Source organism: Gemmata sp., assembly GCF_051859125.1.
Lineage (GTDB): Bacteria > Planctomycetota > Planctomycetia > Gemmatales > Gemmataceae > Gemmata.
The window spans coordinates 1-57,671 of record NZ_JBHYGG010000001.1; the positions used below are offsets into that span (position 1 = coordinate 1).

The 57,671-nt window shown below is 69.7% G+C and carries 34 protein-coding genes (1 of these 34 running past the window's edge); 12 read left to right on the plus strand and 22 right to left on the minus strand.

The window, feature by feature from the left end; all coding sequences use genetic code 11:
* Positions 1-179: 179 nt before the first annotated feature.
* The gene (gene glgA, locus ACTIGN_RS00005; protein WP_439620219.1) at positions 180-1,691 is read right to left on the minus strand and encodes a glycogen synthase GlgA; all 1,512 of its coding nucleotides are present in this window, start codon (positions 1,689-1,691) and stop codon (positions 180-182) included.
* Between the two features lie 569 nt (positions 1,692-2,260).
* Between glgA and ACTIGN_RS00010 the strand changes: the two genes are divergently transcribed.
* The 4 genes from ACTIGN_RS00010 (at position 2,261) to ACTIGN_RS00025 (ending at position 15,604) form a co-directional block, all read left to right on the plus strand.
* A complete protein-coding gene (locus tag ACTIGN_RS00010; RefSeq protein WP_439620221.1) occupies positions 2,261-5,536 on the plus strand; it encodes a BRCT domain-containing protein in 3,276 nt (1,091 codons plus the stop codon).
* A 62-nt stretch (positions 5,537-5,598) separates the two neighbouring features.
* Positions 5,599-12,072, plus strand: coding sequence for a HEAT repeat domain-containing protein (locus ACTIGN_RS00015; protein WP_439620222.1), 6,474 nt, complete (start codon positions 5,599-5,601; stop codon positions 12,070-12,072).
* A gap of 210 nt (positions 12,073-12,282) precedes the next feature.
* Positions 12,283-14,157, plus strand: coding sequence for an SWIM zinc finger family protein (locus tag ACTIGN_RS00020; RefSeq protein ID WP_439620224.1), 1,875 nt, complete (start codon positions 12,283-12,285; stop codon positions 14,155-14,157).
* Positions 14,158-14,284: 127 nt separating this feature from the next.
* On the plus strand, positions 14,285-15,604 hold the full coding sequence (locus ACTIGN_RS00025; RefSeq protein ID WP_439620226.1) for a reverse transcriptase domain-containing protein: 1,320 nt from the start codon (positions 14,285-14,287) through the stop codon (positions 15,602-15,604).
* Between the two features lie 251 nt (positions 15,605-15,855).
* Here ACTIGN_RS00025 and ACTIGN_RS00030 read toward each other — a convergent pair whose 3' ends face one another.
* From ACTIGN_RS00030 to ACTIGN_RS00060, 7 genes are all read right to left on the minus strand, one after another.
* Positions 15,856-16,347: a 6-pyruvoyl trahydropterin synthase family protein gene (locus ACTIGN_RS00030; RefSeq protein ID WP_439620228.1), complete on the minus strand. Its 492-nt coding sequence runs from the start codon at positions 16,345-16,347 to the stop codon at positions 15,856-15,858.
* Between the two features lie 3 nt (positions 16,348-16,350).
* Entirely contained in the window at positions 16,351-17,244 is an 894-nt protein-coding gene (locus ACTIGN_RS00035) for a triphosphoribosyl-dephospho-CoA synthase (protein WP_439620230.1), read from the minus strand.
* Positions 17,245-18,096 carry an ATP-grasp domain-containing protein gene (locus tag ACTIGN_RS00040; RefSeq protein ID WP_439620232.1) on the minus strand — a complete coding sequence of 284 codons (852 nt, stop codon included), beginning with the start codon at positions 18,094-18,096 and terminating at the stop codon, positions 17,245-17,247. It abuts the gene before it with no gap.
* Positions 18,096-19,040: a methenyltetrahydromethanopterin cyclohydrolase gene (gene mch, locus ACTIGN_RS00045; RefSeq protein WP_439620234.1), complete on the minus strand. Its 945-nt coding sequence runs from the start codon at positions 19,038-19,040 to the stop codon at positions 18,096-18,098. The genes ACTIGN_RS00040 and mch overlap by 1 nt, the downstream gene beginning before the upstream one ends.
* Positions 19,037-20,026, minus strand: a complete 990-nt coding sequence (locus ACTIGN_RS00050) for an ATP-grasp domain-containing protein (protein ID WP_439620236.1) — start codon at positions 20,024-20,026, stop codon at positions 19,037-19,039. The genes mch and ACTIGN_RS00050 overlap by 4 nt, the downstream gene beginning before the upstream one ends.
* Before the next feature lie 128 nt (positions 20,027-20,154).
* On the minus strand, positions 20,155-22,275 hold the full coding sequence (locus tag ACTIGN_RS00055) for a VWA domain-containing protein (RefSeq protein ID WP_439620238.1): 2,121 nt from the start codon (positions 22,273-22,275) through the stop codon (positions 20,155-20,157).
* A 45-nt stretch (positions 22,276-22,320) separates the two neighbouring features.
* Positions 22,321-23,175 (minus strand): hypothetical protein, encoded by an 855-nt coding sequence (locus tag ACTIGN_RS00060; RefSeq protein ID WP_439620240.1) that lies wholly within the window; start codon positions 23,173-23,175, stop codon positions 22,321-22,323.
* Between the two features lie 197 nt (positions 23,176-23,372).
* On the opposite strand from ACTIGN_RS00060, the gene ACTIGN_RS00065 reads away from it, so the two are divergent.
* Entirely contained in the window at positions 23,373-24,608 is a 1,236-nt protein-coding gene (locus ACTIGN_RS00065; RefSeq protein ID WP_439620242.1) for a lysophospholipid acyltransferase family protein, read from the plus strand.
* 70 nt (positions 24,609-24,678) lie between these two features.
* Here ACTIGN_RS00065 and ACTIGN_RS00070 read toward each other — a convergent pair whose 3' ends face one another.
* The 3 genes from ACTIGN_RS00070 to ACTIGN_RS00080 form a co-directional block, all read right to left on the minus strand.
* Positions 24,679-25,029, minus strand: coding sequence for a hypothetical protein (locus tag ACTIGN_RS00070; RefSeq protein ID WP_439620244.1), 351 nt, complete (start codon positions 25,027-25,029; stop codon positions 24,679-24,681).
* Positions 25,030-25,525: 496 nt separating this feature from the next.
* Complete coding sequence (locus ACTIGN_RS00075) at positions 25,526-27,313, minus strand: ABC-F family ATP-binding cassette domain-containing protein (protein WP_439620246.1); 1,788 nt, start codon at positions 27,311-27,313, stop codon at positions 25,526-25,528.
* Positions 27,314-27,634: 321 nt separating this feature from the next.
* Entirely contained in the window at positions 27,635-28,513 is an 879-nt protein-coding gene (locus ACTIGN_RS00080) for a carbon-nitrogen hydrolase (RefSeq protein ID WP_439620248.1), read from the minus strand.
* A 113-nt stretch (positions 28,514-28,626) separates the two neighbouring features.
* On the opposite strand from ACTIGN_RS00080, the gene acs reads away from it, so the two are divergent.
* Positions 28,627-30,579: an acetate--CoA ligase gene (gene acs / locus ACTIGN_RS00085; RefSeq protein WP_439620250.1), complete on the plus strand. Its 1,953-nt coding sequence runs from the start codon at positions 28,627-28,629 to the stop codon at positions 30,577-30,579.
* 44 nt (positions 30,580-30,623) lie between these two features.
* On the opposite strand, the gene ACTIGN_RS00090 is transcribed toward acs, so the two are convergent.
* The 6 genes from ACTIGN_RS00090 to ACTIGN_RS00115 form a co-directional block, all read right to left on the minus strand.
* A complete protein-coding gene (locus ACTIGN_RS00090; RefSeq protein ID WP_439620252.1) occupies positions 30,624-31,352 on the minus strand; it encodes a DUF4058 family protein in 729 nt (242 codons plus the stop codon).
* A gap of 66 nt (positions 31,353-31,418) precedes the next feature.
* Positions 31,419-32,369: a TIGR01777 family oxidoreductase gene (locus tag ACTIGN_RS00095; RefSeq protein WP_439620254.1), complete on the minus strand. Its 951-nt coding sequence runs from the start codon at positions 32,367-32,369 to the stop codon at positions 31,419-31,421.
* Between the two features lie 646 nt (positions 32,370-33,015).
* On the minus strand, positions 33,016-35,913 hold the full coding sequence (locus ACTIGN_RS00100) for a hypothetical protein (RefSeq protein WP_439620256.1): 2,898 nt from the start codon (positions 35,911-35,913) through the stop codon (positions 33,016-33,018).
* 21 nt (positions 35,914-35,934) lie between these two features.
* Positions 35,935-36,249: a hypothetical protein gene (locus ACTIGN_RS00105; protein WP_439620258.1), complete on the minus strand. Its 315-nt coding sequence runs from the start codon at positions 36,247-36,249 to the stop codon at positions 35,935-35,937.
* 16 nt (positions 36,250-36,265) lie between these two features.
* Positions 36,266-38,734, minus strand: a complete 2,469-nt coding sequence (locus ACTIGN_RS00110; protein WP_439620260.1) for a DUF1553 domain-containing protein — start codon at positions 38,732-38,734, stop codon at positions 36,266-36,268.
* A gap of 26 nt (positions 38,735-38,760) precedes the next feature.
* Positions 38,761-40,137: a DUF1501 domain-containing protein gene (locus ACTIGN_RS00115; protein ID WP_439620261.1), complete on the minus strand. Its 1,377-nt coding sequence runs from the start codon at positions 40,135-40,137 to the stop codon at positions 38,761-38,763.
* Positions 40,138-40,459: 322 nt separating this feature from the next.
* On the opposite strand from ACTIGN_RS00115, the gene ACTIGN_RS00120 reads away from it, so the two are divergent.
* Positions 40,460-43,183: a PSD1 and planctomycete cytochrome C domain-containing protein gene (locus ACTIGN_RS00120; protein ID WP_439620263.1), complete on the plus strand. Its 2,724-nt coding sequence runs from the start codon at positions 40,460-40,462 to the stop codon at positions 43,181-43,183.
* A 45-nt stretch (positions 43,184-43,228) separates the two neighbouring features.
* On the plus strand, positions 43,229-44,662 hold the full coding sequence (locus ACTIGN_RS00125; protein ID WP_439620265.1) for a DUF1501 domain-containing protein: 1,434 nt from the start codon (positions 43,229-43,231) through the stop codon (positions 44,660-44,662).
* Positions 44,663-44,783: 121 nt separating this feature from the next.
* Here the strand turns inward: ACTIGN_RS00125 and ACTIGN_RS00130 are convergent, their stop codons facing one another.
* The 3 genes from ACTIGN_RS00130 to ACTIGN_RS00140 all read right to left on the minus strand — a co-directional run bounded on the left by ACTIGN_RS00130 (position 44,784) and on the right by ACTIGN_RS00140 (position 46,980).
* Positions 44,784-45,392 (minus strand): CehA/McbA family metallohydrolase, encoded by a 609-nt coding sequence (locus tag ACTIGN_RS00130; RefSeq protein WP_439620267.1) that lies wholly within the window; start codon positions 45,390-45,392, stop codon positions 44,784-44,786.
* 234 nt (positions 45,393-45,626) lie between these two features.
* Complete coding sequence (locus tag ACTIGN_RS00135) at positions 45,627-46,016, minus strand: hypothetical protein (RefSeq protein WP_439620269.1); 390 nt, start codon at positions 46,014-46,016, stop codon at positions 45,627-45,629.
* Between the two features lie 10 nt (positions 46,017-46,026).
* Positions 46,027-46,980 (minus strand): DUF1559 domain-containing protein, encoded by a 954-nt coding sequence (locus ACTIGN_RS00140; RefSeq protein WP_439620271.1) that lies wholly within the window; start codon positions 46,978-46,980, stop codon positions 46,027-46,029.
* 140 nt (positions 46,981-47,120) lie between these two features.
* On the opposite strand from ACTIGN_RS00140, the gene ACTIGN_RS00145 reads away from it, so the two are divergent.
* Entirely contained in the window at positions 47,121-48,443 is a 1,323-nt protein-coding gene (locus ACTIGN_RS00145; RefSeq protein WP_439620272.1) for a glycerate kinase type-2 family protein, read from the plus strand.
* A gap of 739 nt (positions 48,444-49,182) precedes the next feature.
* Here the strand turns inward: ACTIGN_RS00145 and ACTIGN_RS00150 are convergent.
* Both ACTIGN_RS00150 and ACTIGN_RS00155 read right to left on the minus strand, forming a co-directional pair.
* Positions 49,183-49,491, minus strand: coding sequence for a YciI-like protein (locus ACTIGN_RS00150; RefSeq protein ID WP_439620274.1), 309 nt, complete (start codon positions 49,489-49,491; stop codon positions 49,183-49,185).
* A gap of 1 nt (position 49,492) precedes the next feature.
* Complete coding sequence (locus tag ACTIGN_RS00155) at positions 49,493-50,251, minus strand: SDR family NAD(P)-dependent oxidoreductase (RefSeq protein WP_439620276.1); 759 nt, start codon at positions 50,249-50,251, stop codon at positions 49,493-49,495.
* Between the two features lie 282 nt (positions 50,252-50,533).
* Between ACTIGN_RS00155 and ACTIGN_RS00160 the strand changes: the two genes are divergently transcribed.
* From ACTIGN_RS00160 to ACTIGN_RS00170, 3 genes are all read left to right on the plus strand, one after another.
* Positions 50,534-52,021, plus strand: coding sequence for an NYN domain-containing protein (locus tag ACTIGN_RS00160; RefSeq protein ID WP_439620277.1), 1,488 nt, complete (start codon positions 50,534-50,536; stop codon positions 52,019-52,021).
* A 133-nt stretch (positions 52,022-52,154) separates the two neighbouring features.
* Positions 52,155-55,124, plus strand: coding sequence for a spermidine synthase (locus tag ACTIGN_RS00165; protein WP_439620279.1), 2,970 nt, complete (start codon positions 52,155-52,157; stop codon positions 55,122-55,124).
* Positions 55,125-55,193: 69 nt separating this feature from the next.
* A protein-coding gene (locus ACTIGN_RS00170; RefSeq protein WP_439620281.1) for a DUF3656 domain-containing U32 family peptidase crosses the window boundary here: on the plus strand, positions 55,194-57,671 show its 5' portion. Its footprint extends 42 nt past the window's final position; only the first 2,478 of its 2,520 coding nucleotides appear in the window; it begins with the start codon at positions 55,194-55,196; its stop codon lies off the right edge, out of view.

Sequence of the window (57,671 nt, forward strand, 5' to 3'; positions counted from 1 at the left end):
CAGGCCTCTGGCCTGTGTAGGCGAACACAGGCCGGAGGCCTGTGCCACCAGAACCAGGGGCAACACCTCGCCCCCGGTCTCGGGGGAGAGGTCGCGACGAGTCCGCGAGTCGCGGGTGAGGGGGTCAACCCGAACCATCGCCCCAATCACGCGGACCCATTCTGCCGCCGTTGCACAGCTCACACGAGGTTGCACACCTTGCGGTACAGCGCCTCGTACATCGCGGCGCTGCGGTCCCAGCTCCAGTCCTGGGCCATCGCGGTCCGCACGATCTGCTGGAAGTCGGCCGGGCGGTCGCGCATGAGCGTGAGCGCCCACTTCACCGTTTCGTAGAGCGCGGCGGGCGTGTAGTCGCCGAACGTGAACCCGGTCGCGCGGCCGTCGGCGAGGTTCTCGACGGTCGCGTTCACCACGGTGTCGGCGAGGCCGCCGGTGGTGCGGACGACGGGCGGGGTGCCGTACCGCAGGCTGTACATCTGGTTCAGCCCGCACGGCTCGTACCGGCTCGGCATCAGGAACAGGTCCGACCCGGCCTCGATGGTGTGCGCGAGCCCCTCGTTGAACCCGAGGAACAGGCCGACGCGGTCCGGGTGCCGGTCGCGCAACCCCTGCAACTCGTCGTGGTACTCGCGGTCGCCGTCGCCGAGCACGACGATCTGGCACCCCAGGTCGAGGAACCCCGGGGCGGCGCTCAGCACGAGGTCGATCCCCTTCTGGCCCACGAGCCGGGCGATCATGCCCAGCACGGGCGCGTCCGGGTCCTCGGGCAGGTGGAACCGGCGCTGGAGTTCGGCCTTGCACAGCGGCTTGCGGGAGAACACGGTCTCGGCCGTGTACGGGGCGACGAGGTGCCGGTCCGCGGTCGGGTCCCAGTGCTCGTAGTCGCACCCGTTGACGATGCCGCTGAGCTTGGCGTGGACGCCGGCGAGGAGCCCTTCGAGGCCGCACCCAAACTCGGCCGTCTGGACCTCGCGGGCGTAGGTCGGGCTCACGGTGCTCACCGCGTCGGCGAACACCACCCCGGCCTTCAGGAAGTTCAGGTGCCCGTGGAACTCGAGCTGGGCCGGGTTGAACAGCCACGCGGGCAGGCCGGTGAGGTTCAGCACGTCGCGGCCGAACATCCCCTGGTAGGCGATGTTGTGGATGGTGAACACCGACCGGGTCCGCTGGTACCCGCTCTGGGTGCGGTAGCCCTCCGACAGGAACACGGGCACGAGGCCGGTCTGCCAGTCGTTCGCGTGGACCACGTCGGGCATGAACCCGAGGTGCGGGACGAGTTCCAGCACGGCCCGGGAGAAGAACACGAACCGCTCGGCGTTGTCCGGGTAGTCGGCCTTGTACCCGCTGGGCATCGCCCGCTGGTACAGGCTCCGGCCCGTGGCCGGGTCGTCGCGCTCGAAGAACGGCTGGTGCTCGACGAGGTACACGGGCACGTCGGAGTTCGGCAGCCGCGACCGCAGTACGCGGGTCGCCAGCACGCGGCCGCCCATCGGCACCGGCAGCACGATCCCGGTGTTCTCGATCGGCACCCCGCTGCGGCGGACCGCGGTGTAGTACGGCATGACGACGGCGACCTGGTTGCCCAGTTTCGCCAGCGCGCGGGGCAGCGCCGCGGCCACGTCGGCGAGCCCGCCCGTCTTGGCGAACCCGGCCACCTCGCTCGCCGCCACCAGCACCCGCAACCCCGCCACGGCACCCCTCCGCCAGTGTCTCGGAACCCTTCGGACCAGAGGTCAGACCGTCAGAGGTCAGCGGACAGATCAGGAAGATCGACGCTCCTCGCTTCCCGCTCTTCTGTCCTCTGGAGTTCTGTCTTCTGGTCCGTATTTGCAGGGGGAACTATAGGCCGGGTGCCCTGCGAGTGACAGGCCAACCCGCGGAACCCGCTGTCGGAGAAACGTGTACGCGGTTCCTCACACTGTAAAAACGTGAACTACGGTGCTTGCGAACCCCCCGGAGCGGGGTTACAACACTCAAACTTTCAGCCGTCGAGGGGGCCGTCCAGCTCGTCGCTCTGCGACGGGGCGATGTTGCGTCGCCCGAGCGTTTTCCGTCTCACACGACCCGGGGAGGGCTGTTCCAGCACCGCTATCGGCCGGGGGCCGACGGTACCGGTTCAGGCCTGGATCAACCCCGCCGGTCGTGGTTCCTGAACCGGTACCGTCGGCCCCCGGCCGGCGGTGCCGTGAGCCCTCCGCGGGCCAGGATCGGTGGTGGACGCCCCCTCGATGTGCTGAAGGATTTCTCGCCAGAGGTTCACATGGCGGCGACGCTCACCCTCGATGACGTCCGCAAGGCGTGGGACGCCCGCGACCCGCGGCTCATCAAGCTCCTCGAACAGCTCGTCAACCAGCCGGTCCCGCGGCCGACCGCGCCGGTCCGCAACGAGGCGCCGACGTTCGACAAGTTCCTGGTGACCCTCAGGAGCTACCAGTACCGCAGCAAGACCCGCGACGAGCAGGCCCACTACCGCACCGAGACGCTCAAGGCGCTCGAAGCGGCGGACGCCGAAGTGCCTCTCGGCGACAAGCTCAAGGTCCACGAGGTCATCTACTCGCTGTGGCAGTCGAACGACGCGCTCGCCCGCGACTACCTGCTGCGGATCATCGCCACGGTCCCCGTCGCCTACGGCCCGTGGAAGGCGCTCAAGCGCATCTTCAAGGAGGCCGAGGCGAAGCACGACACCGAGGTGTACGGCGCGCTCGCGGCCCGCATCGACGCGGCCAGCGCCGGAGGCAGCGGTGGGCACGGGAAGGTGAGCGGCGCGACCCTCGCGTACTGCGCCCGCCGCGCCTGGCGGTACCTCCGCCGCGTCGCCGTGCAGCTCCCCGCGACGTACCCGGACGCCGCGTGCGACTACCTCATTAACTACGCCGACAACACGAATTGGCGGAACACCTGGGTCTTCAACCACGTCCTGTTCCACGGCACGAAGAAGTACGGCCGGAACCGGTTCCAGTTCGGGTACCGCGACGTGCCCGAGCCGACGAACCTGAAGTTCCGGGCCTACGGCGACCTGTGGAAGCGGAGCCACCGCCCGCTGTTCTCGCTCCTCGACCGGGCGAAGTCGGACGCGGTCCGGTCGTTCGCCATCGCCGCGCTGAAGACCGACTTCCGCGAGAAGCTCCGCGAGACCGAGCCCGCGTGGGTGATCCGGCTCGTCGGCGTGCCGAGCGCCGCGATCCACGAGTTCGTCGTGTGGATCTTGCAGAACGTGCCGAAGTTCGAGCAGGGCGCGTTCCGCACCCTCGGGCTGCACGAGTACGTGCTGAAGCTGTTCGACTCGCCGTCGCAGGCCGCCCGCGAGTACGCCGCGAACTACGCCCGCACCCACGCCCGCGACCTATCGATCGATGAACTCATCCGCCTCGCGAACAACGACAACGACAAGGTCCGCAAGCTCGCGTTCGACCTGCTCGGCGAGAAGGACCCGCGGACCGGCGTCGGCCTCGACGCCTGGGGCCGGCTCCTTGAAACCGAGCACGGCACCAAGTTCGCCGCCGACGCGATCACCAAGAACTTCGGCCCGAAGGAGCTGACCCCCGAGTGGTTCCAGGGGCGGCTGCTCTCGAAGAGCGGAACCGCGTTCGAGTTCGCCTCGAAGCTGCTGCCGAGGACGCACAACGTCAAGGACCTGGGCCCGGCGTTCTACCTCGCGCTGCTCCGCAAGTTCCGCCAGGGCGAGTCGAACGACGAGGTCGTCGACTACGCGGCCCACGACCTCGCCCGGCACTACGCGCTCGACGCGATCGACCCGGAGCAGCTCCGCTGGCTCGCGCTGTTCCCGCACACCGCGAACCACGTTCTCGGGTGGGTGCAGCAGGGCAAACTCAAGGCCCAGTCGCTCGGGCTCGACTTCTGGAAGGCGGTCGCGTTCCAGCCCGACTGGGACGCCAGCGAGTGGCTGGCCGCGTTCAAGAGGGCCAACGGCCAGTGGGCGAGGGAACTGGAGTTCGACGAGGGCCGCGCCGGCACCGTGCTCAACTGGTTCCGCGACGTGCGGAAGTTCACCCCGCAGGAACTCGGGTTCGACTGGCTCATGCGGCTCGTGGCCCGGTCCGAGCCGGTGTACCACGACTTCGCCAGTGACCGGCTCATCAAGACGTTCGTCCCCGCCGACTTCGCCCCTCGGGAGTCGGGAGTCGGGAGTCGGGAGTCGGCAAAGCCGGCGGCGGTGAACCTCGCCGCCGCGACCGTGTCGTTCACCGGCAAGCTCGCCGCGATGAGCACCGCCGAGTTCGATGCCGCGGTGAAGGCCGCCGGCGGAAAGGCGGCCGCGAACGTCTCGCCGAAGCTGCACTACCTCGTCGTCGGCGACCAGGGCTCGCCGTTCCTGGGCCAGGGCGAGAAGGGCGCGAAGCACCTGAAGGCCGAGGAGCTGAACGCCGCCGGCGCGAACATCCGCATCATCTCCGAGTCGATGTTCCTCCGCCTCATCTCCGGCCAGTCGGTCGGGGCCGCGCCGGCCGACGCCGTCAGCGCCGGGTGCGAGCGGCTCTGGCAGTTCGTCGTCGCCCCCGGCCCGGCCGACGCGCCGGTCGCCAGGTTCGCCCGCGAGTACGTGCGGCACCACCACGCCGAGATCGGCGCGAAGCTGAGCGGCAAGCCGGTCGACCCCGGGGCAGACATCCCCGCGGCGTTCCTGTCGCTCGACCGCGTGTTCCCGCTGTTCAGCGAGACCCGCAAGCCGCTCCGCGACTTCGCCCTCGAACTCGCGGGGTACGAGTTCGCCCGGTGGAACCCCGGCGTCGACCACCTCGTCGCGATGTCCGAGATCCCGTTCATGGACGTGCGGCGGTTCGTCGCGAAGTCGCTGCTCGCCGACGACACGCCGCCGAACCGCCCGTTCCGCCTCGACGCCACGAAGCTCGAAGCCAGCGCCGTGTACCGGTTCTGCGAGTCGAACGACGAGGAGACGCGGGCGCTCGGCATGGAACTCATCAAGCGGCAGGCGCGGCTGCGGGTGCCCGAGGAGCTGTTCCGCCTGTCGGAGAGCCCCGACCGCAAGGTGCGGGCGTTCGTGATCCGGGCACTCTGGACGGTGTACCGGGACCGCGGCGTTACGGCCGACTGGAAGCCGCCGCCCCCGCCCAAGCCGACCGTCGGCGCAAAAGCGAAGAAGGACGCGGAGAAGGCGGCGGTGGCCCGCGGCGAGGGCGTGCCGCACAAGCCCGAGCAATGGCCGGCCCCGCGGCCGTCGCTCAGCGAGTTCCTCCGCCGCATCCTGTTCGAGATCCCGCCGGGCCGGCCCGAGAAGTCGCGGGACGCGGTGGACGACGGCGCCGAGCCGGGCGGCGACCCGGGCGCCGCGAAGCCCGACAAGGTGGTGAGCGTGAAGCCGCTCCCGGCCCGCCGCGCGAAGCTCGATCTCGTCGAGGTGATGCGCGACCTGGCGCTGGAGGAGAAGGCGTTCGGCGGGGGCATCCTCCCGCTGCTCGACGAGTTCATGACCTCCCGCGGGCCGAGCGAGCGCGCCGCGTGCCTCGTCGCGGTCACGCGCATCCGGCACAAGTACCCGGAACTGAAGAAGGCGTGACGGCCACACGCCCACCCGTCGCGACGGGTGGGCGTGGCGGCGAACTCACAGAGTATACCCACATGCCACCCGAGAAGTTCTTCACCTACCGCGGCGACATCCGGGCGGCCGTCGGCGTCGGCGGGAGCCTCGCGTTCGTCACCGTCCACCCCGAGGGCGTGGCGACCGCCCTGTACTGGCTCGACGCCGACAAGCTCACGCTGCAACAGGACGACCTGAAGTTCGGGGGCACCGCGCTCGCGGCCGTCGGCAACACCGTCTACGTCGCCGGCACCGACCGAACGCTGTACGAGTGCAAGAAGGCCGTGAAGGCGCTCGCCGGGCCGTTCGCGGGCGCCATCGCCGCGGTCGTTCCCGTGTCGAACAAGCGGCTCGCGGTCCTGCACGGCAAGCAGATCGACCTCGTCTCCGAGGCGAGCGGCGAGGTGCTTCAAACGCTCGAGTTGCCCGAGGACGGCACCTGCCTCGCGACCGACAAGACGCAGTCGTGGCTCGCGGCCGGCACGGTGAAGGGCACGGTCGTCGCGTTCGACGGGCAGGACAAGGCCGAGTTCGAGGCCGGTGAGCCGGCGAAGCTGCACGAGGGGCCCGTCACCGCGCTCATGTTCGAGCCCGAGGAGCTGCGGTTCTTCTCGGCCGGGGCCGACAACAAGCTCTACACCACGTTCGCCCGCGGCGCGCTGGAGCCCGAGGACAAGGGCCGCGCGAACACCCACGAGGACGTGCTGACCGCGATGGTCATGGTGCCGGGCGACCGGTTCGTCACCGGCAGCCGCGACGCGACGCTCAAGAACTGGCCGCGGGCCGGCGCGATCAAGCCGAGCACGCTGAAGGACGAGTGCGGGAAGGTCGTCGCGCTCGCGGTCGTCACCGTCTACAACCAGCCGCACCTCGCCGCGTGCTGCGACGACAACACCATCCGCCTGTTCAAGCTCGACGCCGACGGCAAGTTCCCCGACGACCCCGCGTACTTCAAGATCCACGGGGTCGCCGCGTGGGTGAAGAACGAACTCGCGCAGCAGCACGACCCGAAGCGCCGCGGGAAGGCACTGGAGACGCTCGCCGCGTGGAGGGACAACGCGAGCCTCGACACCATCGGCGAGCAGGTCACCAAAGACCCGGACCCGGCGCTGCGGCTCGCGGCGACGAAGTTGCTCATCGAGAGCAACAACCCGCGGGTCGTGAAGGTCCTCGAACGCGCCATCGGCCACGGCGACGGCAAGGTCCGCGTGCTCGCATTCGAGGGGCTGTTCAAGCCGCTCAAGCCGGACCTCGGCCCGATCGACCTCGCGCTCAAGACCGGACATCCCGATGTCGGCGTCAAGGCCGTGAAGGCGCTCGAGCCGCTCGCGAAGAAGGACGACCAGGCACTCACCCGCCTCGTTGACGCGCTGAACGCGCAGACGTGGGACGTGCGCAAGGCGGCGCTGGCGGCGCTCGAATCGGTGTACGACGCGAAGAGCCCCGCCGCGAGCCTGACGGCCCTCACGTCGAAGCACGGCGACGTCCGCGCCGCCGCGCTCGTTCGCACCTCGGAGCGGAAACTCCTCGAAGACCCCGCGGTGCAGTCCGCGATCCGCCGCCGGCTCGAGGACGAGGACACGGGCGTCCGCAAGGTCGCGTTCCTCCTGTCGGTGACCTCGAAGCCGCTCCTCGCGAAGGTGCTGCGGGCCGGCGACCCCGAACTGAACCGCCAGATCAACGAGCTGGAGCGGGTCGACAAGCCCGACACGCCCGCGCCGCCGGTCGCGCCCGACGCGAAGGCCGCGCTCACCCCAACCGACTACGACACGCTGCTGCAGGCGACGGCGAGCCGCGCGCTCGACACGTGCTTGCGGGGCGCACGCGGGCTCGCGGTTCTCGGCGACCCGCGGGCGTTCGGGCTCCTGCTCCAACTGAGCCGCGAGGAGGACGTGAGCGCCCGCGTCGAGGTGTGCCGCGCGCTCGCGGCGCTCGACGACGAGCGCGCCGTGAACCGGCTCCGGTCGATGCTGTTCGACAAGGAGGCGAGCGTCCGCGACGCCGCGTACACCGCGCTCGCCAAGATCTTCGCGAAGACCCCGCTGTCGGTCGCCGAGTCCGGCCTGACCGCGCACGACGAGGACGTGCGCCGCCGCGGGCTCTCGACCCTGCTCGACGCGATCAAGAAGAAGAAACCGGCCGCCGCGGGCGAGCCCGGGTGGGACCTCCTCGTTCGCGCACTGAACGACAGCGCGCCGGGGGTGCGGGGCGAGGCGTTCAAGTCGGCGCTCAACCTGAAGATCGCCGGCGGCGGGGCCGACACGCTGCGGTTCGCGCTGCAATCCATTCACCCGGACGTTCGCCGCGAGGCGCTCACCGAGGTGGTCGCGCAGGAGAAGGAAGACTGGTCGGCCCCCTTGCTGTACGAGTTCTTCAACGACGCCGACCCGGGGCTCCGCAAGGAGGCGTTCGAGTTCGCGACCAAGAAGAACAAGGAGATCCCGGTCCTCGAAACGGCGCTCGGGTCGCGGTACGCCGACGCCCGCAAGCTCGCCGTCGAGGCGCTCATCAAGAAGCACTCGAAGGCGGCCCAGCAGGTGCTGCTGCGGGCGATCGCCGACGCCGACCGCGAGGTGCGGCTGCTCGCGGTCAACGCCCTCGTCGACGACGACGCCAAGGCCGCACTGAAGGAAGCGCTGAAGTCCGAGCGGGCCGACATCCGCGTGCGCGCCGCCGCGGCGCTGGCGCACCACGGCGACCCGAGCAGCTTCGACGCGCTAAAGGAACTCGCCACCGCCCCCGAGCCGCAGTTCAAGGAGCGGGTCGGCGACTGGCTCGACGCCGCGGAACTCGCGCTCAACGGCCTCGGCGACCTCGGCGACCCGCGGGCGCTGCCGCTCGTCGCGCCGCTCATCGACTCCACGCACGCGCGGCTCCGCAAGGCGGCCGCCGGCGCGCTCGTGTGGATCGCCCGCGGTGACACCGCGGCGTCACTGCGAACCGCGATGGGGCACCACGACCCGGAGGTGAAGTTCCGCGGCGCGCTCGGGCTGGCGTACCTCGGCGACGCGACCGTCGCGCCACTGGTGCGGTCCGACGCCGGGAACGTCCTCGTGCCGGCCGAGCAGTTCACCGCGATGGTCGCGCTCGGGGCCGCGGCCGGCGTCGCCGCGACGGTGTACCTCGACAGCGCCGACGAGAAGCTCCGCGACCGGGCGCTGCTCGCGACGCTGCTCCTCGAACTCAAGGACACCGACGGCCAGCCCGAGAAGTGCATCGAGTGCGTCTCGGCCAAGGGGCCGCGGTTCCGGCTCACCGGGGCGCAGGCGCTCGAAGCGTTCGCCGACCCGGTCGCCTTCCGCGACTTCGTCATCAAGGAGGTGAACGACCGCGGCGACGACACCCCGTGGAAGGTCGCCCCGGAAGTCGTCGACGACCTCGCGAGCTTGCTCGCCTTCGCGCCGCCGCAACTCAAGGCCCGCACGGCGCTCTTGCTCGGGCTGTTCGACAACAAGGAGCAGGCCGAGTGGAACGCGGCGTGGGCGGTCCACTCCGCACGGTTCGCGGCCGAGATCGCCGCCGCCCGCGACGCCGCGAAGACGGCCGGCGTGCCGGTCCCGTCGAAGCTCACACCGGCCCAGCTCCGCGAACTCGCCTTCGGCGGGTACGTTGGCCTCGTCCGCGAGCAGGGCGCGAGCGGCGGCGGCCAGCCGATCGGCAAGGTCCGGCAGACGGCGCTGAGCCGCATCCACGCGATCGCGGCGAAGGACACGCAGTACGCCCGCTCGGCGCAGCCGGTACTCGCACAGGCGATGGGCGACCCGAACCAGGGGGTCCGCACGCAGGCGTTCGACCACCTCCTTTCGCTCGGCATGGACCGGGCCGCACTCGGGGCCGAGGCGCTCGAGGCCGGGTTCACCGACCTCGGCGTGAAGGGGCTCGAACTCCTCACCGACGGCACGTCCGCGAAGAAGGGCGAGGCGGTGCTCGAGCGCGTCATGCTGACCCGCTCTGATGACCTGTCGATTGAAGCGGCGAAGCTGCTCCGCGACCGCCAGGGCAAGGTACCGACCGCGAAGAAGGCGCTCGACGCGGTCCACGAGCCCATGCGGCTCGCGGCGGTCGAGTGGCTCTCGGCCGAGTACGAGGCGGGCGACGACGCGAAGAAGGCGCTGCGGGCGGCGGTGGAGTCGCGGTATCGGAAGGTCCGCGAGCGGGCCGCGTTCGAACTCGCCGGCAAGAAGGACACCGCCGCCTACGACGCACTCGTGAAGTTCCTCGCCGAGGCGCACGACGCCGCCCGGCAGAACGCGATCACAAGCGCGCTCGCGGGGCTCGGCGACAAGCGGGCCGCCGACGCCTTCATCGACCGCATCGAGAACGACCCGACCAACACGGCTCAGGTGCCGAACCTGATTCGGCAGGCCGCGAACTTCCGCGTCCCCGCGACCGCCGACCGCCTCCTGCTCCTGCTCGACCGCCGCAAGGAACTCCAGAACGACATCTTCGCCGCACTCCTCACGGTAAGCGGGTACGACCAGCGGATCGGCGACCCCGAGGACGAGACCCCGGCCGACCGCGGGTGGGCGAAGAACCAGCACCCGCGGCACGACGCGGTGCTGGCGAAGCTCATCGAGCGGGCGTTCGCCGCCGGCGCGACCGACTACGTCGCCAACGACCTGATGAAGCTCGCACGGTGGTCGCTCGGCAACACCGTCGATCCGGTCCTGGCGACGCTCTGCACGAGCCCGAGCGCGGCGCTCCGTGACGCGGCGGTTGAAGCGGCCGGGTGGCGGTTCCGCAAGCGGGCCGCGCCCGTCGAGCCGCTGCAGAAGGCGGTGAAGCACAAGAACCCGGTCACGCAGTTCCTCGCCGCCGAAGGGCTCGCCCGCGGCAAGCGGCCCGAGGGGATGCAGGTACTCCTCTCGGGGATCGAGTACCTCGAAGACGCGAGCCACCGCACGCGGGCGGTCCAGGCGCTGGGCGAACTCGGCGACCCGCGGGCCGTCGACAAGTTGCTCGCGCTCGCGAGCGAGGACGGCAACCCGCTGCAAGACGCCGCCGCGGAAGCCATCGGCCACCTCAAGAAGTCGCCGCAGGCCGACAAGGTGTTCCAGACGCTCGAACGGCTCGCGAAGGGGTTCGGCTCCGTCGCGCAGCGGGCGCTCGTCGGGCTGCGGTACTTCGACACGCCGGCCGGGTGGGACCTCGTGCGCTCGCGGCTCAACGCGAAGGGCGGGTACTACCAGGTCCGCAGCATCAAGCACACGGCCGCGCGGCAACTCGGGTTCAACGACGACCCGGCGACCCGCGAGGCGCTGCTAAAGCTCCTCCGCACCGACGGCGACAACGAGCACGTCGCCGCCGCGTTCGCCAGCGCCCGGCGGCTGTGGGGCAGCGCGTCGCTCGACCCGCACTACCACCTGCTCCAGAACCCGCGGGCGAACGTCCAGATCAAGACCCCCGGCGACGACGAGGACGCCGTCGAGGCGGTCGTCAAGCGCGGCGACCCGCTCCGCATCATGGAGGTGTTCCCGCTCGTCCCCGAGAAGGTGCAGGAGCAACTCGAATCGGCGCTACTCACGCGGCCCGACCTGCCGGTGAAGGAAGCGGTCGCCGCACTGTCGCACGCCGACGACGGCACCGTACGGCTCGCCACGCGGTTGCTCGGCCGCGTCAAGGAGCCCGACGCGGGCGTGAAGAAGGCGGTCGGCACCGCGCTCGAGAAGTGGTGGAAAGTGTGGCAGGAGGAGCGCGTCAAGGCCGGCGGCCTGGGGGCCGTTAACACCGACGAGGACGACGACTTCGATGAAGATGACGACGACGATTTCGACGACGACGACGACGAGGATTACGGCGACGCCACCACGGCGCACAAGCGCGGCGTGAGCCTCCCGCGGATCGGCGAGTGCGTGCAGAGCCTGCTGCACACCGCCGGACGCGTCGGCGTGCCGGGGCAGGTGCTCGCCGACATCGCGAAGTCGCGGCCCGACGACTTCCTCGCCAAGGGCATCCGCCTCGAAGCGGCCCGGTGCCTCACGGCGGGGAAGGTCACGCCGGCGATCCTCGACGTGCTCGAAACACTCACCACCGGCCCCGACGCCGACGTTCGCGTTCTCGCCGCCGAACTCGTCGCACGGTACGACGCAAAGCGCGGCGCGAAGCTCGCCGACAAGCTGCTCTCGGACCGCCCGAGCTTCAACCGGCTCGTCGCCGCGAAAGCAATCCACGCTGCCGACGTTGCGGGCGCCGCCGCGCAGGTGCATTATCAGCCCGTCGTGCTGCCGCTGCTCGTGGACGAGAAGGACGTGAAGACGCTCGCGGCCGTCGCCAGGGACCGCAAGCAGCCGGACGTGACCCGGCTCGGGGCCGTCGAGGGGCTGGGCGTGATGGCGCTCGAAGCGGCCGAGGCGGTGCTGGTCGAGGTCGGCACCGCGAAGGACGACGACAAGGAAGTGCGCAAGGCCGCGTGGCGGGCGCTGCGGCGGTCGAAGCGCGCCCGCAAGCGCGGCGCGGCGAACACCCTCGCGACACTGCCGAAAGCGGCGAAGGCGAAGCCGACGACGCCGAAGTAACGGCCTGGGTCTTGACCTCCCCCCTCGTGGGGGAGGTCGCCGCGGAGCGGCGGGTGGGGGGCAACGATAGCCCTTCCGAAAGGTTCGACTCACCCCCCACCCGGCTCGAAGACTCGCCGACCTCCCCCACAAGGGGGGAGGTCAAGAATGGAGAGCACCGCTGCCGGGCCGTGATCTGGCAAGCGGCGACGAGCGAATCGAGGCGCACCGATGGCCACCACGACCGAGCCCGCGACCGAAGACACCGGCGAGGCCCCGCCGCCGCCGAGCACCGGCGCGCAGTTCGGGTACGCCGGCGCGAGCCGCGTACTCACCACCGGCAACGCCGCACAGGTCGAGCTGTTCGGCAACGTCCACCGGCCGCCGGTGCGGTTCGAGGGACGGCTCAAGAATCCCTTGAGGTTCCGCGAGGCCGTGTCGGCGCTGTACGCGATCGTCGGCAGCGACTTCCGGTACGCCCCGAAGGACCGCACCCAGTACATCGCGTACCTGCGGCTCAAGCGCGACGCGGCCCCGCTCGGCGTGTGGCACGCGCAGCAGGCGTACTTCGCGTGGATGCTGCGGAACGACCCGACGGCGCTGGCGATCCTCGACCCGATCGTCAGCGTCCACCCCGATCAAGTGCTGTTCGAGACGTTCGGCAAGGACGAGAGCACCTACGCCTGCCTCGCGTTCAAGCGGTCCGCGTTCGAGGAGTCGCAAGGGGCGCTCCCCACGTTCGGCACCACCAACATCGACTTCAGCGACGCGCTGTACTCCAGCACGCAGCAGGTCCGCGGCTACCGCGAGACGTCGTTCGCGATCGGTCACGACGGCACCAAGGCGACGCCCGAGGGCCGCAAGGACGTGCTCGAAAAGAAGCTCCAGGTGCCGGACTCGTGGCTCCGCGGGTTCCTCCAGGTGCAGTCGGCGGCGACGCTGCCGTTCGACCACGTCAACCTCTCGCCGATGGACCTGTACAACGTGCTGCGGCACCTGCGGATGAACGGCGACCGCAAGGGCAAGAAGCGCGGCCTGCGGTTCGAACTGGTGCCGGGCCAGCAGCCGCGGATCGTCGCCGAGCCGTGGGAGACGGTGTTCAGCACCACCGGCGACGTGTTCCGCGGGCGGGCCGCCCGGCTCGTGCGCGTGTGGGGCCGCCGCCGGCTCATGACCATGAAGCGGCTGCTGCCGTTCGTCGAGAGCGTGGACGTGTACCTGCTCGGCAGCGGGCTCCCGAGCTTCTGGGTGTTCCGCGCCGGTGACATCACGCTGACACTCGGGCTCACCGGGTTCACCAGCGCGAACTGGTCGAGCGCCCTCGGGTTCGACCTCATGCTCCCCCGCAAGACCCAGGACGGCGAGCCGACGAAGAAGGTCGTCAACTTTCTCAAGGAGAACCGCTGGAAGGCGGACGCGAACGAACTCGCCGCCGGGACCGGCCTGAAGGGCGCGGCGCTGGTCGAGGCCGTGCAGGTCGGGTGCCAGAACGGCGAGCTGATGTTCGACATCGCCAACGGCGTGTACCGCTACCGGCCCGTCACCGAGCAGCCGCTCGACCTCGCCCGGCTCCAGTTCCGCAACCAGCGGGAGAAGGTCGCGCACGACCTGCTGACGCGCCGCGGGGCCGTGAAGATCATGAGCGAGAACCGCATCGCCGGGGTCGGCCTGGAACTCACCGGGCAGGTGTCGGTCGAAGAGGACAAGCGCGACTACCGCCCGCAGATGGTGCTCGCCGACGAGGGCCAGGTCCGGAAGGTCACCTGCACCTGCGCCGGGTTCCGCAAGCACGGGATCAAGGCCGGCCCGTGCGTCCACCTGATCGCGCTGCGGCTCGCGTTCGCCGAGAAGGAAGCGAAGAAGGCGAAGACCGACGACGCGGTGAAGTTCGAGACCCGGGCGTTCGCCAAGCGCGACGGCGAGGTCGAGCACGTCGTGCAGATCTCGCTCGAACGGGACCGCGTGAAGTACCGCTGGGGGCTGTCGGGCCAACCGATGCGGCTCCAGGCGATGAAGTTCAACACCGAGACCGACGCCCGCTCCGCGTACTTCACGAAGCTCGCCGAGTTGGACGCGAGGGGCTACCTCGACGCCATCGCCGAGTGATCCGAATTGAACTAACCACAGAGGCACGGAGACACAGAAGGGACAGGAGAAAGACTGTTCTTCAAGGCACTGTCTCGGTCTTCTCTGTGTCTCCGTGCCTCTGTGGTTAATTATCTTTCGAGCCACCATGACTACCGCCACCGTCACGCCCGCTCCCCCCGCCGCCGACCCGATGGTCCTCTGGCGGCTCATCGTCCAGGCCGGGGGCATGAAGGCGTACATCGACGCCCAGCTCAAGGAGCGCGGGTTCCTCGTCACCCGCCGCGACGCCGACAGCATGTCGGACCGCGAGAAGGACGGGTACAAGAAGGCGCTCAAGCAGGAGGCCGACGAGCGCCGCAAGCTCCGCCGCGAGACGTGGGGCGCGTACAAGGCGAACCACATCGTCCACCTCGGCGAGGGCGTGTTCTGGAGCGACGACCCCGCGCCCGACAAGTGGGACACGCCCAACAGCGAGGAGCGGGCCGCCGAGAACGAGCTGCCCGCGATCGACAAGCCCGAGCAGCTCGCCGAACTGCTCGGCCTCACGATCCCGCAACTCAAGGGCATGGCGTACCACCGCGACGCGGCGACGAGCCTGCACTACGTCCGGTTCACGATCCCGAAGCGCGACGGCACCGAGCGGCCGATCTGGGCGCCGAAGAAGCGGCTCAAGGCGGCGCAGCGGTGGGTCCTGCACAACATCGTCGAGCGGCTCCCGGTCCACGGCGCGGCGCAGGGGTTCCTCGTCGGCCGGTCGATCCTCAGCAACGCCGCGGTCCACGCGAACGCGCGGGCCATCCTCAAGATGGACATTAAAGAGTTCTTCCCGACGGTGACGGTGCGGCGGGTGAAGGGCGTGTTCCGCCGCGCCGGGTACCGCGACGGCATCAGCACGCTGCTCGCCCTGATCTGCACCGAAGCGCCGCGCGAGATCGTGGAGATGGAGGGGAAGACGTACTACGTCTCACTCGGGCCGCGGTGCCTGCCGCAGGGCGCGCCGACCAGCCCGTCGCTCACGAACGCGCTGTGCATGCGGCTCGACCGGCGCTTGGAAGGGCTCGCGAAGAAGCTCGGCTGGCGGTACACGCGGTACGCCGACGACCTGACGTTCAGCCTCCCCGCCGAACACACGGGGAAGCCGCGGCTGGGCACGATGATCGGGTGCGTGACGCGGATCGTCGCGGCCGAGGGGTTCGAGGTGAAGGCCGAGAAGACGCGGGTCCACCGCACCGGCGGCCGGCAGAGCGTAACCGGCCTCGTGGTCAACGGCGACGGCCCGCCGCGGGTGTCGCGCACGCTGCGGCGGCAACTGCGGTCGGCGGTCCACAAGCTGAAGACCGGCAAGCCGCTGAAGGAGGGCGAGTCGCTCGCCCGGCTCTCGGGCTACGCCGCGTTCGTGTACATGACGAACCCGGACCTCGGGAAGAAACTCCTCGCGGACATCAACGGGGCGTCGGGCGGTTGATCCGATGCAGTGGTTCCGGAGCGTCGTCCGGATCGTTTCGGACGTCCAGCCAGAGCCCAGGTGCCGACACCAGAGTGGGGGTTTTTCACAGTGGGCGCTAAGTTCGATTCAGATGGCAAGTTGTGACGATGCACAGGGCGACCGCAGATGTTCTCATAGACTTTCTTCCGGTCAAGTGTGGTTGATTCCGGACTTCGTAATGGTTCCGGAAGAGGGGTGTCCCTCTCGCCCGGAATCATTTTCCGCGCCCCTTACTGCCTCCACTCGACGGTCGCGCTCTGGCCCGGGGCCTCCTCCACCTCCACCCGCAGCACCTCGGGCACGAAGTTCTCGTGCGTCTTGAGCGCGTCGAGCAACCGTCCGGCGATGTAGCGGGCGATCAACTCCGCAGTCGTGTTCTCAATGGGCAGCAGGACGCAGTCCTCCCGCGGGAACAGCCACGCCCGGTCGCGGTACGTCACGTCCACCTTCGCCGCCGACTCATCGACCCTGATGACCGGGTTCCTGGTCGCGAGGAGCATGTGGTGGTCGAGTTCGTCGGTGATGGCCTTGGTGCGGGCCTTGAGGGCGACGAAGTCGAAGACGTAGTGGTCCTCCTGGAGCGGCCCCTCGATCTCGACGGCGGCCCGGTAGTTGTGCCCGTGGAGCCGCTCGCACTTGTGGCCGTGGTAGCTGATGAAGTGCCCGCAGCAGAAGACCAGGTGGTCTTTCGTCACGTGGACCTTGAAGCGCTCGGTGGGCATGGTTCACAACCAGTCGGTGACGTGCCAGCGGAACGGTGCGTTCGGTGCTACCTTATTCTCCCGCAGCGCGACGAACAGGCACGCGGTGATCAGGTCGGCGGTGGTTCCGGGGTTCAGCTTGTTGCCGTCGCTCCGCAGGTGCGTGTCGAGTGCGACGCCGGCCCGCCGGCCTTCGGGCGTCGCGAGCCCGCCGCGCCGCAGCACCTCCGCGGCGCGTTTCTGCACATCCGCCGCGACCTCCGCACCCCTCTTTCGCGCGATCAGCGAATCCGGGTACTCAGCGAGCCAGCGGAGTTGCGAGTCGACGATCGCGGCCTCGACGCACCCGAACCGCTCCAGCCCCGCGAGGAACGCGGGCACGCCGAAGTCGAAGACGTCGGCGAACCCGTTGGCGTACTGCCGCGCAACCATGTCGCGATCCGCCGCGAGCCGCATCGCTTCGAGCAGCGTGGCCGTCGGCTCGGCCCGCACGTCCTGCTCGGGCGCGACACCGAGCCCGCCAGGATTGGCACTGCGGATCGCTTGATAGACGCGGACCGTATCCGACCGACGGAGCGCCCCGAGTTCCTCGGCGACACTTCGGCGGTAGTCCCAAGTCGGATCAGAATCAACGAGGGGCGCGAGCAGGAGAGCGATCCCCAGGTTCGTGTTCGATCCCACCCAGCCGCTCGCCTCACTCCAAAAGACGTATTCGCCGACCAAAGTGGGACCACCCGCCTTGCGCCGAAACATTCGCAAGGCATCTCCGAGTACAGCACCGCTGATCAGAAAATCGGTGAACTCCACGTCCTTGAATGATGCACCAGGGTGGACGTTCCCAACCTTTCGCGCTGTGGCTTCCCAAATGCAAGCGACCTGAGCGAGAATAGACGACCCATTGTGTGCAAGGATGCCCATTCACTCGCCCTCCACAACGAAGCGCACCACTTCCTTCGCCACGTCGAGGCCGCACGTCGCGGCGAGTGCCTTCCAGCCGGGTACGGCGTTCACCTCGATGACGTACAGTTCGCCGCTCGGCCCCGGCAGCAAGTCGACGCCGGCGATCTCGCAGCCCACAACTTCGGCGGCACCCAACGCCAGTGACACCGTGGCGTCACTGAGTTCGGCGCGTTCCGTGCGGCCGCCCTGGGCAACGTTCGTGCGCCAGTCGGTGCCGATGCGCCGCATCGCCGCCCGCAACCGGCCCGCCATCACGAACACGCGGTAGTCGTACCCCGGGTGCGCGATGAATTGCTGCTGGTAGATGAGCTGGCCGGTTTGCTCCAGCACGCGGAACGTGCGCCACGCGAGTTCGCGGTCGGTGATCCGCTGCATCCCGCGGCCCTCCGCACCGAACACCGGCTTGATGACCACGTCGCCGCCGAGCCGGGCGTAGGCCTCGAAGGCATCGTCGGAGCGCTGGGCGACGTGCGTGGGCGGCGTCGGCAGCCCGGCGTTCGCGAGCCGCACGTTCGTGAGGTACTTGTCCACACACGTCTCGACGGCCCGCGGCGAGTTCACCACGCGCAGTCCTCGCGCCGCGGCGGCGTGCAGCACGTCCATGCGAAAGATCACCTGCTCCAGCGACCCAGCCGGCACGGTGCGCACGAGCACCGCGTCGAACCCCGCGAGTGGTTGTGGCTCCGCTTCCACGCCCGCGGCGAGCGCGCGGAAGTCCACGATCTGCGCGGCGTGCCCAAGTTCGGTGGCGGCCCGGAGCACGTCCTGCACGTGCCAGCCGGTGCCGCCAGATAGAATCGCGATTCGCATCAGCCGATCCCGAACGACTTGCGGACCATCCCGGGATCGACGCTGCCGAACCGGTGGCACCGGCCGGTCTTCAGGTTGCGGAACTCGACCTCGGCCGGCGAGAACAGCATCGGGTCGATCTTGTAGAAGTCGCCGCCGTACTTCGCGAACACCTCGGCGAAGGGTGCCCCGTGGTCCTTCGAGGCGTTCGACGGCACCTTCGGCCCGATCGCGGCGAGGACCTCGTCGTCGGCCCGCACCCAGAGCGTGACGCGGCCGCCGTAGAGGATCGCGTCGTTGGTGCGGCCGATGGCCTGCACGAAGTCCGTCGCGACCGGCGGCAGTGGGGCGACACCGTACGCGGAGACGACCTGCGTGACGTCGAACTTCAGTTCGTGGAGCTTGTGCAGTGCGGTCTCCACCGACCGCGCGACGACCTGCGTGGTGCCGGCGATGCTGCTGGCCGGCGCGACCAGGAGGGTGAGGTGCTCGGCGACCGGCGGGAGCTTCGCCACGATGGACGCGACCACCTCGTCGGTCGGGTGGTTGGTCGCCTCCAGAACGCCAACGGCGCACGGGGCCGATTCCCTGCCCGGAATGTGTTGGAAGATGTCCTCGCGGGCCGCGAGCGCCCGCATCGGTCCCGACCCCATGGCGAAGAACTTCCCGACGCTCACCTGCCACCCGGCGTACTGGGACGCGAGGCACGCCCGCACCGGGTCATCGGTCGTCACCTGCACGGCCGGACCGCCGACCTCGGGCATCGGGCACGGGACGTAGGCCACGTCCGCGAGGTCGCCGAGGCACACGCGGGCCATCGCGAGCCCCGCCGCGAGGCTGCCGGTGACCGCCCCGCCGCAGTCGATCACGCGGGCCCCGGCGACCTTTGACACCGCAACGCGGAGGCGGTCGGCGTGCGATTCGAGTTCGTCGGCGACGAGTTTGGCGCGTTCGTTGAGTGTCATGTGGCAGGTTCCGCGAAGAGCAGGTCGAGTTCCCGTGCGCGTGATTGTAGCCGCTCGCGGCACTCCGCGGCCGACTGACCCGGGGCGAAGATCGAGATCACGGGGTGTCCCGACGGAACGACTGTACCCGGTGCGGGGACGTCCGCGTACGCCGGGAGCCGCCAAGGGTCGAACGGCGCCGCGAGGTCCGCGTCCCACGGGCCGCTCGCGGGGAACGAGAGGTCGTGTGGGGCGTAGTAGATCGCTTTGCCGACCGACTGTGGGCCGGTCCGACGAGGCGGTAAGGGGACGAACACCGACCGGCCGAGGGCGTGTTCCAACACCTCGGTCGACGCCGAGTAACGCGGGTTCACCTCGATCGGCACGACGCGCCCGTCGCGGAGAATGAAGTCGACATTGAACAATCCGCGCAGGCCGACGTCCGCCACCAGCGCCCGGTACAGGTTCAGCAGTTCGCCTTCCAGATTCCTGTCGGTCGGAACCGGGCCGACGTTCCCACAGTACGCGAAATCCCGCGCGTGGAGCCAGGGCTCACCGGCAAGCGGTTCCGTCACGCCGGTGAGCACGGCGCTCTCACCGCACACCGCGGACAGCGGCCGCCCGTCGATGAACTCCTGAAAGATGTGGTTTGGCGTGGCCGACTCGCCGGGCCGGGCGAAGCGAATGTCGAGGCCGCCACCGGAACGGATCGGCTTGCGCAGCCAGAGGCCGGTCACGGGGCAAGGCGCGTCGCGCGGCACCAACATTGGCACCGCGAAGCCCGCGGCCGCGAGCGCCGGGAAAAGCTGGTGCGGGTCGCGCACTCGTTCGAGAGCATCGGGCGCGGTGCCCCACAACTCGTGGGACGCTGCGAGTTCCGCGACAACCCGCGGGTGGTTTTCGAGCCCGCCCGTGTAGATGACTGGGCCGGGCGGGAACTGCGCCGCGAGGCGGGGCAGGGCGGCGGGGTACTCGTCGAGTGGGCACACGGCGCACGCGGCGACCATCGCCAGGTCGCGGTCGCCGAACAGGTCGACGGCCCACGCCCTGTACCCGTCGCGAGCCAGCGAGTGGACCGCGGCCCGCGCGCTCGCTCCGACAACACCCACCGCCGTGCCCGGTTCCACAGGTTCTCTCAACGCACCCGCGAGGCGTACACCCACCACTCGGCCATCAGCACCAGCAGCGCCGCGAGTACGGCCCACTTCCACAACTCGCGGGGCGGCCGGCGCACCTCTCCGGCGGTCGCCGTCTGGCTGCCGACGATCACCGTCGGGTGCGGCGACAGGTCGCTCTCCTCGGCGGCGAGCAGGTTCACCGCGAACCGATGCGTCTCGCTCCCGTCGGTCGCGGTGTATAGCCCGAGGTCCGCGGTGTCGGTGAACGTGGCCTCCCCGCGGTCGGTCGGTTCCAGCGACACCGTGCGGCCGCCGGGGGCAGCGACCGTCACGCGCCTCCCCGGCGCGCAGCGGAGCGGGACGCTGTCCCCGGCCCGGGTCACGTCGGTTGTGATCCCTTCGCGCACGTTGCCGTAGGCCCGCAGCACGTTCCGCAGAAACAGCACGAAGCTCGGTTCGAGCGGCCAGAGCGTGTTCCACTTGCCCGCGTCGTCGAGGATCGGGAAGGCGAGTACGAGGTCGGTGAACGGCGGCCGCGGCACGCCGGCGAGCAGCACGACGTTGCCGTCGGATTCGAGGATTCGCTCGGTCCCCGGCGGCAGGTTGGTGAGCCGAGCCGCCCCGGCGATCGGCACCGCGTACAGGTCGCGGAGCCCGCGGGTGACGGGGTGCCCGCCGGCCCAACCCACGATCCGCGGGTTCTTCACGGTCGCACCAACTCCGATACCCGGCGGGCGCGAGCCGATGAACAGCGTGTTGGCCCGGGGCAGGTCGGTGGGCGCGCAGCGGTCGAAGACCACGAGGTCGAACCGGCCGTTGCGGGCCGGGTCGAGGTACTTCGCGGGGTCGGCGAGGTCGGCTGTACCGAGTCGCGTGACGTCCGCGACCTTGCGGGTCTCGGCCGAGCCGAGGAACGCATCCAGCACTGGGTTCTTTGGGCCGTACACGGCGACCCGGGCCTTGCGGGCGACTGCGGGCACGACCCACGCCGCGTCATCGAGCGCGAGCGAGTCGGCCGCACCTTCGAGCGTGACCCGCAGCGGCAGCTCCGGGTCGGGGACCGTGAACTCGACCTCGGCGGTTTCGGCCGCGTTCAACCGCACGGGCTTCGTGTAGCTCCGCACGGCCCGCGAGCCGTCGACCGCATCGAGCTGAACCGAGACCTCGACCGTTGTGTCGCGGTAGTTCCGCACGGCCGCGGTCACACTCAGTTGCCCCGCTTCGCCACTGGCAGCCTCCAGGCGCACAACCGCGACGTTGTTCGACTTCTCCGCGACAGGCGGCGCGTGGTACTCCAGCGCCAGGTTCGCGAGCGAGAAGTCGGCCACGGGCGGGAAGCCGCCGTCGGTGTAGAGGTGGACTTCGGCGGCGACGCCCTCGGCCGGGACGTACGTCCGCTCCTTGCCGGGGTCGGCGTTCGGCGGCCGGGCGGCCTCGTTCTCGGTCGAGCTCGTCGGGTTCGCCAGGCCGGCCGCGAGCCGGAGCGCCTCGTCGAGCCGCGTCTGCCCCACCGACTGCCGCACCCCACGAACGGCGGCGCGGAGCAGTTCGCGATCGGCCGTGTAGCTCTGGCGGATCTCGGCCGCGCGGTTGAAGGCGACGACCATGCCGACGTCGCCCTCGGCCGCGGCGTCGATCCGCTTGAGGGCCTCGGCCTTCGCCCAGTCGAGGCGCGACGGCCCCGCGTCGGTCGCGGCCATGCTCGCTGAGTTGTCGATCAGGATGATGAAGTGCTTGCCAGACCCGAGCGCCGCGTGCAACCGCGGGCCGAGGACGCCGTACGCGAAGAGGAACGCTGCGAGGAGTTGCAGCAGGAGCGGGACGGTCCGCTGGAGCCAGCGGAGCAGGGCGTTGGCGCTCAGGTCCTCGGTACTCGCCCGCCAGAACAGCGTGCTGGACACGACCACCGGCGTGCGGCGCAGCCGGAGCAGGTGGAGGACGACGAGACCAAGCGGCACCGCCAGGAGCACGAACGCGGCGGGGAGCGAAACGGCGAGGTGGTGGGACAGCCCGCCGCGGGTTTCGAGCCAGGTGTTGAGGTCGGGGCCGTACCCGGCCGCATCGGCGGTCAGCACGCCAACGGCGGGCAGGCTCAGGGCGATCAGCGCCGCGACGGCGACCGGGAAGGCGAACCGCATCCGCTTGGTGTAGCGATTCGCCGGTCGGCTCCGCTGGGATTCCGGTCAGCGGGTTTCGAGGTGGCGCTGGATCGCGAGGTTGAACGCCTTGGCCTCGTCGCCCTCGCTGGTGAGACCGAGCGGCCGAGCCCGGACCCGGGCCGCGTCGTCGTTCATCGCGTCAACCGTTCGGAAGTGCAGGTACCACAGCGCGCCAGTCCGCACGCCGTCGTCGTCGAAGGTGTAGACCGGCCGGTTGGCCCTGTCACCGACCGCGGCGTTGAACGCGGTGAGGCTCTCGGCCAACTTCTCGGGCGTCGCCTCGATCGCCAGGAACGTGAGCCCGCGGGCCTCGGCCACGTCGCGGGCCGCGGACACGTCGGCCCCCGCCGGGTGCAAGTACACCACGGTGCGATAGCCGCCGCGCTTCAGCGTGTCGAAGCCGTCGAGCGTCGGCTTGCGGCCCGACGCGGTCCCGTTCTCGACCTTGACGAACCCGGGGAGACCGGTGGTCGCGCCCGCGGGCCTGGCGACCGGCGGCTCGGTCTTCGGTTGGGTCGGGCCGCCGAGGAGCCCCTGACCGGAGTTGCTCGGCGAGAAGCTCCGCGACGCACCGCCCGGGATCGGGTCCGGGAGCAGCACCTCTGGCGCGGGCTTGGACGACTGGCTCGGCGGCGAGGAAAAGTTCTGGCTGGCACCGGGGCCGACGCCCGGCACGATCGGGCCGGTCACCGGTGGTGCGACCGGCACGGGGGCGGTCGGGACGTTGGCCGGCGGCAGCAGGAACGGGCTGTTAGGAGCTTGCGGCCGGAACGGGCTCGGGCGGTTCTGCGGGTCGTTCAGGCAGCACTTGTGCTTGCAGCTCGCCGTGAACAGTAGTCCCGAGGCGGCGGTGGCGAGGATCAAGCGGCGGCGAATCATGGCATTCCTCCTCGGGCGAACAATCCCGTCGCTCGATTCTAGACCGACCCGCGTCCCGTTGTGGGGAAGTTGAGTCAAACTCCGGGCGATCCGGTCGGCCGGCGTGCGGGAGTTGCCGGTTGTGCGGCTTGCGGAAGGGGGGCGCTTGGGGTAAACCGACCCCCACGCACTCGCTCTGTTCGCCCGGTGGACCCGCCATGCCGAATCCGGAAACCGAATCACCGCAACTCCGCCGGGAGCGATTGGCGGGTCTGACCGCGGCCGCGCTCGTGTGCGCCGCGCTCCCGTCGGTCGCACTCCTCGTCGCGGACACGCCGACCACGGACGAGCGGAAGGTCGCCGTGACCTCGTTCGTGGGCTGGCTCGCCGCGGGGGCGCTGCTCCCGATGCTGTACTGGTCCCGGTACCGCGCACTGGGCTTCGCTACCTACTTCGCGCCGGTGTGGCTCGTCGCGGTCGTTTGGTGCGTGGCGGTCGTTCACGGGGAATGGCCGGGGTGGGCACACGGGTTGCCGCTCGGCGTGATCGTCGGGGCGCTGGCCCGGGGCCGCCGCGGACCGCAACCGGGCGAGGAAACGACGGCGATCCTTTTCGCCGCGGTGCTGGGCGGCGGGGTCGCGTGGCTGTTCGTGTCCCGCGGGCGCCCGTTCGACCCGGCCGGGTACTACCTGATGGCCGTCGCGATGGTCCTCGTGGCGTGGACCGCGACGCGGCTGTTCCGCCCGTGGTTCGAGTTGTCGCTGGAACCCCTCGTCTGGCTCGCCTACGCGATCCGCGGCCGCGGCCCTGGCCTGGCCAACTTCCCGCAGACCGGCCCGTGCCTCGTGATCGCCAACCACGCCTGCTGGATGGACCCCGGGTTCCTCGGCAAGGTGATCCCGCGGCCGATCACGCCCATGATGACGGCCGCGTTTTACGATCTCCCCGGGTTACGGCGCATCATGGTGGCGTTCGGGGTCATCCGCGTGCCGGAGAAGGCCATCAAGCGGGACGCCACGGAACTCCAGGACGCCATCGCCGCCCTGGACCGCGGCGAGTGCGTGGTCATCTTCCCCGAGGGGTACTTGCGGCGTACCGAGGAGCAACCGCTGCGGCGGTACGGGCAGGGGGTGTGGCAGATTCTGAAGGCCCGCCCGAACACCCCGGTGTTCGCCTGCTGGATCGAGGGCGGGTGGGGGAGTTACATGTCGTACTTCAACGGGAAGCCGACGAAGAACAAGCCGCGGGACGTTCGCCGGCCGATCCTCGTTGGTGTGTCGGAGGCCGAGACGATCCCACATGATGTGCTGACCGAGCACCTCAAGACCCGCATCTACCTGATGAACCGGACCATCGCGGCACGGGCGTATCTCGGGCTCCCGGAACTGCCGCGGTTCGAAGTGACAGCAAAGGGCGATGACACCAGGCCAGACGAGGCCGAGGCGCTCTCGTGACGCCGAACGCGAGCGGGCCGCGGGAGTTACCCCGCGGCCCGCAGTCTTTGTCAGTCCAATTTCGGCGCGATCACCACCGGCGGAACCCGTAGTTGTAGCCGCCAAACGCCGGGGTGAACCAGTTCGGCTGGTAGTACTGGTAGTTGTACCCCTGGCCGTTCCAGGGGTTGTAGCCGTACCCGCGGGTGTACGTCTGACCGAACATGTTGCTGTAGTACGCCTGCCGCTGTACCGTGCCGGTGTACGGCGAGTAGAAGCTGTTGTAACTCTGGACCGCACCTGGGGCGTAGGCCGTGCCGCCCGAGTAAATGCCGCCGTAGCCCGGGGCGCGGTAGCCGTACACGATCTGAGCGTCGGCCTTTTCCGCGGAAACGAACCCCAACCCCAAAACAACCGCCGCCGCCATCACGATGCGTTTCATGGTGAATCTCCTTGTTGCCGCGTCTCGATACTCTCGAACGCGGCCGGGGCGGTAAGTTGCGCCCCTTACTCCTGGATGTACCGGCCGCGGCGGTCACTCTTGCGAGAATCCTCAAGCCGTTACACTTTGTTCCGGCCCGGTGGCACACCCCACTTCCGGAACCATCCTGAACACCGGAATCAACACACTTGTCCGGAATGACAAACGTGAGTGTTTCCCGTGCCGCAGGGGTGCAATGACGCGACTCGCGTACCTGTTGGCATTTACGTCGAGTGAGCGGCCATGCTACCCGGGGGAAAGGTATGCACGCGGCGCGCCGAAAGTCCGGAACCATTCGCGGACCACGCTCAGGGTTTCGACACGGGAGGTATGTGGCCGCGTCGCGAAGCGAAGGAGCCGGTCACTGTGACGCCGGGCCGGTGCGAGTCCCACCGGCCCGGCGTCACAGTGACCGGATACGGAAGAGGTCCCAGGTACCGGCGATTCGGGATCACGCTTACTCCAGGCTCTCGATCTCGGCGTTCAACTCGACCCACCGCTCCTCGGCCGGGTCGATCTGGAGCGTGAGGTCGTCGACCTCGTTCTGGAGCCGCTCCGCCTCGGAGGGGTCGTTCGTCTTCGCGAGCGCCGTGGTCAGCCCGCGGCGCTGCTCGTCGAGCTGGGCGATGGTCCGCTCCAGCGCCTTCAGTTCCTTGCGGAGTTCCTTCTCGGTCCTCTGCGGGCCGCGGGCCGACGGCCGGGCCTTCGCGACCTCGTCTGGGAGCCGGGTCCGGGTCGCGGCCTGCTCGCGCTCGCCGGCCTCGATCTCCTTGTTGACCCGGTAGACGTAGTCCTCGTACTTCCCGGTGTAGTTGAGCACCTTCCCCTCGCGGACCTCGACGATGCACGTCGCGACGCGGGTCGTGAAGTGCCGGTCGTGGCTCGTGAAGACGACCGTGCCCTGGTACTCCCGGAGCGCGTCCACGAGCGCGTCCACGGTGTCCACGTCGAGGTGGTTCCCGGGTTCGTCGAGGATCAGCACGTTGGAGTCGCTCAGGAGCAGCCCCGCGAGGCACAGCCGGGCGCGCTCGCCGCCGGAGAGGATCGAGACCGGCTTCTTGACGTCCGACCCGCGGAACAGCAGCGACCCGGCGACCTCCAGGATGTCCTGCTCCTTCTTGCCGAACGCGGCCACGTCGCGGAGGTGGTCCACGACCGTCTTCTTCTCGGGCAGGCTGGTGTAGACGTGCTGGGCGTACACCCCGACCTTGCACCCGTGGCCCCACCGGACCTCGCCGGCGAGCGGCTTGAGCGAGTCCACGAGGGTGCGGAGGAACGTCGTCTTCCCCTGGCCGTTGTCGCCGACGACCGCGGCCCGCGACCCGTGCTCGATCTCCAGTTGCACGCCGGCCGCCACGGCCCGGTCCGGGTACCCGATCGTGAGGTCGCGGCACCGCAGCGCGGTCCCCTTGCGGGGCTCGACCCGGGGCGGGCGGATCGTCGGAACGGGCTCGTCGCCGGACACCTCGGCGAGTTCGAGCTTCTCCAGCGCCTTGGCCTTCGACTGCGCGAGGCCGGCCGTGGAAGCGCGGGCCTTGTTCCGGGCGATGAAGTCCTCCAGGTGCTTCCGCTTGGCAAGCACGGCGGCGTTCGACCGCTGCTCCCGCTCGCGGTTCTCCTTCTGGAAGTCGAGGAACGCGTCGACCTTCCCGGGGAACGACGTAAGCTTGCCGCGGGACAGGCACAGGGTGTGCGTGCAGGTGGCGTTCAGGAACGTCCGGTCGTGCGACACGATGAGGCACGCCGCGCGGAACTCGCGGAGGAAGTGCTCGAGGAGGATCTGGGTCCGCAGGTCGAGGAAGTTGGTGGGCTCGTCGAGGACCAGCAGGTTCGGCTCGTGGAGGAGCAGGGCGGCGAGCTTGAGGCGGGTCTGCCACCCGCCGGACAGCTTGGCGACGGGGCCGTCGAGGTACGAGCCCTTGATTTCGAACTGGCCGGCGACCTCGCCGCACTTCCAGTCCGGTTGCCCGCTGTCCCGCATCAGGAACTCGAGGGACGTCTCGCCGGGGAGGAACGGGTCGTGCTGCCGCAGGTAGCCGACGCGGAGGCTCGGGTGGAGCGAGACCTCGCCGCTGTCGAGTTCCTCCTCGCCCAGGATGATGCGGAGGGTGGTGCTCTTGCCGGCCCCGTTGCGGCCGATGAACCCGACCTTGGTGTTGTCGCTGATGGTCGCCTCGGCCCCGTCGAGCAGGACCTGGTCGCCGTAGTGCTTGGACGCTCGCGTGAGCTGGATCAGACTGGCCATCGGTGCGGGGAACCCTCGGGGAACCGTGTGTAAGGGGTCATTGTATCCGCCCGGCCCCGGCGGCTCGTGTCGGTACGAAGAAGGCGGGATTGGGCGGGGCGGGGACCGGCCCCGACGGGTACCCGCGGGGCCGGCGACCGCGTCAGCCGGATGATGCCGGATCGCGTGGATCAGTTGCTCATGGTGGGGCAGGCATTCTTGCCTGCCTCCGAAGGCGTCCGGAGGCAGGCAAGAATGCCTGCCCCACCAACAAAGAAACGAATCCCTGCGATTCGGGATGAGACGCTCACGGCAACGACGACGGTCACCCGGCCGATCGGCTCAGTCCGCGACGCGCTTCGTCACGCCCGCGTAGGCATCGATGCGGCGGTCGCGGAAGAACGGCCAGTTCCGCCGCACGTCCTCCATGTGCTTGCGCGAGCACGTCACCACGAGGACCTCTTCCTTGTCGTGGCTCGCCTTGGCGACCACGCGGCCGAACGGGTCGCTGACGAACGACCCGCCCCAGAACTCCAGCCCCTCGCCGACGATGACCTCGTGGCCGACGCGGTTCACCCCGCACACGTAGGTGCCGTTGGCGATCGCGTGGCCCCGCATGCTCGTCTCCCAGGCCGAGTGCTGCGCCTCGCCGAACTCGGCCTTCTCCCGCGGGTGCCAGCCGATCGCGGTCGGGTAGAAGATCACCTCGGCCCCCTGGAGCGCCGTGAGCCGGGCGGCCTCGGGGTACCACTGGTCCCAGCACACGAGCGTGCCGACCTTCGCCGCCGGGGTGGCGAACACCTTGAACCCGAGGTCGCCGGGGGTGAAGTAGAACTTTTCGAGGAACAGCGGGTCGTCCGGGATGTGCATCTTGCGGTAGATGCCCATCAGCTCGCCCTTCGCGCTGTGGACCGTGGCGGTGTTGTGGTACACGCCGGCCATCCGCTTCTCGAACAGCGAGCCGACGACGACGACGCTGTTTTTCTTCGCCGCCGCCGCGAGCCGCTCCTCGCTCGGGCCGGGGATCGGCTCGGCGAGGTCGAACAGCGCGACGTCTTCCTGCTGGCAGAAGTAGTACCCGGTGAACAGCTCGGGCAGGCACACGACCTGCGCCCCCCGCTTCGCGGCCTCGGCGATCGCGGCCTCGGCGTTCGCGAGGTTCGCCTCGCGGTCCGGGGCGATCTTCATCTGCACGGCCGCGATGGTGAACGCATCAGACATGGTTCTTCGTTCGTGGGTAGTTGGTCGATGGTCGTTGGTTCCCCGCCGGCAGTATGTTATACCAAGCGGTGAATTCCACCGACCTACCTCACCCAACGACCACGATCTCCGCCATGTCGAGCGACAACAACATCACCAGTGTGCTGAAGGAAACCCGCGTGTTCCCGCCCTCGGCGGCGTTCGTTGCGGCCGCGCACGTCGACGCGAAGGAGCGGGACCGGCTCGCCGCGTGGGCGGAGGCCGACCCCGACGCCTTCTGGGCCGAGCAGGCCGGGTCGCTCCACTGGTTCAAGAAGTGGTCGCAGGTGCTCGACTGGGGCAACGCCCCGCACGCGAAGTGGTTCGTCGGCGGCCAGATCAACGCGAGCTACAACTGTCTCGACCGGCACCTCGCCGGGCCGCGGAAGAACAAGGCCGCGATCGTGTTCGAGGGCGAGCCCGGCGACAGCCGCACGCTGACGTACCAGGACCTCCACCGCGAGGTGTGCAAGTTCGCGAACGTCCTCAAGACGCTCGGCGTGGGGAAGGGCGACCGCGTCACGATCTACATGCCGATGGTGCCCGAGGCCGCGGTCGCGATGCTCGCGTGCGCCCGCATCGGGGCGATGCACTCGGTCGTGTTCGGCGGGTTCTCGGCCGACGCCGTCGCCGACCGCAACAACGACGCGCAGAGCAAGCTCGTCATCACCGCCGACGGCGGCTGGCGGCGCGGCAAGGTGGTGCCGCTGAAGGCGAACGTGGACGCGGCGCTGGCGAAGTCGCCCACCGTCGAGAAGTGCGTCGTCCTGAACCGGTGCAACACCGCCGTCGAAATGAAGGCGGGCCGCGACGTGTGGTGGCACGACCTGATGGCGGCCGCGAGCGCCGACTGCCCGGCCGAGCCGCTCGACAGCGAGCACCCACTGTTCATCCTCTACACGTCCGGCAGCACCGGGAAGCCGAAGGGCGTGCTGCACACCACCGGCGGCTACCTCCTCGGCACGGCGCTCACGCACAAGTGGGTGTTCGACATCAAGGAGGACGACGTTTACTGGTGCACGGCCGACGTCGGGTGGATCACCGGCCACAGCTACATCGTGTACGGCCCGCTGTGCAACGGCAGCACGGTCGTGATGTACGAGGGCGCGCCGAACCAGCCGAAGGAGGACCGGTTCTGGGAGGTGATCGAGAAGTACAAGGTCACCGTGTTCTACACCGCCCCGACGGCGATCCGGGCGTTCATCAAGTGGGGCGACCAGCACCCGAAGGGGCACGACCTGTCGTCGCTGCGGCTGCTGGGCAGCGTCGGCGAGCCGATCAACCCCGAGGCGTGGATGTGGTACCACACGGTCATCGGCGGCGGCCGGTGCCCGATCGTCGACACGTGGTGGCAGACCGAGACCGGCGCGATCATGATCGCCCCGCTCCCCGGGGCCGTTCCCACCAAGCCGGGCAGCGCGACGAAGCCGCTCCCCGGCATCGCGGCCGAGGTCGTGGACAAGTCGGGCAACCCGGTCCCCGCGAACGCCGGCGGGTTCCTCGTCGTGAAGCGGCCGTGGCCGAGCATGATGCGCACCATCTACGGCGACGACGACCGGTACAAGGCGACGTACTGGAGCAACTACCCGGGCGTGTACTTCACCGCCGACGGCGCGCGGGTCGACGGCGACGGCTACATCTGGGTCATGGGCCGCGTGGACGACGTGCTGAACGTGAGCGGGCACCGGCTCAGCACGATGGAGGTCGAGAGCGCGCTGGTGAACCACCCGAAGGTCGCCGAGGCGGCGGTGGTCGGCAAGCCCGACGACCTGAAGGGCGAGGGGATCGTCTGCTTCGTGACGCTGAAGGAGGGGAACGACCCGACGGACGCGCTCAAGGCCGAGTTGAAGGCGCACGTCGTGTCGAACATCGGCGCGCTGGCCCGCCCGGACGACATCAAGTTCACGCCCACGCTCCCGAAGACGCGGAGCGGGAAGATCATGCGGCGCTTCCTCCGCGACGTGGCCGCCGGCCGCCAATCCACCGGCGACGCGACGACCCTGGAGGACTTCACGGTCCTCGCCAAGCTCCGCGAAGACGAGGAGTGACCGCGGGGAGCATGAGAGTTGCGTGGCGGCGGCGTGCGCCGCCGTCACGCGATCCCGAGGATCCGACACGCCTCCTGGTAACTCGATTCGAGTGGGAGCATCACGCGAAGGTCCGGGGTCAACCAAATCGGGAGCGTCGGTAACGGTTGGCCCAGGGTCATCGGGTAGAACCAGGCGTCGAGCAGCGTGCGGTGTTTGGGCAACCGACGGGTGCGGAGCGTGACCGCGTACAGGTGCGGTGGAGTCGGGGCCAGCGCCGGGTCGTTGCGGCCGAGCAACGTCAACAACTCGGCGTAAAGGTTAGCCTGCCGCACGGTCACCAGATCGACCAGCGACACGCACACGCCCTGCTGCAACAAAGACGCAACCTTGCCGACGAAGACTTCGCGAGTGTTCGGCCGGTCCTTGTTCGCCGGGCTAACGATCTCGATGGCCGCGACGAGTTGCCGGCCGCGCTCCGTGTCGTAGATGCGGACCTCGTACTCGTCTTGGTCGGACAGTTCGGCTTCGACCGTGAGCGTCGGGGACAGTGCGGCGAGCGTCGCGGGGCTTCCACGGGGATCGGGAACGGCGTCCGGGTCGCGCGAGTCGAGGTCGTAGCCGCCCACGTCCACCTCGAAGGCGGAACCGAGGTGGACTTTCGGTGCGGCCCGGAACCCGGCCGGCAGGATGGTCGTCAGGTCCCGGACGATCTCGCCCGGCCACTGACCGTGGACTTCGTCCCACGAGTGCGTGTCGTTAACGGGTGAACGGAAGTGGTCGCGGAGTGGCATCGTTCATCCTCCGCGAAGATTGTATCACAGCGCGGGAACGCACTCACCTGTAACGAGATCGTCCCCTCACTTCGCTTGTTCGCGCCAGCGGCGGCACAGGTCGCTGGCGGCGGCCGGCCACGTCGGGAACTGGAACGTGAAGCCCGATTCCACGAGGCGCGTCGGCACCACGCGGCGGCTCTTCAGCACGAGTTCCGACTCGGTCCGCATTGCCCACGCGCCGAGTTCGAGCATCCACCGCGACGCGGGGAGCCCGAACCGCGTGCCCCACGCCCGGCGGAGCTCGCGCATGAACTCGGCGTTCGGCAGCGGCTCCGGGGCCGACAGGTTCACCGGGCCGCTCAGGTCACTCGCGATCAGCCACTCCACGGCGCGAATGAAGTCGAGGTCGTGGACCCACGACACGAACTGCCGCCCGTCGCCGGAGGGGCCGCCGAGACCGCGGCGCACGAGCCACAGCAGCGTGTCGAACACCCCGCCGCGGTCCGGGCTCATCGTCATCGCCGACCGGATCGCGACCTTCCGGGTGCGCGGCGTCTCGGCGGCATCGAACGCGGCTTCCCAGGCGGTCGCTACGTCGGTGCTGAACCGCCAGGTGTCCGGGGCGTCCCGTTCGCTCCCGCCGATCACGCCGGTGCGTTCGTCGTTCGGCGCGTCGTAGCGGTGGGCGTAGATGGTCGCGGTGCTCGCCTGGAGCCACACCCGCGGCGGCGTCCGAGCGGAGCGAACCCCCTCGCCGACCACCTGCGTCGAGACCCCGCGCGACGCCTTGATCTCGCGGCGGTTCGCGGGCGAGTACCGGCAGTTCACGTTGCGGCCGGCGAGGTTGATGACGACGTCGGCCCCGTCGAGTTCCGCGGCCCAGGGGCCGAGCGTTCGCGCGTCCCACGCTGCGACGCGCCACGGCACAGCGGCGGGCGTGCGGCTGAGAACGACGACCTCGTGGCGGTTCGCGTGGAAGTGGCGAGCCAGGATCGTGCCGACCTGACCCGAGCCGCCGGGAATGACAACCTTCATTGCGGTTCCCTCGTATGTCGAGGGTACAACCGTAATTCCAGGGCACCCGCAACGGTCATCGTAAGTTGGCGGTTTAGAACGCGAAGCCGTCATCAGGCGGTTCAGCGGAATACGACGGGCGACCAGGTAGAGTTGGTGACGGGTCATCCCAAAGGTGAGAGTTCGGAAGGTCACCGAGTTGGATGAACTCAATCACCAACTCAATCGCCTCCTCCGGCGGCATTAGTTCAGCTGCCTCAAACCACTGTGGAATTCCGAAGGCTACGAACTCGCGTCGGGCGGAGGCGCGCGGGCTTCGTGGTAAAGCCCGCCAAATAGGCCGCAACTGTCCTTTTGGAGAATCGGGTGGTGGTGAGATGGAGACGGTGGCGAGGTCTCCTCCAAGCCCGAGGTAGACCAGCCAGCCTGAGGGTAACCGCATTTCGACTACACGATCGCATGAATGAGAGTCGTACTGTTTGAGAACCTGCTTTACCTGATTGAGGGATTCAAGAGCAACCGGCTGAGGGGGTGACGGAAGCTCGGTGTCAGTCACCCAGCACAAGAGTTTGGAAGCTGACGCGTCCACCGTGGATCACCTCGCTTGTAAGTCAACCTCGCGGTGTTCGACGGCCCTGGAGGTGGAACTCAAACCTTGCCGGGCGTACTACTTCTCGATCTTCAACTGCACCGACTTGGCGGCGTGTTCGGCGTTGGTGCCCTCGCGGCGGGCGAACACGACGATCGGCCGCTCCATCGGCTGCACCCACGGCTCGGCGTAGAGCACGATCTCGCGGGTCGTCTCGCGCTCGGTCACGAGGATGCCGTTCAGCCCGATGTTCAGCACGCGGACGCCGTGCGGCAGGCCGCGGACCTCGACCGGAACGCGGCCGGCGAACTTGCCCTGGCGTGCGATGTCCACGACGAACTTCGCCTCGCGGCCCGGCCTGAGCGTGAGTTCGGTCTCGCGGGTCGTGGTGACGATGTCGCCGACGGGAACGAGTTTCAGCGCGCCGCCGGCGGACTCGCGAACGACCTCCTGGCCGCCGGTCTCGGAGCGGGCGACGAGGCGGAGCTTCGTCTCGGCCGGCACCTTGGCGTCGGCCTCGGCGAACAGCGTGAACGCCGTCGTGGTGTGGCCGGCCTCGATGAACGTCTCGGGGGCCAAGAGCCCCGCGGGGAGGCCTTCGAGTTTCAGCCGCACGGGGCCGTCGAAGCCGTCCATGCGGGTGAGCGTGACGTTGATCGGGAGCCCGCCGCCCGCGTTGACCGACGGGGCGTTCGGCGTGAAGGCCACCGCGAAGTCGGGCTTCGGCGGCCGCACCGTCACGCGGAAGGCGTGGGTCGGGCCGGCCCCGCCGCGCGCGTCGGTCACCCGCACCTGGTACCCGCCGTCGGCCGGCGGTTCGAACATGAGGAACGAGTCCTTGCCGAACCCCGCGCCGCCGTCGTCGTTGCGGTAGTGGACCGGCACCACCGGCAGGCCGTTGGGCGGGAACGACGCGCCGGGCGGGTGGATCTCGACCTTGTACATCGGCGTGCCGAGGGCGTGGTGGTTCGGCGTGGTGCCGAGGTAACCGACCCGCTGGCCGCCCACCTGGTAGAACTGGCAGTCGTCGTCGGGGTTCTTGGGCAGCGCGACGATGCGCATGACCTCGCCGTCCGCGAGCAGGTGGTCGTCGATGGCCAACTCGTTCCACGTTTCGAGGCGGATGCCGGGGTTGGCCGAGTCGTGATCGCGGAACGTCGCGAACGTCTTGGCCACGCACCGGAGCGTCGCGCGCTGCACCGGTTTGCCCGACGAATCGAGGACCTCAATGACCGGATCGACCGGCGACCCGGCGCGACGCGCGAGCGCCTCGACCACGAGCCGCTCACCCTTCTTCGCGACGAAGCGGACTGATTGCGCCCCGCCGGGCTTCGTGAAGATGCCGTCGGCCGAGCCGGGCACGCGGAGGTCGGCCCCGGCGGCGGGGTCGATGACGACCGACGGGAACTCGCTGACCGTGACCGACGGCGCGCCGAGCGGCTTCCCCTTCATCTCCGGGAGCGGGACGGGAACACGCGACCCAACCGTAGCCTCGGCCGGCACCGTGACCTTGACGTGCAACCCGGACGCGGCCGCGAGGTTCACCCCCTCGACGTGGACCTCGACCGTGCGGCCGCGCTGCGCCGCGAGCGGGAACACGCCGGTCACAACCGGGATGTCGCCGACGCTCAGCCGGTAGGTGAAGTCGCCGCCGCCGCGGTAGTCGCGGTCGCGCACGCCGATCGAGTAGGTGCCCGCCTTCGGGATGCGGTACCCGAGGAGGTTGCCCCCCTCCGCGAGGACCGCGCCGCCAGCGTCGGTGAGTACGACTACGGGGTCGAGCTTCGAGCCGGCGGTGACGGCTTCGACTCCGATCTGGTCGCCGGCCCTCGCCTCGAAGCGGAAGAAGTCGGCGTCGCCGGCGCGATCGACCGCCCCGACGATCGTGGCCGGCAGCGTCAGGAGCTGCGCGACGCGGGCCGAGTCGGTGGTGCCGGCCTCCTTCACGACCGGGAACCGGTCCTTCGGAGCGGGCGGCGCGCTCGGTGCCGCGGCCGCAAGGTTCGGCGTCGCGGTCGGCTTGCCGGTCCGCGGGTCGAGCAGCAGCGCGACGCCGTCGAACCGGCCGAGCGCGAACTGCGCCCCGTCGGGCCGCAGCGCGAAATCGAGGACCGCCTCGGGCTGGGCCGGGTCCGTCTTCGTCTCGGACAGCTTGGTCGCATCCCACGCCTTGATGACGCGGTCCTCGCCGACGGTGTAGAGCCGCGCGCCGTCCGGTGCGTAGGCGAGCCGCCACACGGCCCGCTCGTGCGCGAACGCCGAGCCGACGAGCTTCCCGCCGTCCCTGTCCGCGGCCCACACGCGCACGGACTTGTCCACGCCGCCGGCAGCGAGGTGCTTCCTGTCGGGGCTCCACGCGAGGCAGTAAACCCAGTCGGTCGGGTCGCCGAGCGTGTACAGCCGCTTGCCGGTCGCCGCGTCCCACACCTTCACCGAGCGGTCCGCGGACCCCGACGCGAGTAGCGTGCCGTCGTGGTTGAACGCGAGGGCGTACACCGCGTCGCTGTGGTCCTTGAGCGTCAGCCGCGGCGCTTTCGGGGCGGTCGCCTCGGTGGGCACGTCCCAGACGTGAATGACGCGGTCGTAGCCGGTCGTCGCAAGGGTGCGGCCGTCCGGGGTGAACGCGAGTGCGAAGACCGAGTCCTTGTTCGCCGGGATGGTCACGGCTGCGGCCTTCGAGGGCCTGCCGTCGGCGTCAAGCCGGAACAGCGACACCACGCCGCTCTTCCCCGGCTCCCCGGCCGCGGCCGCGAGCCACCGCCCCTTCGGGTCGAAGGCGAGTGCGGTGATCCGCCCAGTTGCGTTGACGGTCCCGAGCGCGTCCGCCTTTGCGGTGTCGAACAGCCGCACCTCGCCGTGCGTGCCGAACGCGACGACCTTCCCGTTGGGGTGGTACGCCGCCGCCGTCACGGCCGGCGGGGCGGCCGACGCGGAACACGGAAGAGCGAGCAGCAGTGCGGAGAGGAGTCGGGTCATGTTGGGAGTCCGGGCCTCAGGTCACTTGAACACGGCGAGTGCGGCCCCGCCGGTGAGGAACAGGCCGATCAGCACGGCGAGCGAACAACTCCCGCACCCGTCAAGGCACCCGCCGGCCCCTTCGATGACGCTTCCTGCGGCCTCGATCGCCCCGCCCGCTAGTTCGAGTGCGCGGCCGGCGACGTCCAGCGCCCCGCCGGCCACGTCGCCGGCCGCGTTCAGGAGAGATCCGCCGTCGCCGCCCGCGGCCGCCGCGCCCCCGTCGGTTCCGGGCTGCGGTTGCTTCTGCCACGGCTGCGCGTTCGGGTCGGGGAGCGGCACGTCGTCCGGGGTCATGGGCGAACTCGCGGCGTTAGTGGTTGAAGAAGAACTCGCGGCCGGTGAGCACGGCCCAGACGAAATCTTCGATCGCCTCGCGGCGCGCCTGCGGGCCGTCCCTCGCGGCTTCCGCGAGGAGCGCGACGAACTTCGTGCGCTCGGCGTCGGTCGGCGGGCGCGTGAGCGCGGCGAGGTACACGCGGTCCACGATCTCGCCGTCGGTCAGTTTCGCCTCGGTCCACTTCGCGACCACCGACTGCTTGTCGCGGAGCTTGTCGTTGAGCGTCACGCCGTTGTTCAGGTGGAGCGCCTGGGTCACGCTCGCGTCGGCGGTGCGCTCGCACGCGCAGGTGGCGACCCGGTCGGCCCGGCCGAACGCTTCGAGGAACCGCGACAGCAGCAGCGAGTCCGGGAGCTGCATCGCCCGCGTGCCCATTGGGTACGCCGCGACCGGCGAGGCGGCGTCGCCGGCGGCCGACTTCACCTGGTTGAACGCGGTCGGCACGCCGGTGAGGTCGGAGTACGCGTCGAGGATCACCTCGGCCGGGAGCCGGCGGACGATGTACCGCGAGTAGAACCGGTCGTCGGCGGCGCTGGCGGGCAGCGGCTGCGACGAGCGCTGGTACGCGGCCGACACCAGAATGCCGCGCATCAGTTGCTTCAGGTCGAACCGGTTCTTGACGAAGTCGGCGGCGAGCGCGTCGAGCAGTTCGATGTTGCTCGCGGGGTTCGAGACGCGCAGGTCGTCCTCGGCCTCGACGAGCCCGCGGCCCATGTAGTTCCGCCACACGCGGTTCACGATCGCCTTGGCGAAGAACGGGTTCCCCGGGGCCGTCAGCCAGTCGGCGAAGTACGCGCGGCGGTCGGTCGCGGAGTCGAGCGGGAGCGGCTTGCCGTCGAGGGGCGCCGGCGGCACCGCGACGCCCCGCCGCGGGTGCAGCGCCTCGCCGTCGAGCCGCGACTGCACGAGCACCTCGCCCGCCCGGTCGCCGTTCTTCAGCCCGACGCGGGAGAACAGGTTCGCGAACGCCCAGTACTCGTCCTGGGTCCACTTCTCCAGCGGGTGGTTGTGGCACTTCGCGCACCCGATGCCGGTGCCGAGGAACGTGACCGCGGTCGCCTCGGCGAGGTCGCTCACGTCCTTGTGCAGCACGAAGTAGTTGCCGCCGCCGTTGCCCAGCGTGCTGCCGGACGCGGTCAGCACGTCGCGGGCGAACTTGTCCCACGGCTCGTTGTCGGCGACCGACTGGCGGACCTTGCGGTAGAACGCCCACATCGCCGGTTGCGGGAGCTTGCGGCTCGACACCAGGAGCAGGTCGGACCAGCGGTGCGCCCAGTAGTCGGCGAACTCGGGGCGGTCGAGCAACTTGTCGATGAGCTTCGCGCGCTTCTGCGGGTCCGTGTCCGCGAGGAACGCCTTCGCCTCCGCGACCGGGGGCAGGATGCCGCAGGTGTCGAGGTACGCGCGCCGGACGAACTCCGTGTCGGTGCATTGGCCGGACGGCGGGAGGTTCAGGAGTTCGAGCTTCTTGAGGACCAGCTCGTCGATGAACCCACCCCCGGCGGGCCGCGCGAACGCGGCGGCCCCAACCTGACTGGGGAAGGGGACGGTGACGGTGAGCGTCGCGACCTTGGTGCCGAACGCGACGACGACCGCGGCCTCGCCCGTGCCGGTCACGGTGATGACGCCGTCCTCGGTCACCCCGGCGACGAGGTCCTCGCTCGACGTGAACTTGGCCCAGCGGGTCACGTCCTCGGTGGTGCCGTCGGAGTACACCGCCCGTGCGACAACGCGGGCCGTGTCCTTCGGCTTCAGCAGCGCGGCCTTCGGGAAGACCTCGATGCGTTCGAGCTGGGCGTCGGCGTCCCGCGGGCCGCGCGCGCCCTGCGTGATCCATTCGAGCAGGAGCGCGTAGTTCTCGTCGCCGTCGGTGACGCGGGTGCCGCCCCCGTGGGGCACGAGCCGCGCGCCCTTCTTCAACAAGAGGCTGTCGGCGGGGGTGGTTTGGTCGACGCGGCGGGCGAGCGCCTGGCGGGTGAGGACGAACCAGTCCGACTCCGGGTCGAACCCGCGGAGCGAGAGCTTGAGCCCGCCCTTGCCGGCGAGTGCCCCGTGGCACGCGCCCGAGTTGCACCCGGTCCGCGTGAGGACCGGCAGGACGTGGTTGCGGAAGCTCCACTCGGCCGGCTTCTCGAACCCGCTCACTGCAACCTTCGCGGCGGCCGTGCGGCCCGCGACGGTCACGGTGACGACCGCCTCGCCGTTGCCGGCCGCCGTGACGACGCCCGCGGCGCTGACCTTCGCGACAGTGTCTGCCGCCGCCGCGAAATTTGCGGTCGCCGTGAGGTCGCGGACGACGCGGCCGCCCTCTTCCTCGACGACGAGGAGTTGCTGTGTGCGGTTCGGCCCCGAGAGAGCGACCGCCGGCGGGTACACGCGCAGCTCGCCGGCCGACGCCGGGAGTGCGATCGCGAGCGTGAGTGTGGAGAGGATCAGTCGCATGTCACAGGTGTCCGGCGGGTGGTGTCTCAGAACAGCTCGTTGATCGGCTTCACGTTGTAATCGACGAGCGGGATCGGGCGGTTCTGCGGGCCGGGGAGTTCCTTGTGCGGGTCGAGGCCGAGCCCCTTGTAGAGCGTCGCGGCGACCTCCGCGGGGGTCACCGGCCGCGACTTCGGCGCGTACCCGAGTTCGTCCGACTCGCCGATGATCCGGCCGCCCTGGAGCGGGCCGCCGCCCATCAGGATCGACCACACGTGCGGGTGGTGGTCGCGGCCGCCGGCCGGGTTCACCTTCGGCGTTCGGCCGAACTCCCCGCACGCCACCACCATCGTGTTCGACAGCAGCCCGCGGTCGCTCAGGTCCTCGAGCAGGGCGGTGTACGCGGCGTCGAAGTTCGGCACCACCTCCTTCGCCATCTGCTGCACGTCGGTGAACGGCCGGGAGCCGTGGATGTCCCAGGTGACCTCGTCGAACACCGTCTCGAACATGTTCACGGTGACGAACCGCACGCCGGCCTCGATCAACCGCCGGGCCATCAGGCACGACTGGCCGAACCGGGTGCGGCCGTAGCGGTCGCGGGTCTTCTCCGACTCCTTCTCGAGCGCGAACGCCTCGCGGGCCTTGGCCGACGACATGAGCTTGTAGGCGAGCGAGAAGTTCTCGTCGAGTTGCCTGGCCGCGCCGTTGTTCTCGAACGCGGCGGTCGCGCCGTCCACGGCGTCGCGGAACTTCTGCCGCCGCTCGGCCCGGATGCCGGAGATGTACTCGGGCGGGAGCAGGTCCGGCACCTTGAACCCCGGCGCGTTCGGGTCGGCGTTCAGGATGAACGGGTCGTGCGTCTTGCCGAGGTAGCCGGCCGCGTGGCCGTGCGGCAGGTTCCCACCGGTGCGGCCGATGGGCTTGGGCACGAGGACGTGCGCCGGCACCTCGCCGCGGCCGCCCTTGAGGTAGCCGAGGGCGCACCCGACGTGCGGGTACTCGATGCCGCCGGCGAACAGGCGGCCGGTCTGCATCATCTGGTGGCCGGTGTCGTGGACCGCCGTGGCCGTGTGGTACATGGACCGCACGATCGAGAACTTGTCGGCGTGCTTCGCGGTCCTCGGAAAGATCTCGCTGAGCTGCGTGCCGACGACGTTCGTCTTTGTCGCGGTGAACGGCCCGCGGACCTCGGCGGGGGCGTTCGGCTTCGGGTCGAACGTGTCGAGCTGGCTCGGCCCGCCGACGAGGAACAGCATGATGCAGTTCACGTCGTCGTCCTTGGCCTTCTCCCCGGCCGCGGCCCTGGCGCGGTTCAGGCCGGCGAGCGTGAGCCCCAGCGGCGCGATCGCACCGGCGTGGAGGAAGTCGCGGCGGGTGTGGCCGTCGCAGAACGTGACGGGGCGGTCGGCGTCGAGCCTGATCATTCGCGGAACCCCGGGAGGGAGAATCGACGGAGGCGAACGGGTTTCGAGGACGATGTTGAGTGTAAATTATCGCTCGCGGCCGGGCCGAAGTCTTGTCAAATGGCCGCGAATAATTGTAGCAATGCCGCACGGCGGCCCGGCGCGACGTCACGCCGTGTCTGCGATAGCGGCACTTCGTGACAATCCACGGTTGTGGGAGTGGATGCGGAAACTTCCGTGTGGGCGGGGATGGATGGTTCTCACGGGCGGTCTGTGGGATAGAATTGAGCGCACTCCCGCCCGCCTGTTCGACCCACCCCGCCGGTGCCTCCGAGGCGTTCTGATGACCCACTGGTCGCTGCTCCTCGCTCTCGCAACCGCCGCCGCGCCCGCCGCCGCCGGTGCCGCCGAACCGCCCGCCAAGGCGACCCCCGAACAGGTCGAGTTCTTCGAGAAGAAGGTGCGGCCGGTCCTGGCCGACAACTGCTACTCGTGCCACGGCCCGAAGAAGCAGAACGGCGGGCTGCGCCTCGACACCGCGGCCGGGCTCAAGGCCGGTGCGGACGACGGAGCGGTCATCGTCCCCGGCGACCCGGTCAAGAGCCGGCTGCTGAAGTCCGTTCGGTACGAGAACGACTTCAAGATGCCGCCCAAGAAGCAGCTCCCCGCTGAGGCGATCGCCGTCTTGGCGGAGTGGGTGAAGGGCGGGGCGGTGGCCCCCGAGGACGCGGCGGCGGGGTCGGCCGCGGCCGACCCGAAGTCGCACTGGGCGTTCAAGCCGATCAAGAACCTGCCGGTGCCGCAGGTCGCGGGCGCCGCAACCCCGATCGACGCCTTCGTGCTCGCGAAGCTCACCGAGGCGAAGCTCGCGCCGGCCCCGCTCGCCGACCGCCGCACGCTCGTCCGCCGCGCGTACCTCGACCTGATCGGCCTGCCGCCGACGGCCGCCGAGGTCGAGGCGTTCGAGAGGGACGCCGACCCGAGGGCGTGGGAGAAGGTGATCGACCACCTGCTCGCGTCGCCGCAGTACGGCCAGCGCTGGGGCCGGTACTGGCTCGACCTCGCCCGGTACGCCGACACCAAGGGGTACGTCTTCAACGAGGACCGCAACTACCCGTTCGCGTACACGTACCGCGACTACGTCGTCCGCTCACTGAATGAGGACAAGCCCTACGACCAGTTCGTCACCGAGCAGCTCGCGGCCGACCGGCTGAACCTCGGCGACGACAAGCGGCCGCTCGCGGCGCTCGGGTTCCTCACCCTCGGCCGGCGGTTCCTCGGCAACACCCACGACATCATCGACGACCGCATCGACGTCGTCACCCGCGGGCTCATGGGCCTGTCGGTCGGGTGCGCCCGGTGCCACGACCACAAGTTCGACCCGATCCCCGCGACCGACTACTACTCGCTGTACGGCATCTTCGCGAGCACGAGTGAGCCGAAGGACCTGCCGCTCATCGGCGAAGTGAAGCGGACGCCCGAGGTCGTCGCGTTCGAGGCGGAGGTCGCGAAGCGGGAAGGGGAGTACAAGGCCGAGTTGCAGAAGCGGTACGCGGCGACGCTGAAGAAGCTCCGCGACCCGGCGGCGGTGGCCGACTACCTGCGGGCGGTGATCGAGCTGCGGAAGACGCCGGACGCGCAGATCGGCAACGCGATCCGCGAGCGCGACCTGCTCCCGTTCGTGTTCAACCGGTGGAAGGCGTTCCTCGCCCCGCAGTTCAAGGCGTGGTCGCCGGTCTACGGACCGCTTGCGGCGCTCGCGGACGTGTCCGACAAGGTGTTCGCGGAGACGGCGGTCGAGGTGGTCGCCGCGCTCGCGAAGGACCCCAAGACGCCGGTGAACCCGCTCGTGCTGAAGGGGCTGATCGACGCGAAGCCGCCGACGTTCAAGGCCGCAGCGGAAGCGGTCGTCGCGGTACTCACGGCGAAGCCGCCCGAGGGCGAGCCGTCGAAGGACCAGGCCGAGGTCTTCAAGGCGTGGGGGGCCGGCGGCCCGCTCGACATCGCAATCACCGACTTCGACAAGATCCAGAACCGCGCCGACCGCGACGCGCTCACCGCGATCCAGAAGAAGACCGACTCGTTCAAGGCGACCAACCCGTTCGCCCCGCCGCGGGCGCACGTCCTGGCCGACAAGTCGAGCCCGTTCCAGTCCTACGTGTTCCTGCGGGGCAACCCCGGGAACCGCGGGCCGAGCGTGCCGCTCCAGGCGCCGGCGATCACGAGCCCGGGCCGCAAGCCGTTCACCGACGGTAGCGGCCGACTCGAACTCGCACGGGCGATCGCGAGCCCCGAGAACCCGCTGACGGCCCGCGTCCTCGTGAACCGCGTCTGGGCCGGGCACTTCGGCCACGGGTTCGTGAGGACCCCGAGCGACTTCGGCGTCCGGTCCGACCCGCCGAGCCACCCGGAACTCCTCGACTGGCTCGCGACGCAGTTCGTGAAGGACGGGTGGTCGCTGAAGAAGCTCCACAAGCTGATGATGACCTCGGCCGCCTACCAGCGCTCGTCGGTCACGAGCGCCGAGGCGTTCAGGCTCGACACCGAGAACAAGCTGCTGTCGCACCAGAACCCCCGCCGGCTCGACTTCGAGGCGATGCGAGACAGCCTGCTCGCGGCCTCGGGCAAGATCGACCTCGCGCTCGAGGGCCGGCCGGTCGACCTGTTCAAGGCCCCGTTCACGACCCGCCGCAGCATCTACGGCATGATCGACCGCACGAACTTCCCCGGTACGATGCGGGCGTTCGACGTCGCGAGCCCCGACACGCACAGCCCGCAGCGGTTCCAGACGACCGCCCCGCAACAGGCGCTGTTCCTGATGAACAGTCCGTTCGTGGCGGAGCAGGCGCGGAACCTCGCGGCGCGGCCCGAGGTCGCGGCCGCCAAGACGCCCGAGGACAAAGCTGTCGCGCTGTACCGCCTTGCCCTGAGCCGCAACCCGACGAAGGCGGAACTCGCGCTCGCGCTCGAGTTCGCCGCGGACGACGACCCCAAGGCCGCGTTCAGCGCGTGGCCGCAACTCGCCCAAACGCTCCTGCTGTGCAACGAGTTCGTGTTCATCGACTGACCCACCGCCGCGCCTTGCTTGCGAACGATCCCAGAGAGACCCGCGATGAACTTCCCGCACTCCTCCCGCCGCGAGATGCTGACCCGGTGCGGCGTCGGCATGGGCGCGCTCGGCCTGGCGCAGCTCCTCGGCACCTCGGGGCAGCTCACGGCGCACGCCAAGGGGGCCGACGGCCTCAACCCGCTCGCGCCCAAGAAGCCGCAGTTCCCGGCCAAGGCGAAGCACGTCATCCACATCTTCGCCAACGGCGGGCCGAGCCAGGTCGACACGTTCGACCCCAAGCCGCTGCTCGCGAAGTACGCCGGGAAGCCGCTGCCGGCCGCGAACCTCAAGACCGAGCGCCGCACCGGGGCCGCGTTCCCGTCGCCGTTCAAGTTCCAGAAGTACGGCCAGTCCGGCCTCGAAGTCAGCGAGATCTTCGCCAACACCGCCAAGCACATCGACGACATCTGCGTGATACGGTCGATGCACGCCGACGTGCCGAACCACGAGCCGTCGTTCCTGCTCATGAACTGCGGCGAGCCGAGGCAGATCCGCCCGAGCGTCGGCTCGTGGGTCACCTACGGCCTCGGGACCGAGAACCAGAACCTGCCCGGGTTCGTCGCGATGTGCCCCGGCGGGTTCCCGCTCCAGGAGGCGCAGAACTGGCAGGCCGGGTTCCTCCCGGGCATCTTCCAGGGCAGCTACGTCGACACGCGGAACACCGACGTCGAGAAGCTCGTCGAGTTCGTGAAGAACAAGACGGCCCCCGGCCCGGCGCAGCGGAAGCAACTCGACCTGCTCGCCAAGATGAACGCCGCCCACCAGGCCGAGCGGCCCAACGACCCGCAACTCGAGGCCCGCATCCAGTCGTTCGAGCTGGCGTACCGGATGCAGTCGGAGGCTAGCGAGGCCTTCGACGTGAGCCGCGAGCCGAAGCACGTGCTCGAAGCCTACGGCCCCGGCGACCAGGCCCGCAGCCTGCTCCTCGCGCGCCGCTTGGTCGAGCGCGGGGTGCGGTTCGTGCAGCTCAGCCACGGGCCGGTGCAGCCGTGGGACAGTCACGACGACCTGGAGAAGGAGCACCGCCGGCTCGCCGGGCAGATCGACAAGCCGATCGCGGCGCTGATCTCGGACCTGAAGCGGCTCGGGCTGTTCGAGGAGACGCTCATCATCTGGGGCGGCGAGTTCGGCCGCACGCCGGTGGTCGAGCTGCCGACGCCGGGGTCGAACCAGGGCAAGGTGAACGGCCGCGACCACAACCACTGGGGGTTCACGGTGTGGATGGCGGGCGGCGGGGTGAAGGGCGGGCAGGCGGTCGGCGCGACCGACGAGTTCGGGTTCAAGGCGGTCGAGAACCCGGTCCACGTCCACGACCTGCACGCCACGATCCTGTGGCTCCTCGGGTTCGACCACGAGAAGTTCACGTACCGCTACGCCGGCCGCGACTTCCGCCTCACCGACGTGAAGGGCAACGTCGTGAAGCAGGTGCTGGCCTAGCGAAGAGAGGCGATGGTACGCGGGTGATGCGGATCGAGGTGGGATCGAAGACCGATCAGCCGAGACCCGCGGTTGAAATGACGTCTCGTTTGATCCTCTTGATCCCCGGCTTCGCTCCGCGTCATCCGCGTACCATCGCTTTGCCTTTTCTTGCCTTGATGGCGGCGACGAGGTCGGCGTTCGTGCGGATGACGGCGTCGAAGTCGGTGTAGCAGCACCCCACCGTGTCGGGCTGGTGCGAGTCGCTGTTGCCGAGCTGGGCGAACTTCGGGTACTTCTTGAGCAACTCGGCGGCCCGGCGGCGCAGCTCGTCGTCCATGTTGTTCGACATCACCTCGATGCCGTCGAGTTCCGCGTCCTGCTCGCGGACGAGCTTCTCGAACGGCTGGTTCCACCGGTTCGGGTGCGCCGCCACGCACGCGCCGCCCTGGCGGTGGACCTCGCGGGTCAGCTCGCGCCACGCGGTCCCCCGCGGGAGCGCGAACGGGTCCGTGACCCCGTAGCACAGCACGTCGCCGCCCCGGCCGGTGACCTCGACCCCGGCCAGGATCACGAGCCGCGGCTCGAACGCCCGCAGCTCGGCCAGCTCCGGCTCGGTCCACATGTGGTCGTGCTCGGTGATGACGATCCCGTCGAGGCCCGCGGCGGCCGCCGCCCGCACGAGGTCGAACGGGTCGCTCTGCGCGTCGTGCGAGTGCCGCCGGGTGTGCATGTGCAGGTCGAACTTCATCGTCGCCGGCCCCGAAAATGAGAAGCGGGCCCGCCCCGGCCGGGGGGGGGGGGCGTTTTTGCGGGGGGGGGACGGTATTAGGGGGCCGGGGGGGGGGGGCCACGTGTGGTGGGGTGGTGGGGAGGGCGGGGGGCGCGGGGTGGGCGGGGGCGGGGCTACCGTCCGCGCCCCCCCCCCCAAAACGCCCACCCCCCCCGCCCGGGGCCGGCCCGCTTCTCATTGTAGCCGTGCGGGTCACTTCTTCAGGGGCAGGGCGGCGGCGTACACGTTGTCGTCGGTCGGCTTCACCTCGAACGTGAGCGTGCTCCGGGCGTTGTACTCGGTCGGCACGTCGTTGGTGAACACGTGCTGGTTCATTTCCTTGTTGAACCCGAGGTCGCGCTGGTTGTAGACCTGGACCGACTTCGGCCCCGCGGTGGTGCGGGCCTCGAACCGGCCGTCGACGATCTTCGCCGAGGCCGGCGCCGCCTGCCCGGCGGGGTCGATGAAGTTGACGACGCCCGCCCCGACGGGCTTGCCCTGCCACGTCACGGTGCCGGTGACCTTGTACACCCGCGGGCCGCCGTCCGAGCAGCCGGCCGCGAGGGCCGCGAGAAGACCCGCGGAGACGACCCGACGGAGCATGGGCGCGCCCTCACCAGTTCCCGGCCGGCTCGCCGCCGTTGCGGCTGCCGATCGCCTTGAACACCGACGGGGTGATCCCGTTCGACACGAACTTCGTGGACCCGTCGGCGAACGTCACGTTAACCCCGCCGAGGTGGTAGCTCCGGGCCAGGACGAAGATGTTGCTGCCGCCGTAGATGCACGGGGCCCGCGGGAGCGGGTTCACGTTGTTGCAGTAGTTGAACACGTCGGGGACCTGGGCGTTCGGCGGCTGCGTCGTGCTGAACGCCACGCCGCTGTGGGCCGGGTTGTAGTACCGGCCGCGGATGTCGTTGGCGCCCTCGTCCGGCACGAGGATCAGTTCGCTGACGAGCGCCGTGTTCGACGTTCCGTCGCCGACGTCGGTGAGCCGGGTCTTCGACAGGGCGTACAGCATCCCGTCGAGGCTCGCGCTCGCGGCGAGGCCCCCCTCGTTGAAGTACCCGCTGCTGGCGCACACCACGAAGTTGCCCGAGAAGCCCTGCGTCGGCTGGCCCCCGCCGCCCGCGAAGAACGTCTTCGTCTTCGGGCTGGTCGGGTCCGACGGGCACATCATCGTCGGCAGGACCGTGCCCATGCCGCCGGGGAAGCTCAGCGCCGACGAGCCCGTGGTGTTGTCCATGTAGTCCACGAACTTCGCGTACAGCGCCTGCTGCTCGAGGTACGGGAGGGTGTCGTGCAGCCAGCACCGGCGGTCCTGCGAGTTGCCCGGGAACGTCGTCGTGTGCGTGCCGTCGATGTAGTTGTACGTCCCGTGCGGGAAGTGCCCCTTCGCGTCGTGGTGCCCGTGCAGCGCGATCGCGACCTGCCGCTGCCCGCTGGTACACTTCACCCGGGCGGCCGCCTCGCGTACCTTTTGAACGGCGGGGAGCAACAGGCCGATCAGGATCGCGATGATCGCGATCACCACCAGCAACTCAATGAGCGTAAACCCCGGGCGTTTCATGGCGGTCTTCCCCCTGGAGCCATACGATCTGATGTGACGATTCGACGGCACGCGGGAACCGTTGGACGATACCCCCTGCGTTTCGGTCCCGCAATCAATTTTCGCACATCCTTTCCACCTTTTTCCGAACGGGCTCCCGGATGGCACCAGGTTCGACTCCCCGCGGGCACGCACGAGCGATCTGGGCGGCCGCCGTCGATGCCGTGCGCCCGGAGCCACTCGTTCAGGCGGCGCTCGCTGGCGATGAGCGGGTTCGCGCGGCCCGGCGCGTCGTCGTTGTCGGGGCCGGGAAGGCCGGTCCCGGAATGGCCGCCGGCCTCGAAGCGGCGCTCGCGGCGCACCTGGACCGCGTGGAGGGGCTAGTGAACGTGCCGGCGGGGATGTCGGCCCCGCTGAGGCGCGTGCGGCTGCACGCGGCGCGGCCGCAGGGGGTCAACGAGCCCCGGCCCAAGGGGGTGGCCGGGGTCGAGGAGATGCTGCGGTTGATCGAGTCGGCCGGTCCCGACGACGTGGCGGTGTGTCTCCTATCGGGCGGAGGGTCGGCCCTGCTGCCCGCCCCGGTCGCGGGCGTACCGCTGGCCGACAAGCTCGCGGTGACCAAGCTCCTGCACCGCTCGGGCGCGACCATCGACGAGATGAACTGCGTGCGCAAGCACCTGTCGCGGGTGAAGGGCGGGCGGCTCGCCGAGGCGTTCCGCGGCCAGCTCCTGCTGTCGCTCATCGTCTCGGACGTGGTCGGCGACCCGCTCGACGTCATCGCGTCCGGCCCCACCAGTCCCGACCCGACGACCTTCGCCGAGGCGCAGGAAGTGATGCGGCGCTACGGGTTGCTCGCCGCCGCTCCCGCGAGCGTGGTGCGGCACCTGGAACGCGGGTGCGCGGGCGAAATCGCCGAGACGCCAAAAGTGGCCGCGGCGAACGTCGAGAACCGCATCATCGGCAGCAACCGCGTGGCGCTCGACGCGGCCGGCCGGACGGCCGAGACGCTCGGTTACCGCGTCCTCGACCTGGGCGCGTTCGTGGAGGGCGAGACGCGGGCCGTCGCGACGGCGGTTGCGGGGGTGGTGCGGAGCATCCGGGCCGACGGCGCTCCGGTCGCCCCGCCGGCGTGCGTCCTGATCGGCGGCGAGACGACGGTGACGCTCGGTGATAACCCGGGGAAGGGCGGTCGGAACCAGGAGTTCGTCCTGGCGGTGCTCGCGAAGCTCGGTGCGGCGGGAATGCGTGGCGTCACGGTCCTGAGCGGCGGGACCGATGGCGAGGACGGCCCCACCGACGCCGCGGGCGCAGTTGCCGACGCCGAAACGCTCGCGCAATTACTCCGCGGCGGCGTGTCAGTAACTGAACACCTCGCGGCGCACGACGCCTACCCGTGCTTCGAGCAGGTGGGGGCGCTGCTCACGCCCGGCCTCACGGGGACCAACGTCATGGACGTCCGCGTCGTCCTTGTCGAAAAGGTGTGAACTTTTTGCAGCTCGACCACTCGGGTTGTAAATGCTACCGGTCAGAATCCCAGTCGCCGGGCCGTTTTTTCCTATTGACCAGATTGTCACGTCCCGCAGAGTCGGTGTCCGGCCACTGCGGACGCGAAATGTCCATTGGCACGCCGCTTGCTATTACTTCTTTCGTTCTCGACTGGCACAGAGGTGAGAGGTCACCGGGGCCGGAAAGAGAAGAGGCACGGTGCGGACCGGAACCCGCACCAAGGGGCCGGTCGGCAGCGAGTGTGTCGGGAAGAGGCCGGATGAACCGGCCCAACCGACGGACCCGTTGCCGACCGGTCCTTGTCATTTCCCGATGCCGGCCGTCACCATCCGTGGCCGGGATACCCCTACCCCACATCAAACACACGACCGGTGCCGCCGGTACAACCCGCACTCCGGCGGGCCGCACTTCGTCGGGTTTCCATCTTCCCGGGCAACGCGCGGGGGAGGGCACGCCGATAACTGTGGTACGCCCCCACGACGGGGCGGTTGACGGAAACCTAACCACGGAAGGATTTTACAATGCGTAAGCTCATCCTCGGCCTCTTCATCGCCGCCCTGACCATCAGCGGCGTGGCCGGCTGTAAGAGCGCGAGCGGCGGCTGCTCGTCCTGCGGCAAGTAATGCCGCCCCACCGTCCGGAACTGCGGCCCCTCACCTCTCGCCGCGGTTCCGGACGCTCGCCCTTCTCGCGGATTCCCGCACTCCCTCCGGTGTATCAGGTCAGCTCCGCCGGCAGCGGGCACGCGGCGTCGGCGCCGATCACCGTGGTCCACTCCCGCACGCGCCAGTTCATCACCAGTCCGTTGATCACGTACGGATCGCTCTTCGCGAAGGCTTCGGCCGGGGCCGCGGAGTCGCAGCGAAACAAAAGCACCGCTCCATCGATCGGGTTCGCGAACGCGCCGCCGAGCACGAGTTCGCCGCGGGCGACCGCGGCGCGGGCGTGCGCGAGGTGCGCGGCGCGGAACGGCTTGCGCCGCTCCGCGTAGTCCGGCACCGCGTCGTAGATCAGCAGGAAGTGCATGTCAGTACGTCGCGCGGCCGCCGGAGATGTCGAAGCAGAACCCGGTGGTGAAGCTGCAATCGGCGCTGCTCAGGAAGTGGACGAGCGCCGCGACCTCGTCGGGCTTGCCGGTGCGGCCGAGCGGGATCTTCGAGAGCATCATGTTGATCTGGTCCTGGCTGAGCTGGTCCAGGATCGGCGTCTGGATCACCGCCGGCGCGACGCTGTTCACGCAGATGTCGCCCTTGCCGACGAGTTCCTTCGACAGCGACTTGGTCAGCGCGATCACCGCGGCCTTGCTGGCGGAGTAGGGGCCCATCTTCGGGTTCCCCTCCTTGCCGGCGATGCTGGCGATGTTCACGATCCGCCCGTACTTCCGCTCGATCATCGACGGCAGGACCGCCTTGCAGCACAGGACGAGCCCGGTCACGTTGATGCCCAGAACGAACTCCCAGTCCTCGCGGACGCTCTCCCAGATCGGCACGTCGCGGCCCTTGCGGCTGGCGACGCCGGCGTTGTTCACGAGGACGTCCACGGGGCCGGCGGCCCGCGTCACCTCGGCGAACACCCGATCCAGGTCGGCTTCCTTGGTGAGGTCGCCGACCATCGGGACGCCGCCGATGTCCCTGGCGACGCGGTTGGCGTTGTCGGGATTCATGTCGAACACGCCGACTTTGGCACCCGCGCCGGCGAGCCGGCGGCAGATCGCTTCGCCGATCCCTTGACCGCCCCCCGTGACCACTGCTACCTTGCCATCAAGCCTGAAGAAGTTCGCGGACATCAGAATTGCCCCAGAAGAGGTTGTCGGTGGCAGACGTTGTAGGCGGTCCCGGCCGGAAGGCGAGTCGCGACCCGGCGTGGGCGGGAACACGTGCGGCCGAACGGCCCGGTTGTTCGCTCCGAACGGGTGGCAGCGGCTCTGTCAGATGAACGGCGGCCGCCCACCGAGTCGGGAGTTCCCGACGAGAACGTATTGTCAACCCGGGGCAGAGTTTTGCACAATACCCAGGCGGGCCTCCGGTCTCTGCCGGCGGCCCCCGCGCAACACACTGTCGGGGGCGGGATGAAACCTCACCGCGTGGGGGAAGGCGAGCGGTCGCTGGCCGTGTTCATCGATTTCGAGAACATGGGGCTGGGCTTCAACGGCCGCCGCGACCGGTTCGAGATCAGCAAGGTTCTCGAGCGGCTCGTGGAAAAGGGCAAGATCGTCTGCAAAAAGGCGTACGCCGACTGGTCGCGGTTCGGCGGGTACACCGGCGCGCTGCACGAGGCGGCCATCGAGTTGATCGAGATCCCGCGCCGCGGGATCACCGGCAAGAACTCGGCCGACATCCGACTGGTCGTGGACGCGATCGACCTCGCGTACAGCAAGGACCACATCGACACGTTCGTGATCGTGTCCGGCGACAGCGACTTCTCGCCGCTCGTCTCGAAGCTCAAGGAACTCGGCAAGCACGTCCTCGGCCTCGGCCTCGCCGACGCCACGTCGGCGCTGCTCCGCGACAACTGCGACGAGTTCATCTACTACGAGGACCTCGACCGCGCGCCGATCATCCCCGTGTCGGTGAACGACCAGATCCCGGAGAAGAAGCGGAAGGTGTTCGCGCTGCTCCTAGACTCGCTGCTGGCCCTCCGCCGCGAGAACAAGGAGGTCATCTACTCCTCGATGCTCAAGGACACGATCAAGCGGAAGAAGCCGTCGTTCAACGAGGAGTACTACGGCTACCGCACCTTCAGCGAGCTGCTGGAGGACGCCCAGAAGGAAGGGCTGCTGGAGATCGACAAGCACAAGTCGAGCGGCATGTACGTCGTGACGCGGTTCGGCCTGGAACTGCAGACCGGCGGCCCGACCGTGGTGTCGGTGGTCCGCAACGGGAACGACGGCCGCCGCGGCGACCCCCGGCCGGTGCCTCTCCCGGCCGCTCCCGTCCAGCCGCGCGCGGCACTTCCCCCCGCGGCGCGGACCCAGCCGCCCGAGAAGCGCGAGGACCGCCCGGAACCGGCCCCGACCCGTCCGGCCGCCCCGCCGGTGCAGCGGCCCGTTGCGCCGCCCCAGAAGCCGGCCGCCGCTCCGCCGGTCACGCGAGTCGCCGCCCCGCCGCGGCCGGCCGCACCCGCCGCGCCCGCGGAGCCGCCCACGCCCCCGCGTGGGAGCCGGACGCTCGGCCGCGCTCTGGTCGAAGACCTCGACGACCTCGACTTCGACGACGAGGTGCCGAGCTACGCGCCGGCCAAGCCCGTGCCGAAGCCCCAGCCCGCGAGCCCGCCCACCGCGGCGAAGAAGCCGCCCGAGCGCGCCCCCCGCAAGGCGGCGGCCCCGAAGCCGGCACCTGTGGCGAAGGAGACCGCCCCGCCGAAGCCGGTTCCCGTAGCGAAGGTGAGCGCGCCGTCGAAGCCGGCCGCACGGGCTCCGAAGGCCGCAACCGCCGCCCCGGCGGCCGAGGTGCCGGCCCCGCCCCCGAAGCCGCAACCGAAGCCCGTTGCGCCCCCGAAGCCGGCCCCGCGGCCGGCGCTCGACGATGACGACTTCGGGGCCGGCATCGGCGACTGACCGCCCCACGCGGGGCGGCCCCGACCGCCCCGCGCCGGTGACCATTTCTCACCCACCGCACCCTGTCTTCGTCCGGGCGGCCGCGTACACTTCGCTGTACCCTTGCGCCCGCTTCGCACCGTGGAGCCGCCCCGTGCCAGTCCTGTTTGCCGTCACGCTATTCGTCAGCGCGTCGCTGCTCTTCATGATCCAGCCGATGGTCGGCAAGATGGTGCTGCCGCTCCTCGGCGGCAGCCCGGCCGTCTGGAACGCCTGCATGGTGTTCTTCCAGGCGCTCCTGCTCCTCGGCTACCTGTACGCGCACAAGCTCAGCGACGTCCAGAGCCCCCGCAGGCAGTGGATGATCCACCTCGCGGTCCTGGCGCTGCCGCTGACGGTGTTCGGGATCGCCGCGGTGTTCTCGGCGCGGCACACGCCGATCGCGATCATGGAGGCGCTCGCCCCGTCGGACAACGTCCCGCCGATCGTGAGCGTGCTGGCGATCCTGACGGTCGCCATCGGCGTGCCGTTCTTCGTCATCTCGACCACCGCGACGCTGCTCCAGAAGTGGTTCGTCTACACCGGGCACCCGTCGGCCCGCGACCCGTACTTCCTCTACTCGGCGAGTAACTTCGGGAGCCTGATCTCGCTCCTCGGGTACCCGCTCTTGATCGAGCCGCGGATGACGATCGACGCGCAGGCGTGGGTATTCGCCGCGGGGTTCGCGCTGCTCGTCGGCCTGATCGCGTACTGCGGCCGCGCCGCCGCCAACCCGATCGCCGGGGCGGCCCTCCCGGGCGCGGCCAAGGGCGGCGCGACCGCTTCCGCCAACGCCCCCGCGAAGGACGCCACCCCCGTGGCTGCCGCCGAACCGCCGACGCTCGCCCGCAAGCTCAAGTGGGTGCTGCTCGCGTTCGTGCCCTCGACGCTCATGCTCGGCGTGACGTTCCACATGACGACCGACATCGCCAGCGTGCCGCTGCTGTGGGTCGGGCCGCTCGCACTGTACCTCATCACCTTCATCATCGCCTTCGGCCGCGTGCCGGACTGGTTCCGCATGGTGATCGGCAACCTCGCCCCGGTGATGATCCTGCTGCTGGTGTTCGTGCTGATCTCGGGCGTGGACCCGGGGTTCGGCGTGAAGATCATCCTGCACCTGCTGACGTTCTTCGCCGCGGCACTGATGTGCCACTACGAGCTGGCCCGCGACCGCCCGGCCCCGCAGTACCTGACCATGTTCTTCCTGCTCATGTCGGTCGGCGGCGTCCTCGGCGGCATCTTCAACTCGCTCCTGGCCCCGCTGGTGTTCCCGCACCCGTGGGAGTACCCGATCGCGCTCATCGTCGCGTGCCTGATGGTGCCGCCGCTGCTGGCCGAGTCGGACCCGGACGCCCCGCCCAAGACCGAGAAGAAGCGGCGCGTCGCGCTGGCCCTGGACGTCGTCATCCCCGTTCTGGTGGGCGTCGGCTTCCACTTCGTCACGAGGATCGCGTCGAAGGAGTGGTACGTGGACTCGGTCGTCGGGGCGGCCAAGAGCATCGGGCTCGCGGCGCAGACGGTCAACGTCGTCCTGCTCTACGCCGTCCCGGTCATGCTGTGCTTCTTCTTCGTCGACCGCCCGCTGCGGTTCGCGCTGTGCGTCGGCGCGATCCTGCTCCCGCTCACTATCCGCGAGTCGGAGCAGGGGCTGGTCCACTCGGAGCGGAGCTTCTTCGGCATCCTCAAGATCAGCGAGACGGACTACGGCTCGGTCCTCCGCAACCCGCGGAACAAGGACCACGTCTTCAAGCACGAGTCGGGGGAGAACGAGGGGAAGGAGATGATCGCGATGCAGGTGAAGATGCGCCAGCTTCACCACGGCACGACGCTCCACGGCACGCAGTACGCCTACTTCCCGGACGAGACCAGTCCCGACGGCTCGGTGAAACTGAGCGGCAAGCTCCGCTCGCGGCACGTCCTCGACGACTTCCAGATGATCTGGCCGGACATCACCCCGTGGCCGGCGGTCGCCACCGCGGCGACGATCCAGGCCTACGACATCCGCGAGGAGCCGCTGACGTACTACCACCAGACCGGCCCGGTCGGCGCGATGTTCGCCGAACTGTGGCGGCGGAAGGGCGGGGCGGACGCGAAGGCCCCGTTCGCGATGATCGGCCTCGGCACCGGGAGCGTGTCGTGCTACGCCCGCCCGGGGCAGAACCTCACGTACTACGAGATCGACCCCGAGGTGAAGAAGCTCGTGGCGGACACCGACAAGTACTTCACCTACGTCAAGCAGGCGAAGGACCGCGGTGCAAAGGTGGACTTCCTGATGGGCGACGCCCGCCTGAAGCTGAAGGAAGCGGCCGATCAGAAGTACGCGCTCCTGCTCGTCGACGCGTTCAGCTCCGACTCGATCCCCGTCCACCTGCTGACGGTCGAGGCGGTGAAGCTGTACGTCGACCGGCTCACCGACGACGGCATGTTCGCGCTGCACATCTCCAACCGGTGGCTCAACCTGGAGCCGGTGGTGGCGCGGATCGCGGCCGAGCTGGGGCTGACCGCCCGGGTGTGGAACGACAACGCCGAGGGCCGCCGCGGCAAGACCGCGTCGAGCTGGGTCGTGCTGGCCCGGAAGCCCGAGCACCTGGGGCAACTATACTCGCCGATCGGCGACATGGTGTTCGGGCCGCCGCAGCCGCTCGGCCAGAACGACCGGCTCCTGTTCCAGACCGCATTGGAGACTCAACTCGCTCGGGCGCTGGTCACCGAGTTCGACGAACTCAGCGAGGTCGGGGCGAGCAAGAAGACGAAGTACACCGAGATGAACGAGCTGCCGGCCGACAAGGTGAAGCCGGCGTGGGTCGAGTGGACGAAGGAGAAGCTCGCGAAGACGACCGACCCGTTCTGGAAGGAGCGGCTCGCGGCGTACCTCGCGCTGATGGAGAAGTACAGCCCGCACGTCACGTTCCAAGAGATCATGCTCGCGGAGCAGGGGCACGCCTTCCGGCGGCTGGAGACGATGGCGCAGGTGCCCGCGTGGACCGACGACTACGCCGACGTGATGGGCGTGATGACGATCCCCGAGGTGCAGCGGGTCCGCGAGTTCTTCGGACTGCCCAGCCCGCTCCGGCGGCGCGAGTAGGCCCAGAGCGGCGAGCGTGCGGGGGACTTCGGTCCCCCGCTCCGTTTCCCGGCCTGCTACAATTCGAAGATGAGCACCCCACGCCACGCGCCGGAACTGTTGGCCCCCGCCGGGGACTGGGAGGCGCTCCGCGCCGCGGTCGCCAACGGGGCCGACGCCGTTTACTTCGGCCTCTCGAACTTCAACGCGCGGGCGCGGGCCGCGAACTTCACGCTCGAAGAACTCCCGCAAGTGGTGGAGTTCCTGCACGCCCGCAACGTCCGCGGGTTCGTGACCCTCAACACGCTCATCTTTTCCGACGAACTCGCAGCCGTGGCCGCGTTCGTCACGGCCATCGCCGAAGCCGGCGTGGACGCGGTCATCGTGCAGGACCTCGGCCTCGTCACGCTCATCAGGGCGATCGCGCCGACGCTCCCGGTCCACGGTTCCACACAAATGACGCTCACCGAGCCGCGGGGCATCGCCTTTGTGCGAGACATCGGCGTCGAGCGCGTCGTGCTGGCCCGCGAACTCTCCCTGAGCGACATCCAGAAGGTGACCGCGGGGACCGACATGCCGGTCGAGGTGTTCGTCCACGGCGCGCTGTGCGTGGCGTACAGCGGCCAGTGCCTGACGAGCGAGGCGCTCGGCGGCCGCAGCGCCAACCGCGGCCAGTGCGCCCAGGCCTGCCGGCTCCCCTACGAGATGATCGTCGACGGCGCGCCACGCGACCTCGGCGACCGGGCGTACCTGCTCAGCCCGCAAGACCTCGCGGCCTTCGATCACATCAGGCCGCTCGTGGACGCGGGGGTCGTCTCCTTCAAGATCGAGGGCCGGCTCAAGGGCGGGCCGTACGTCGCGGCCGCGACGCAGACGTACCGCAAGGCTATCGACGCGGCACTGGACCAGGCCGACTTCCGCCTCCCGCGGAGCGAGGAACTCGACCTCGCGCAGACCTTCAGCCGCGGCTTCACGCCGGGGTTCCTGGAGGGGAACAACCACCAGCGCCTCGTCCGCGGGCGGTTCCCGAAGAGCCGCGGGGTGCGGGTCGGTGTGGTCGCGGAGGTCACGCGCCGCGGCGTGCGGGTCCGCCTCGCCGAGCCCGCGCTCGAACTCCTCAAGCCCGGCGACGGTGTGCTGTTCGATATCGGCAGGCCCGAAACCCAGGAACCCGGCGGCCGGGTCTGGGGCGTCCAGCCCGTGGGCGGTTCCGGTGCTGCGTCGGACCTTGTGGAGCTAACTTTCGAGACCGGCGGCCTCGACCCCGCGGCGGTCCCGGTGGGCTGCGAGGTGTACCGCACCGACGACCCGGCGCTGCGCAAGCGGCTCGAACAGAGCTATTCCCAGGACCGCACCGCCCGCCGCGTTCCGGTCGCGGCCCAGGTGACCGGCACCGTCGGGGGTCCGCTGTCGCTGGCTTTCACCGATCCCGATGGGCGTGACGCGACCGCGGCCTGGCCCGGCCCGCTCGAAGCGGCCACGAAGCGCCCGACGACCGCGGACGACCTTCGCGTGCAACTGGCCCGCCTCGGTGACACGCCGTTCGAGCTTCGCGACCTCACCGCGACGCTCCCCGATGGCGTCCTCGTTCCCCGGAGCGTGCTGAACGACCTCCGCCGACAGGCCGCGGTTGAGTTGGTCGCGCAACGTACTGCGGCGCAGCGGCACGCGACGCCCGACCCGCGGGTGCTGGAGCGGCTCCGTGCCGAGGTGACCGAACGCAACCCGCCTCGCTCGTCGCCACAACCGGCGCTCACGGTTCTGGTGCGGTCGCTGGACCAACTCGCCGCGGCGCTCGCGTGGGTGCCGCCCGACGGGCTCCCGCGCCCGGCCGCCGTGTACTGCGACTTCGAGGACTTGCGTCGTTACAAAGATGCCGTCCCACGCGCCCGAGCCGCGGGCGTCCCGGTCGGGCTCGCCCCGCTGCGCGTCCTGAAGCCCGGCGAGGACGGGTTCCAGGCGCTGGTGGCACGCGCCGAGCCGGACATCGTGCTGGTCCGCAATCTGGCGTCGATCGCGTACTTCAAGCAGGAACTCCCCGGTGCCCGGCTCGTCGGCGACTTCAGCCTGAACGTCGCGAACGAACTCACCGCGGGGGTTCTGATGCGCGCCGGCCTGGAGCGGCTGGTGCCGAGCTACGATTTGAACTGGGACCAACTCGCCTCGATGGTGCGGCGCGCGTCGCCCGACTGGTTCGAACCCGTTGTCCACCAGTTCATGCCGATGTTTCACATGGAGCACTGCGTGTTCGCGGCGTTCCTGAGCACCGGAAAGGACCACCGCGACTGCGGCCGGCCGTGCGAGGTTCACAAGGTCGAGTTGCGGGACCGCGTCGGGGCGAACTTCCCCGTGCTCCCCGACACCGGGTGCCGGAACACGGTATTCAACAGCGTCCCGCAGAGCGGGGCCGAGTACGTCGGGCGGATGCGGGAGTTGGGCCTGGCGCGGTTCCGGGTCGACCTGCTCCGGGAGACCCCCGAGCAGGTCGGCCCGCTGCTGACCCGGTACGCGAGGGTGGTCGCCGGGGCGGACGACGGCCGCGCCACGTGGCGCGAACTGCGGGCGCTG

Excerpts from the sequence above, each read along its gene's own strand:
- ACTIGN_RS00010 (WP_439620221.1), top strand. The coding sequence starts at position 2,261 with ATGGCGGCGACGCTCACCCTCGATGACGTCCGCAAGGCGTGGGACGCC.
- ACTIGN_RS00015 (WP_439620222.1), top strand. The coding sequence starts at position 5,599 with ATGCCACCCGAGAAGTTCTTCACCTACCGCGGCGACATCCGGGCGGCC.
- ACTIGN_RS00020 (WP_439620224.1), top strand. The coding sequence starts at position 12,283 with ATGGCCACCACGACCGAGCCCGCGACCGAAGACACCGGCGAGGCCCCG.
- ACTIGN_RS00025 (WP_439620226.1), top strand. The coding sequence starts at position 14,285 with ATGACTACCGCCACCGTCACGCCCGCTCCCCCCGCCGCCGACCCGATG.
- ACTIGN_RS00030 (WP_439620228.1), bottom strand. The coding sequence starts at position 16,347 with ATGCCCACCGAGCGCTTCAAGGTCCACGTGACGAAAGACCACCTGGTC.
- ACTIGN_RS00035 (WP_439620230.1), bottom strand. The coding sequence starts at position 17,244 with ATGGGCATCCTTGCACACAATGGGTCGTCTATTCTCGCTCAGGTCGCT.
- ACTIGN_RS00040 (WP_439620232.1), bottom strand. The coding sequence starts at position 18,096 with ATGCGAATCGCGATTCTATCTGGCGGCACCGGCTGGCACGTGCAGGAC.
- mch (WP_439620234.1), bottom strand. The coding sequence starts at position 19,040 with ATGACACTCAACGAACGCGCCAAACTCGTCGCCGACGAACTCGAATCG.
- ACTIGN_RS00050 (WP_439620236.1), bottom strand. The coding sequence starts at position 20,026 with ATGGTCGCCGCGTGCGCCGTGTGCCCACTCGACGAGTACCCCGCCGCC.
- ACTIGN_RS00055 (WP_439620238.1), bottom strand. The coding sequence starts at position 22,275 with ATGCGGTTCGCCTTCCCGGTCGCCGTCGCGGCGCTGATCGCCCTGAGC.
- ACTIGN_RS00060 (WP_439620240.1), bottom strand. The coding sequence starts at position 23,175 with ATGATTCGCCGCCGCTTGATCCTCGCCACCGCCGCCTCGGGACTACTG.
- ACTIGN_RS00065 (WP_439620242.1), top strand. The coding sequence starts at position 23,373 with ATGCCGAATCCGGAAACCGAATCACCGCAACTCCGCCGGGAGCGATTG.
- ACTIGN_RS00070 (WP_439620244.1), bottom strand. The coding sequence starts at position 25,029 with ATGAAACGCATCGTGATGGCGGCGGCGGTTGTTTTGGGGTTGGGGTTC.
- ACTIGN_RS00075 (WP_439620246.1), bottom strand. The coding sequence starts at position 27,313 with ATGGCCAGTCTGATCCAGCTCACGCGAGCGTCCAAGCACTACGGCGAC.
- ACTIGN_RS00080 (WP_439620248.1), bottom strand. The coding sequence starts at position 28,513 with ATGTCTGATGCGTTCACCATCGCGGCCGTGCAGATGAAGATCGCCCCG.
- acs (WP_439620250.1), top strand. The coding sequence starts at position 28,627 with ATGTCGAGCGACAACAACATCACCAGTGTGCTGAAGGAAACCCGCGTG.
- ACTIGN_RS00090 (WP_439620252.1), bottom strand. The coding sequence starts at position 31,352 with ATGCCACTCCGCGACCACTTCCGTTCACCCGTTAACGACACGCACTCG.
- ACTIGN_RS00095 (WP_439620254.1), bottom strand. The coding sequence starts at position 32,369 with ATGAAGGTTGTCATTCCCGGCGGCTCGGGTCAGGTCGGCACGATCCTG.
- ACTIGN_RS00100 (WP_439620256.1), bottom strand. The coding sequence starts at position 35,913 with ATGACCCGACTCCTCTCCGCACTGCTGCTCGCTCTTCCGTGTTCCGCG.
- ACTIGN_RS00105 (WP_439620258.1), bottom strand. The coding sequence starts at position 36,249 with ATGACCCCGGACGACGTGCCGCTCCCCGACCCGAACGCGCAGCCGTGG.
- ACTIGN_RS00110 (WP_439620260.1), bottom strand. The coding sequence starts at position 38,734 with ATGCGACTGATCCTCTCCACACTCACGCTCGCGATCGCACTCCCGGCG.
- ACTIGN_RS00115 (WP_439620261.1), bottom strand. The coding sequence starts at position 40,137 with ATGATCAGGCTCGACGCCGACCGCCCCGTCACGTTCTGCGACGGCCAC.
- ACTIGN_RS00120 (WP_439620263.1), top strand. The coding sequence starts at position 40,460 with ATGACCCACTGGTCGCTGCTCCTCGCTCTCGCAACCGCCGCCGCGCCC.
- ACTIGN_RS00125 (WP_439620265.1), top strand. The coding sequence starts at position 43,229 with ATGAACTTCCCGCACTCCTCCCGCCGCGAGATGCTGACCCGGTGCGGC.
- ACTIGN_RS00130 (WP_439620267.1), bottom strand. The coding sequence starts at position 45,392 with ATGAAGTTCGACCTGCACATGCACACCCGGCGGCACTCGCACGACGCG.
- ACTIGN_RS00135 (WP_439620269.1), bottom strand. The coding sequence starts at position 46,016 with ATGCTCCGTCGGGTCGTCTCCGCGGGTCTTCTCGCGGCCCTCGCGGCC.
- ACTIGN_RS00140 (WP_439620271.1), bottom strand. The coding sequence starts at position 46,980 with ATGAAACGCCCGGGGTTTACGCTCATTGAGTTGCTGGTGGTGATCGCG.
- ACTIGN_RS00145 (WP_439620272.1), top strand. The coding sequence starts at position 47,121 with ATGGCACCAGGTTCGACTCCCCGCGGGCACGCACGAGCGATCTGGGCG.
- ACTIGN_RS00150 (WP_439620274.1), bottom strand. The coding sequence starts at position 49,491 with ATGCACTTCCTGCTGATCTACGACGCGGTGCCGGACTACGCGGAGCGG.
- ACTIGN_RS00155 (WP_439620276.1), bottom strand. The coding sequence starts at position 50,251 with ATGTCCGCGAACTTCTTCAGGCTTGATGGCAAGGTAGCAGTGGTCACG.
- ACTIGN_RS00160 (WP_439620277.1), top strand. The coding sequence starts at position 50,534 with ATGAAACCTCACCGCGTGGGGGAAGGCGAGCGGTCGCTGGCCGTGTTC.